This window comes from Lysobacter ciconiae, assembly GCF_015209725.1.
Classification (GTDB): Bacteria; Pseudomonadota; Gammaproteobacteria; order Xanthomonadales; family Xanthomonadaceae; genus Novilysobacter; species Novilysobacter ciconiae.
Window position 1 is genome coordinate 1,001,372 of record NZ_CP063656.1, and the last position, 55,309, is coordinate 1,056,680.

Below are 55,309 nucleotides of genomic sequence, written 5' to 3' on the forward strand. Positions count from 1 at the left end.
TCCACCGGCATCGGTGAGCTGGACCGTGTCCTCGGCGGGGGCATGGTCGCCGGGTCGGTGGTCCTGGTGGGCGGGGATCCGGGCATCGGCAAATCGACGCTGCTGTTGCAGGCGGTGTCGAAGATGGCCGAGTCACTGCCCGCGCTCTACGTGACGGGCGAGGAATCCCTGGCCCAGGTCGCCGCGCGAGGTGCGCGCCTTGGCCTGTCGCTGGACGGCGTCAACGCGCTGGCGGAAACCGGCGTGGAACGGATTCTCGAGCAGGCGATCGCGACCTCCCCGCGGCTGCTGGTCGCCGACTCCATCCAGACCCTGTGGACCGAGTCACTGACCGCCGCGCCCGGCTCGGTCAGCCAGGTCCGTGAAAGCGCAGCGCGGCTGGTGCGCTACGCCAAGGAAACCGGCACCGCGGTGTTCCTGGTCGGCCACGTGACCAAGGAAGGGGGCATTGCCGGGCCGCGCGTGCTCGAGCACATGGTCGATGCGGTGCTGTACTTCGAGGGCGAGTCGGGGAGCCGGTTCCGCGTCCTGCGCGCGTTCAAGAACCGCTTCGGCGCGGTCAACGAACTGGGCGTGTTCGCGATGGGCGACAAGGGCCTGCGCGAGGTGTCGAATCCGTCGGCGATTTTCCTGTCCGGCAGTGTCGCCGCCCAGCCCGGCAGCTGCGTGATGGTGACCCGCGAGGGCACGCGGCCTTTGCTGGTCGAGGTGCAGGCGCTGGTGGACGCCTCGCCGCTGTCCAACCCGCGCCGGGTGGCTGTCGGCATGGAAGGCAACCGGCTGGCGATGCTGTTGGCGGTCCTGCACCGGCATGCCGGGGTGGGAGTGGGGGACCAGGACGTGTTCGTGAACATCGTCGGCGGCATCCGCGTGCAGGAGACCGCCGCCGACCTGCCGGTGTTGCTGGCGGTGCTGTCGAGTCTGCGTGACCGGCCGCTGTCGGAGAAGACGATTGCCTTCGGCGAGGTCGGACTCTCGGGCGAGATCCGCCCCGTGCCCAACGGCGAGGACCGCCTGAAAGAGGCCGCCACCCATGGTTTCAAGCGCGCGATCGTGCCCAAGGGCAACGCGCCACGCAGCGGGAAGATCGGCGCGATGGAAGTGATTGCGGTGGAGCGCCTGGCGGAGGCGGTTGAGGCGGCGGGCTGAGGGCGGGTAGAGCTCTGCGCTTGTTGGTTGCGGGGGGGGCGGAGGTGATTGTCCTTGGGTGCGAATGTCCCCCGGCACCGATGAAGCCGGTGCCTCCTCCTTTATTTCGCACCCAAGGACAATCACCCCCGGCGTGCCAGCTTGGCGGAGGTTGCAGGGCGCAAGGTCAGCGTCTCGCTTTCGGCCTACCGCTGCGGCCCGACAGCGAGATCTGGTGTCCTTCGGAGCGAAGTAAAGGAGGAGGCCTCCGCCGCCGGCGGAGGCCGGGGGACATTCGCTGTGAAGGACGCCAGGTCTCGCCCAAGCGAACGACAAAAAAACGGCCGGATTTCTCCGGCCGTCTCGATCCAACGCGTAGCGTGCGGCTTACGTCAGGTTCGACGCCACGAAGTCCCAGTTGACCAGCTTCCAGAACGTTTCCACGTACTTCGGCCGCGCGTTGCGGTAGTCGATGTAGTACGCGTGCTCCCACACATCGCAGGTCAGCAGCGCGGTATCGCTGCCGGTCAGCGGCGTGTTGGCGTTGGAGGTGCTGACCAGCGCCAGCGAACCGTCGGTGCGCTGCACCAGCCAGCCCCAGCCGGAGCCGAAGGTCTTGACCGCGGTATCGCTGAACTGCTCCTTGAACGTGGCGAAGTCGCCGAAGGACTTGTCGATCGCCTCGGCCAGCTTGCCGGTCGGCTCGCCGCCGCCGTTGGGGCTCAGGCAGTTCCAGTAGAAGGTGTGGTTCCAGACCTGGGCGGCGTTGTTGAACATCCCGCCCTGCGACTTGCGGATGATGTCCTCAAGCGGCATGTCGGCAAACTCGGTGCCTTCGATCATCTTGTTGAGGTTGTCGACGTAGGCCTTGTGATGCTTGCCGTAGTGGAAGTCGATGGTCTCGCCGGAGATGTGCGGCTCCAGGGCGGTGCGTTCAAACGGAAGCGGTGGCAGTTCGATGGCCATTGGCGGGCTCCTTGCAGGGACGGACGGGGTCACGGCCCGGGTAGGGCCGCGAACGTGATGAGGCATTACAATTAGCCATTCTATCCCCACCCCTGTTTCCGGGCCGTCAATGGCGGGAGACGCATTGCAGGAGCCGCGCGCATGCCGGTGATGGACCAGATCCGGACCGCAGTCGAAAGCCACCCGGTCGTACTTTTCATGAAGGGAACCCCGCAATACCCGATGTGCCAGTTTTCCAGCCGGGCCGTGCAGATCCTGCTGGCGGCGGGCGGTGCAGCCATGCACACCGTCAACGTGCTGGAAGAGCCGGAAATCCGCGCCAACCTGCCGCGCTACTCCAACTGGCCAACGTTCCCGCAGTTGTTCATCCATGGCGAGCTGATCGGCGGCAGCGACATCACCGCCGAGTTGGCCGAGTCCGGTGAGTTGGCGCGCATGCTCGGCGAGGCCTTGCCGCAGTGACCGCCGCATTGGAGACGATCGACAGCGACGCGCTCGCCGGCCGCGTGGTTTTGCTGACCGGCGCCCACGGCGGACTCGGCAGCCAGGCGGCCATCGCCTGCGCGCGGGCCGGGGCCCAGCTGATCCTCTCGGGCCGCAAGGTGCCGCGCCTGAACCGGGTCTACGACGCCGTTGCGGCGGCCGGCCCGGAGCCGATGTTGTATCCGCTGGACCTCGAAGGGGCCTCGCCCGACGATTACGCGCAGATGGCCGAGCGCATCGGCGCCAAGCTGGGCCGGCTGGACGGCGTACTGCATTGCGCGGCGGAATTTGCCGGACTGACCCCTTTGCTGCACACCGATCCGGCTGCCTTCGCGCGCGCGATCCACGTCAACCTGACCGCGCCGTGGTGGCTCAGCCAGGCGTGCCTGCCGCTGCTCTCCCAGGCGCCGGACGCTGCGCTCGTATTCGCGATGGACGACCCGGCGCGGGTGGGCAAGGCGTTCTGGGGCGGGTATGGCGTGGCCCAGCACGGGCTGGCAGGTCTCGTGGGCATGCTGCACGCCGAATTGGCCAGCACCACGGTGCGCGTGTCCGGGCTGCAACCCGGGCCGATGCGTACGGCGCTGCGCGCCAAGGCGTATGTGGAGGAAGACGTCCAGCGCGCCACCGATCCCGAGCGATACGCGCCGGCGTGCGTGACGCTGCTGTCGAGTGCCGGCGTCGCCCATCGCGGACAGGTCTGGGCACCCGACGCATGAGCAGCCGACCGTGACCATCACCGCCGCCGCCCTTCTGCTGTTCCTGATCCTGGATCCGCTGGGCAATATCCCGATCTTCCTGAGCATGCTTCGCACGCTGTCGCCGGAGCGGCAGCGCTATGTGCTGGCGCGCGAGCTGCTGATCGCGCTGGGCGTGCTGATGGTGTTCCTGTGGGGCGGCAAGTACGCCCTGGAGGCCATGCACCTGCGTCAGGATTCGGTCTCCATTGCCGGCGGCATCGTGCTGTTCCTGATCGGCATCCGGATGATCTTCCCGCCGCCGGAAGGGTTGATGGGCGAGCTGCCGGACGGCGAGCCCTTCATCGTGCCGCTGGCGATCCCGCTGGTGGCCGGCCCTTCAGGCATGGCCGCGGTGCTGCTATTGGGCAGCAACGAGCCGGGCCGGCTGATGGAGTGGAGCCTGGCGCTGCTGATCGCCTGGGGAGCCACGGCCGCGATCCTGTTCTCGGCCACCTACCTGTACAAGCTGCTGGGCATGCGTGTGCTGACCGCGGTCGAACGCCTGATGGGGATGCTGCTGGTGGCGATTTCGGTGCAGATGTTCCTGGACGGTCTGGTCGGGTATCTGGGAATCGCGGTCTGAGGCAAGCACGCACGCCGTGCGTTTTCGTCATAGGCCGGTAACACGCGCAAGCTATCGTTTCTCCGTGTTAAACTGCCGTTAACCGACGACGCAGTCGGTTTTTTACATCCATGCGATCCGGAAATCCTGCCAGCGCGTCGGCGCTGGTCGTGCCCGTTACCCACGCCCGAGGCCCTTTTGCCATGACCCACCCCAGCCGCGTCCGGTTGTCCAAGCTCACTTTGGGACTGCTCGTCGTCCTCGCTTCCGCCCCCGTTTTCGCCCAGAGCACCTCCGCCGGCCTTGGCGGCCAGGTCATCGGTGCCGACGGCCAGCCGGTCGCCGGTGCTGAAGTCACCATCGTCCATGCCGAGTCGGGCACGGTCAGCCGAGTCACCACCGATGCCAGCGGCCGCTACAACGCCCGCGGTCTGCGCGTGGGTGGGCCGTACACGGTAACGATCAACAAGGCGGGTGCCGGCAGCCGGTCGCAGGATGACATCTACCTGCCGCTGAACCAGGTCGCGACCGTCAACGCGCAGCTCAACAACGACGTGACCACCCTGGGCTCGGTCCAGGCCGTGGCGACCATGGGCGGCTCGGAGATCTTCAGCGCAGAGAAGATGGGTACCGGCACCAACGTCACCCGCGAGACCATTGACGCGCTGCCCTCGGCCAACCGCAACATCCAGGACTACATCCGCCTGGATCCGCGCATCTCCCAGATCAGCAAGGCGGACGGCGCGATTTCCGCCGGCGGCCAGAACACCCGCTACAACGCGATCCGCATCGACGGCATCAGCGCGTCCGATCCGTTCGGCCTGGAATCCAACAACCTGCCGACCGAGCGCCAGCCCGTCTCGATGGACGCGATCGAAGAGATCACCATCGACCTGGCCAACTACGACACCACCATCAGTGGCGGCACCGGCGCGGTGGTCAACGCGGTCACCAAGTCGGGTACCAACGAGTACCACGGCACGGTGTATTACACCTACCGCGACAAGGACCTGGTCCGCACGCGTCTGGAAGGCGACCGCGGCGACTTCAACGGCTTCAACGACGAGCAGACCTACGGCATGACCTTCGGCGGCCCGATCGTCAAGGACAAGCTGTTCTTCTTTGCCAACTACGAGAAGTACGAGCGCTCCGCGCCCGGCGTCGCGCTGGAAAGCACCCCGTTCGGCTCCGGTGACATCACTGCCGCTGACATCACCACCGTGCAGAACCTGATGTCCGCCCGCGGCTACGACATCGGCGGCCTGTCCGCGCCCGACAGCAAGACCGAGATCGAGGAGTACGCGGTCAAGCTGGACTGGAACATCAACGACAGTCACCGCGCCGCCCTGCGTTACAACAAGATGGAGCAGGACGTGATGCGCTTCCCGGGCATCGGCACCGGCACCGTGTCGCTGAGCAACTACTGGTATTCCCAGCCGAAGATCTACGAGACCTGGATGGGTGAGGTGTTCTCCGACTGGAGCGAGAACTTCTCCACCGAGTTCAAGGTCTCGCACAAGGACTACTCGGCCAACCGCGTGCCCAACGTCAACCTGCCGCAGATCCGCATCAACGGATTTGGTGACAACAACGCGGCGTTGCTGTTCGGCACCGAGCAGAACACCCACGTCAACATCATCGAGAGCAAGGAGCTGAGCGCGTTCGGCGCGGCCACCTGGTACGCCGGCGACCACACCGTCAAGTTCGGCTTTGACTACTCCGACAACGACCTGATGAACTTCTACGGTCGCAACCTCAACGGCGTCTACGAGTTCAAGGATCTGGACGCATTCGTTGCCGGCACGCCGACGCGCTACCAGTTGCGCGCTCCGCGTCCGGGCGGCAGCCGCGCCGACATCCCGGCCAGCTTCACCCTCAAGAACACCGGCGTGTTCCTGCAGGACACCTGGGCGATCAACTACAACCTGAACCTGATGGCCGGCGTTCGCGTCGACATGCCGTCCTTCAGCGACCAGCGTCTGTACAACGCGCGCATCGAGCAGCTCTACGGCTACAACAACACCAACCTGGTCGACAGCAACCTGGTGCAGCCGCGCGTCGGCTTCAACTACACCTTCGACAGCGACCGTCCGACCCAGCTGCGCGGCGGCGTGGGCCTGTTTGGCGGCGCAGCGCCGAACGTCTGGCTCGCCGGCGCGTACCAGAACACCGGCCTGAACTACGTCGAGTACGATCTGCGCGGCGGCCAGGCCCCGGTATTTGATCCGACCCAGCCGCCGTCCACCGCCGGCCTCACGCCGGGCGCAGCGCGCCAGAACGTCGACCTGATCGAGCCGGGCACCAAGCTGCCGTCGGTCTGGAAGACCAACCTGGCCTTCGATCACGAGTTGCCGTGGCACGGCATCGTGGCGTCGGCGGAGGTCCTGTTCACCAAGGTCAATGACGGCATCTACTTCGAGCGTCTGGACGTGATGAACCCGACGTTCACCGGCACCATGGACGGCCGCGACAACTACTGGAACGCGGCCGGCCGCAATCCGGCCAACGCTGGCCGGTTCGGCATGGAAGCGGGCAGGATCGGTGGCAACAACTGCAGCGCCGCCGTGGTCGCCGCGGGCAACTGCCCGGACGTCAAGGCCAACCGTCCCGGCGACATCGGCGACGTGCTCCTGCTGCGCAACACCAGCAAGGGCAGCAGCTCGCAGGCGACCTTCTCGCTGAGCAAGCCGATGACCGAGAACTGGGGCTGGTCGCTGGGTTACACGTTTACCCAGGCCAAGGAAGTCAGCCCGCTGACCAGCTCGCAGAACACCTCGAACTGGGGCAACACGCTGATCTACAACGCCAACGAGAACGTGGCCTACGACTCGCGCTACGCAATCAAGGACCGCGTCACCGGAACCCTGCAGTGGCAGCACGACTTCTTCGGTGACAACACCACCAGCGTCGGCCTGTTCTACGAAGGCCGCTCGGGTCGTCCGTACAGCTACATCTACTACAACGACGCCAACGGCGACGGTGCCAACACCAACGACCTGTTCTACGTGCCGGCCGGCCCGGGCGACGTGATGTGGACCGGTGGTGCCGCGATGGAGCAGCAGTTCTTCGACTGGATGGCCACCAACGCCCCCGAGTTGCAGGGCCATCGTGGCAGCGTGGCTCCGGCTAACGGCTTCCGCGCCGGCTGGACCAACAGCTTCGACGTCCGCGTCAGCCAGGAACTGCCCGGCTTCTTCAAGGGCCACAAGGCCGAGCTCGCGCTCGACGTGATGAACGTTGGCAACCTGCTCAACAAGGACTGGGGCCTGATCGAGGACTACGGCTTCTACGCGACCCGTCGCGTGGTCAACTACGCCGGTATTGACCCGGTCACCGGCAAGTACGTCTACAACTTCTCCGGTTCCACCGACAATGCGCAGGTCCAGGAAAACAACAACGACAAGGGGAACACCGCCGTGTCGCGCTGGTCGATGATGTTGAGCTTCAAGTACAAGTTCTGATTCCGGTCAGGACGATGCACGACGGAAGCGGCCGGGGAAACCCGGCCGTTTTCATGTGTCTGCGTTAAAGTCGCCCGGTCAAGCGAAAAACAAGAAGGAAACACCCGCAAATGAGTCATCCCAGCAACGCCGTCCTGCCGACCGTCAACGCGCGGATCCATCCGCGCGGGGGGCTGGACATTCTTTCGCGCAAGGAAGTCGCGCGCCTGGCCGATGCGTCCAGTGGCGGCATGCACGATCTGCTGCGCCGTTGCGCGCTGGCGGTCATGACCAGCGGCAGCACCTCCGACGATCCGCGCGCCGCGCAGGAGCTGTATCCGAACTTCGACATCCAGGTCCACCAGCAGGATCGCGGCGTGCGCATCGACCTGCAGCACGCCCCGGCGATGGCGTTCGTGGACGGCGAGATCATCCACGGCGTGGCCGAGCTCCTGGCCGCGGTGGTACGCGACCTGGCCTACCGCTCGATCGAGCTGGGGCAGGAGGGCGATCGCGACCTGCACAGCAGCGAGGGCATCACCGACGCGGTCTTCGGCCTCCTGCGCAACGCCCAGGCGCTGCTGCCCGCCGACCCCAACCTGGTCGTGTGCTGGGGCGGCCACTCGATCAATCGCGAGGAGTACCTCTATACCAAGGAGGTCGGCTACGAGCTGGGTCTGCGCGGGCTGGACATCTGCACCGGATGCGGTCCGGGCGCAATGAAGGGCCCGATGAAGGGCGCGACGATCGCGCACGCCAAGCAGCGCAAGCGCCACATGCGCTATATCGGCGTCACCGAGCCGGGCATCATCGCGGCCGAGTCGCCCAACCCGATCGTGAACCACCTGGTGATCATGCCGGATATCGAGAAGCGCCTGGAGGCCTTCGTGCGGCTTGGGCACGGCATCGTGGTGTTCCCCGGCGGCGTGGGTACCGCGGAGGAGATCCTCTACCTGCTGGGCATCCTGTTGCGCGAGGAGAACGCCGACGTGCCGTTCCCGCTGGTGTTCAGCGGTCCAACCAGCGCGGCGCCGTATTTTGAACAGATCGACCGGTTCATCCGCTTGACCCTGGGCGATGCCGCGACCCGCCTGTACCAGATCATCACCGGCGATCCGACCGCGGTCGCCCGGCGTATGGCGAACGGTGTCCGCAAGGTACGCGAGCACCGCCTGAACATGCGCGACTCGTTCTTCTTCAACTGGTCGCTCAATGTCCCCCTGGAGTTCCAGCAGCCGTTTATTCCGACCCACGAAGCGATGGCGGCGCTGGACCTGCACCACGGCCGCAAACCGTTCGAACTGGCAGCCGACCTGCGCCGCGCCTTCTCCGGCATCGTGGCCGGCAACGTCAAGGAAGACGGCCTGCGTCGCATCGAGGAGCACGGCCCGTTCGAGATCCACGGCGATCCGGAGATCATGGCCTCGCTGGACGCCTTGTTGCTGGCGTTTGTCGAGCAACGGCGGATGAAGATCGCCGGCGACTACAAGCCCTGTTATCGCGTGGTTGCCTGACGCTCAGACGCCTACAGGCAGCCGGACCGTGGCGATGAAGCGTCCATCCTCGACCTGCGTCTGGACGCTGCCGCGACCGTCCGTCATCGCCTCGATCCGCACCTGGGACGCATTCAGACCGACCTGGTGACCGGTTGACGCGGTGCCGTCGCGAGGCGGCAGGGGGTTGCTAATCCGGACGACGACGTGATCCGGCGTCGTGGTCACCCGCACATCCACATCGCCCTGCGGGAGGCGCTCGACCCCATGACGCACCGCGTTCTCGACCAGCGGCTGGATGGAAAGTGCCGGGACCGTCACCGCCGGCAGCTCGCGCGGCAGGTGCCAGTGCACCGTGAGCCGATCACCAAATCGCAGCGCCTCGATTTCCAGATAGCGGCGCGCAAGCGACAGCTCATCCGCCAGCAGGATCTGCCGCGGTCCGCCCAGCGCGGCGCGGAACAGGTCCGCCAGGTCGAGCAGCAGACGCTCCGCCTCCTCCGGCCGCTCGTGCACCAGCGCCGCGCCCGTGTTGAGCGTGTTGAACAGGAAGTGGGGGCGGATGCGGGCCTGCAGCGCCTGCAGCTCGGACTGCTTGGCGCGGACGGCGTGGAGGCGGCCACGCCAGTGGTTTTGGAATGCGGCTACTCCCAGGAAGCCAAAGGCGAGTGCAATCCCCGTCACGCGTGCTGTCAGGAGCATCCAACCGCCCGGCTCCATCGGCCAGCTGCCACTGGCGAGCAGCCACGCAAGCGCGAGAACCACCCACGTGTCGAGGAGCAGAAAGGCTAGAACCACCCAAGCTAAACGCTGCGGACTCACGGTCCGCAGCCGTCTTTGAAAAAGAAATATCCACGAGAGAGTGATCAGCGAGACCCACTGGATCATTAGCGAGGCGAGGCCGAAATAAACGACCCGGTCTCCGTGAAGGCCGGGTGCCAGGGAAAGGATGATCGCCAGGCATTCCCCGGCAATCATCACCCACACGATCGTGGGAGCCTGCGAGAGGGTGTCGAGAGGATGCGTCGATGCTTCGAGGGTCTGCATACGCGGCAAGTATGGACAACTATCAGCGCCCGCGGACGAGCAGATCGCGGTGACTCCCGCTCAGGCTCGGTTCCGGGCCGTCCATCGGAAAACGGTGGTGTCCGCGCATGGGCCCAGATACCGTCGTCAATCAGGAATCTCCGGGGAGGGAGAATGCACAGCAGGTACGCCCCTTATCCGCAGCGCCATCGGTCGCGGAGATCCTCCGGATTCACACTGGTGGAGCTTGTCATTACGGTTGTTGTGCTTGCGATTATCGCCGCGATCGCCTTCCCGTCATTTACGACGGTCCAGAACAGCAGCCGGATTACCTCACAGGTCAATTCGCTCGTCGCTGGCGTGCAGCAGGCGCGCATGGAAGCAGTTCGCTTGGGCCGCCCCGTTTCGGTATGCCGTTCCACGGACGGTGCAACCTGCGCAGGAGCAGGACGCTGGGAACAGTGGCTGGTGTTGGCGCCGGCCTCCGGCGGACAACCCGCTGAGGTGCTGCAATCGGCAAGGGCGCATCCGAGCGTTCAGATCACCAGTGAAGTGCAACAGATCACCTTTGGGTCGAACGGGCTTGCACGCGGCGCGGACGGTGGCCTCCTCGCGACGACGCTGACTGTCTGCATGCCCACGACCAAGCCAGCGGAGAATCAGCGGAGGCTCGCGATCGCGTCCGGTAGCCGGGTCTCCACAACCTCTATTGATGGCGCGGGTGCATGCCCATGAGACTTGCTCGTTCTTCCTTTAATCCATCCGTACTCCGATTTCACGTCCGTGGATCCAGTCTTATCGAGGTGCTTATCGCGGTGCTGATCATGGGCGTGGGGATGCTCGGTATCGCGGCGATGCAGGCGACTGCCTTGCGGAACAGTCAAAGCTCACTTGAGCGAGGCCAGGCGGTTGCCCACTCCTATGCCATTCTCGATGCCATGCGCGCGGACCGGGTCGCCGCGATGGGCAATGCATACAATTCCGCAACGTTGCTCTGTGCGCCTCCGGCTTCCGACGGATCCCTTGCCAACGCAAGTCTTGCTGACTGGATCGGCGGACTTGAAGCCACCTTCGGGAACTCCGACAGCACCTGCGGACAGGTCGAGTGCGACGGGGCCGAGTGCACCGTGACCGTCCAGTGGGACGACAGTCGCGCGGCCGACGGCGCCGCGGCGGGTAACAGCGAGCACCAACTCATTACGCAGGCAGTCCTATGAAACGATCCCGGATCTCTGCTGGACCGTCGCGCCGCCATGCGCGCGGCGTGACGCTTGTCGAGCTGATGGTTGGGCTGCTGCTAGGGCTAATGGTCACCGGCGCCGCCATCGCGATGTTTGTTTCAAATCGCATGACCTATCAAGCCACGGAGACATTGGGCCGTGTCCAGGAAAACGCGCGCATCGCTTTCGAACTGATGGCACGGGATCTCCGCGAGGCTGCGGGCAACCCCTGTGTCAACAATCTCCCGTTGGTGAATGTGCTCAATTCACCTGGCAGCAACTGGTTTACGGACATCAACGGATGGAACACCGCACTACTTGGGGCTGAGGGAGATTTTCCAGCGGCCGGAGCTCAGCCGGCAAACCGGGTGGCGGGAACCGATGCAGTACAGATCATGTCGGCTGCGGACAAGGTATTTACCGTCAGCGCGCATGACATCACTTCGCATACTTTCACTTTGAACGCGAATCACGGCTTCAGCAGCGGCGACCTTATCCTCGTATGCAATGCGCGCCAGGCCTCGATCTTTCAGTCTTCCGCTGCCTCCGGCAATACCATCCGCCACGTTTCCGGCGGTACCGCGCCAGGCAACTGCACGGGCGAACTGGGCTTGCCGCAGAATTGCACCGCAGGCACTCCGTTTGCATACGCCGCGCCCAATACGGTGCTTGCCCGATTGCACGCAACCCGCTGGTACGTCGGTACGAATGGGCGCGGTGGAAGTTCCCTGTATCAGTCGAGGCTGCAGGGCGGCGCTGTCGTCAACGAAGAAATCGCAGAGAATGTCCTTGGCCTCCAGATGACCTACCTCCAGGCTGGGCAGAACAGCTATTTGCCGGCAAGCGGCATCACGGACTGGGGTCGGGTGCTCTCGGCGCGCATCCACCTGCAAATGCAGGGGGTTGAGCAGGTGGGTGGCAGCCCGGTCGTGCGCGACATGATCTACATCGCAGCATTACGGAATCGCAATACATGAACCGCATGCAAAGCATCCATACGGCAGCGCGTCAGGGTGGCGCCTCGTTGTTTGTTGTACTGATGCTTCTCCTGATAATGACCCTGCTTGGCCTCGCCGCCTTGCGCGGTACGCTTCTGGAGGAGCGTATGAGCGCGAATCTTTACGATCGCAGTGTCAGTTTCCAGGCAGCGGAGGCTGCATTGCGCTTCGCTGAAACGCTCGCCGCAGCGCAGCCCGCGGGGGATGCGGTTTGCAGTAATGGTATCTGCTCCACACCTGTCGCGTCTGACCCGGACCGTTGGTTGAGCCCAGGCTTCGCAGGCTGGCGTGATGTGACGGCGGATCTCGAGTTGGGCACCATTGCTCCGCAAACAGACGTAATCGTCGAAAACATGGGGCTGGCACCCACCTGGCCTGGTTGCGATCGAAAGATCCCGATCGATGCCCTGTGCATGGCTCCGCGCTATCGCATCACCGCCCGTAGCTCGGAAGCCGGCCGCGCCGCCGTGTTCCTGCAAACCAATTTCATCGTGCGCTAAATGGAGTCCGTCATGTCTGGAAAGCGCCAATTTACGAATAGCCACGCCACTGGCTTCTTGGAGAAGCTTGGAGCCTGTGCGATCGCTTTCGCCGTCACATTCATGGCGCTTCCTGCAAGCGCGGGGATCAGCTTGCCCAGCGATCCGCTGACGACCGGAACCCGTGTTCCCGCGAACGTTCTGTTTATTCTGGATGATTCGGGATCGATGGCGTTCGAGACCATGGCTAATCCGGTAGTTAGCACGATATGTCTCAGAGCCGCCAAAGGCGCTTGCGTTAAAAATACGACGATTACCAACGAATCTTACGTGGGCAACACCGTATACTACGATCCGGCGATTACGTACCAGCCATGGTTGAACGCTGCTGGGGAAATGTTATCTGGCGGAACGAGCTACAACAGCGCCTACGCGGATTTCGACAACGCCACAAACCCGATCGATCTTGCTGACACTGGCTCTTGTCAGACAGTAAAGCGGAATGGAGCAAATCGCACCGAGTGCGGTGGGGTGCAGACTTTCTATGTTCCCCAGGACCCGCTCCAAACTTCCGCAAGCTATCTGGGAGACGCGGCCAATTACTATCGCTACCAGATTCAGCGAAATGGAGACGTCATTCGCAGTGAGCCCGGTTCCGGCACCGTGGGAGTGGTTACTGCCCTGGATCAGCCTGTCGATCTTAAGAAGAAAGACGAGTGGAGCGAAAGCTACAGTTTCGATGTCCCTGAGGGTGCAGAGGATCTATCGGTTTCGATATCTCCAAAGGACGATGATGTTGAAATCTACGTTCGGCATGGGGGGCGCCGGATAAGACCCACCATGATTGTAAGGACGACGGTGATGATGTCTGTTTTCAACCTAAGCCGAACGCAGGAACATGGTACGTGCGGCTCAAGACAGACGATGACGACAAGTACAAGGGAAGGATTCTAGTAACCTATAAGTACGGCAACAACTGCGACGGGTCGACGGGCTGGAGAAATTGTGTACCGGCCACGCCTACGGGTAGGAGTCCTGCGAGTGAGCGTGTCAACTTCGCAACGTGGTATTCCTACCACCGTACGCGTATGAAGGCGGCCAAGGCCGGCGCCAGTGCAGCGTTCAGCGGTCTAGGAACTAACGTTCGCGTCGGGTTCCGAACGATCTGGAAGCGCCAGCCTGGTGGCACCCGTCCAGCCAACGAGCCGAAGCACGCCGTCCCGATCCCTGTAGCTCACAACAATGGCTTGTTTGTCGATCCAAACGGGCCGGCGGGCAATAATAACAACCGAACGCAATGGTTCAACCGACTGCACAATGCTGTGGGGCAGAGTGGAACGCCGCTGCATGGGGCATTGCGGGACGCTGGAGAGTATTTTTCGTCCAACGCGGCAAATGGCCCATATGGTCCCGAGTCGGGATCTGATCAGCTTGCGTGCCGTCAAAACTTCTCGATCCTTACTACTGACGGCTATTGGAACGACTTTAGCAACTACGGTAGTGGAGTGAAGGTCGGCAATGCGGACGGCACTGCTGGCCAGAAGATCAGCGGGCCAAAGAACGATGACTATACGTACGCTCCTGCGGCTCCGTTCAAGGATGAACTTTCAGATACTCTCGCGGATATCGCGATGTACTACTGGAAAACCGATCTGTCCAGTCTGACAAACATCGTGCCGACGAGCGTAGGTAACCCGGCGTTCTGGCAGCACATGGTCACCTTTGGTATATCCATCGGTCTGCGTGGCACCCTCGATCCCGACAACGATCTCCCGGCATTGAAGGATGGCACGCTCCAGTGGCCTAATCCCTTGCCAACGGAGAACGCGACGCGAATCGATGATCTTTGGCACGCGTCTGTGAACGGCCATGGTACGTTCCTGTCTGCAAGCAATCCAAACGAGTTTGCCGCCGGGCTCAAGGCCGCGCTTGCAACGATCACCGAACGGGTGGGTTCCTTCTCCAACGTCACCGCAAACTCCACTACGCTTGATGCGGATACTGCGGTATTCCAGGCCAGCTACGTCTCTGGGGTGTGGACGGGCGAACTGCTTTCCTATCCAATCAACCAAACAGGCGTTTCTGTTACCCCCTCGTGGCGTGCTTCTGCCGGGATTCCCTCGTCCGGGCGAAAGATATTCACATTCGACGGTTCCAGCGGTGTCAATTTCCCCACGACGAACCAGACGCAATTGCTAGTGCGCACCGGAGCAAGTAACTATCCGGTAACCGGCAGCGACAATGCCGACTATATCGCGGGCGTGCGCACTCTGGAGATCGAAAAGGGTGGTTCGCTGAGAAGCCGCAATCACGTGCTCGGTGACATTGTCAGTTCTTCTCCGGCGTACTCCAAGGAGACCAGCACGGTGTTTGTTGGAGCCAACGACGGAATGCTCCACGCCTTCTCCGCCGCTACCGGTGCCGAGCTTTTCGCATACATCCCGGCTTCAATCAACTGGTCCGATCTGAGCACGCTGAGTCGGCCTGATTACGCTCATCGTTACTTCGTCGACGGGCCCGTGGTGGTGTCGGATCGAACCCAGACTCCCGGCAAAAACCTGCTCGTTGGAAGTCTGGGTAAAGGCGGTAAGGGCCTGTTTGCCCTGGATGTGACCAATTCGCAGTCTTTCACAGCAAGCAACGTCTTGTGGGAGAAAGCGGAAACTCCATTGGGAAATATGGGGTTGGTGCAAGGCAAGCCCATCATCGCCAAGCTCAACAATGGCGTCACCGGCCTGATCGTCAGCAATGGCGTGAACAGCTCACACGATCGGGCGGTACTGCTTGTCTACAACCTCACGACAGGCGAATTGCTCAAGGAAATTGACACCGCGGCTGGCTCGGCTTCTGCACCCAACGGCTTGTCGCCACCTGTAGGTTGGGATACTGACGGAAACGGGACGCTCGATGCCGTGTATGCGGGGGACCACCTGGGCAACGTCTGGAAGTTTGATCTGGGTGGGACAACCACATCGAGTTGGAAGGTGGCCAATTCAGGGGCTGCGCTGTTCAAAGCATCCAACGGCACCGGTGCGTCGCAAACCGCACAGCCGATTACCGGAGCGTTGACCGTGGCGATGCACCCTACGACCTATCAGACGTGGCTGTTCTTCGGAACAGGACGATTGATGACGGTAGGCGACGTGGAAAATCGGGATGTCCAGAGCATGTATGGACTTGTCGATACAGGCGCAACCGTTCTGAAGACAGCGCTGACCAAGCGAGATATCAAGCAGGTGGGGACTAGGGATGGCCGTCCGGTGCGGGGATTCGAAGCACAGACTCCGTTGCCTTTGGATAGCAAGGGCTGGTTCGTCGATCTGGTGACGCCTCCAAACACAGCGGAGGGGGAACGGATCGTGACGGATGCCCAGGTGGTTGGCAACGTGCTCGTGACCTCAAGCGTCATTCCGACTGCAAACGCGTGTGAGTCGGATGGCCGGGGTTACATCAACGCGCTTGACGCATTCACAGGTACCAGTACGGGGCCGTCGTTCTTCGATCTCAACAACGATGGGAGCTTTGATGATGAAACGATTGGTACCGGTGATAACCAAGTGCCGATCGGCTCTGTGGATCTGGGAGTAGGGATGCCAACGCTTGGATCGCTGCTTCGGGGCCGTATGGTCGTGGGAGGTTCAACTGGCGGTACGGCGAGCGTGCCCACGCGTGAAACGCGTAATGTGGGGCGCGTCTCATGGCGCGAAGTGGTCGGAGAATGATGATGCAGCGCAGCCCAGACAATCCCCGCCGATCGACGGCGGGGGCGGGAGGATTCACGCTCATCGAGGTCATGATCGTCGTCGTGATCGTGGCGATCCTGGCGACGATCGCCTACCCCAGCTACCAGGATCAGGTGATGCGCTCACGTCGTTCGGCGGGTGCCGTCTGCCTGCAGGAGAGAGCACAGTTCATGGAGCGGCACTACACGACGAACCTCAGCTACGCCGCCGCTCCGGCACCGGCGCAATGCGACGGCTCGGTAGCGCGCTTCTATCAGGTCCAGGCGAGCGGCGTCACGGCTCGCGCGTACACGCTGGAAGCAGTGCCGCAGGGCGCGCAGGCGACACGCGACACTAAATGCGGGACTCTCTCCATCAACCAGCGGGGTGAGCGCTCAGCTAGCGGAACCGCCGGTGCGGGCGAGTGCTGGTAGAGCCACTTGGCGGGAGAAAAAGAAAGGCCGTGCATTGCACGGCCTTTTTTTTTGATCTTGGCGCCCGAAGCTGGACTCGAACCAGCGACCCCCTGATTAACAGTCAAGTGCTCTAACCAGCTGAGCTATTCGGGCGGGGACGGGCATTGTAAGCGCTGGGGGCGTGGGGTCAAGTGCTTACACCCCCTACAGGGCGAACGGGCAGGCCTCGTTCTGCTTTCGCTCGGTGCGCGCACGTCCGGCGTTGTTTACGACCACGCTGCCCAGATAGGCGCTGTCTCTGTCGGAGCACAGGCGTAGGCTGATGTTGCTGCCCGCTGACATACCGCTCGGCTGGAAGCGCAGCAGTGTCCTGCCTGCCGTGCTGCGCAACACGACTCCACCTTTCAAGCTTCCGAAGCGCTGCATGACGGCGCCGTCCGCGGCTGGCTGGCTTGCGCGGTCAGCGTCCTCGAACACGATCCACCCCTTCTCCCAAGCGCTGTGGCGATCACAGCGGAGCCCATCGGCGCTGGGACAAAGGCTGACCGGCACGCCACGCGTCACCGCCGTCGCGCGTGCGGTTGCCAGCGCACTGGTGATCATATGAAACGTCGTGTCTGCACGCATCCGCCGCTGCAGGCTCTGAAACGAAGGTACCCCAATCCCCAGCAACACCCCCATCACCGCGATTGCCACCAGCAACTCCAGCAACGTCAAACCCCGGGCATCCTGCCTCATCGTCATCCGTCCTTTTGATCCGATTTCAGCAAAGGATCGCGCTGCGCTCGCTGAACAGTCATCCGGTCACCCGCCGTCCGGCGGTAGGGATTTGCCGTGTCCGCCCCCATCACCGGAGGGTCCTACACTGACCCGTTGAGCATTCCGACGCTTGGATACGATGAACGACGCAGCGCACACCCCATCCGCCCCAACGGATGCCCCTCCCGAGCGCTTCCCTGGCGCGCGGCAGCGCGAGGGGACCTTTGAGCTGGTATCGCCCTATTCGCCGGCTGGCGACCAGCCACAGGCGATTGAGAAGCTTGTGGAAGGGTTCGAGGCCGGGCTGGCGCACCAGACGCTGCTGGGCGTCACCGGCTCGGGCAAGACCTACACCATCGCCAACGTCATCCAGCAGGTGCAGAAGCCGACGCTGGTGATGGCGCCCAACAAGACGCTCGCCGCGCAGCTGTACGGGGAGTTCAAGTCGTTCTTCCCCAATAACGCGGTCGAGTACTTCGTCAGCTACTACGACTACTACCAGCCCGAGGCCTATGTGGCGTCGTCGGACACCTTTATCGAGAAGGACAGTTCGGTCAACGAGCACATCGAGCAGATGCGGCTCTCGGCGACCAAGGCGCTGCTGGAGCGGCGCGACGCGATCATCGTGTGCACCGTCTCGGCGATCTACGGCCTGGGCGATCCGAACGAGTACTTCCGCATGGTGCTGCACATGGTGCGCGGCGAGCGCATCGACCAGCGCGAGCTGATCCGCCGGCTCACCGAGATGCAGTACTCGCGCAACGACACCGAGCTGCGCCGCGGCACGTATCGCGTGCGTGGCGAGGTGATCGACGTGCATCCGGCCGAGTCGGAGATGGAAGCGGTGCGGATCGAGCTGTTCGATGGTGAGATCGAGAACGTCTCGACCTTTGATCCGCTCACCGGCGAGAGCCTGCGCAAACTGCAGCGTTACACGATCTACCCCAAGTCCCACTACGTCACCACGCGGCGCACGGTGCTGGACGCCGTGGATGCCATCAAGGACGAACTGCGCGTACGCCTGGAGCAGTTGTACGCCCAGAACAAGCTGCTGGAGGCGCAGCGGCTCGCGCAGCGCACCCAGTTCGATCTGGAGATGCTTGCCGAGGTCGGCTACTGCAACGGCGTGGAGAACTACAGCCGGCACCTGACCGGCCACATGCCCGGCGAGCCGCCGCCGTGCCTGTTCGACTACCTGCCGCCCGACGCGCTGCTGGTGGTGGACGAGTCGCACGTGACCATTCCGCAGATCGGCGCGATGTACAAGGGCGACCGGTCGCGCAAGGAGACCCTGGTGGAGTTCGGTTTCCGCCTGCCGTCCGCGCTGGATAACCGCCCGCTGCGTTTCGAGGAGTGGGAAGGGCGGTCGCCGCGATCGATCTACGTGTCCGCCACGCCGCGTGCCTACGAGCTGGAGAAATCCGAAGGCCAGGTCGTCGAACTGGTCGTGCGTCCGACCGGACTCATCGACCCTGAAGTGGAGGTGCGCCCCGTCGCCACCCAGGTCGATGACGTGCTCGGCGAGATCAACCTGCGCGTCGCGATGGGTGATCGCGTGCTGATCACGACGCTGACCAAGCGCATGGCCGAGAACCTCACCGAGTACCTCGCCGAGCACGATGTGCGCGTGCGGTACCTGCACTCGGACATCGACACGGTCGAGCGGGTGGAGATCATCCGCGACCTGCGCCTGGGCAAATTCGATGTGGTGGTGGGCATCAACCTGCTGCGCGAGGGCCTGGACATGCCCGAGGTGTCGCTGGTGGCGATCCTGGATGCCGACAAGGAGGGCTTCCTGCGCTCGACGGGCTCATTGATCCAGACCATCGGCCGGGCGGCCCGCAACGTGCGCGGCAAGGCGATCCTCTACGCCGACAAGGTAACCGACTCGATGAAGCGGGCGATCGAGGAGACCGACCGGCGCCGCGGCAAGCAGGTCGAGTACAACACCGAGCACGGCATCACGCCGACGTCGGTGAACCGTGCAGTGATGGACGTCATGGAAGGCGCGCGTGTGGATCCGGCCGCGCTGAAGGAGCGTAACCGCGCGCGTCAGGTCGCCGAGGAGCTGGCGGAGTACGCGGCGCTCAATCCTGCGCAACTGTCGGCGCGGATCAAAAAGCTCGAACAGAAGATGTACCAGCACGCGCGGGATCTGGAATTCGAGGAGGCCGGCGCCGTGCGCGACCAGCTGCACCTGCTGAAACAGCAGGGCTTCGGCGTCTGACGACGCAAAGCTGTTGCCGAAGCGCCGCTGGCGGGCTAAACTGCGCGCCCTCTCGCCGGGTTCATGAGTTTGGCGAATGGGGCGGTTAGCTCAGTGGTAGAGCACTACCTTGACATGGTAGGGGTCGGGGGTTCGAAACCCTCACCGCCCACCACATCCAATAAAAACGGCAGGCCTTCGCAGGTCTGCCGTTTTTTTTTGCGTGGATCAGCGGCGCGCCGGGACCGCGCTGGTGAAGCCGCCCGAGTTCACGCTCACGCTTTTCAGGTCCGGACCGTCGGGGAGCATGTTGCGCTGCACGCCGTCGCGGTACTGCGCCAGCAGCTTCTTGTCGCCGCGGGCCTGGAGGGTCCGGTAACCGCCCAGCGCCGCCGCGGTATGGAGCATGAACGTCTCCGCGATTTCCTGCCGATCCGCATCGTCCATCGCGGCCAGTTCCGGGTCATCGCGCATGGCCTGGCGCAACTGGTTGCGGATGGAGGTGACCTGGGCCCGGGTCAGCGCGGTTCCCCTGACGACCTCCCACAGGGCGGCGTAGTGTGCCGCGGTGACATCGATGAGGTCGTTGGCGGCCAGGCCGTTGGCATCGAGCAGCTTCTTGAAGTCCGCGCGGTAATGGCCGGCCTCAAGATCGCGCATGACCATCGCCGCCGCTTCCTCCTCGTTGGGCTGATCGCTGGCCAGGTAGCGCGCGAAACGCTGGTCGACCAGCTTGCTCACCTTCGGGTCGGACTTGAACCGCGGATTGAAGGGCGGCTGCTTCGCTTTGGCTGGGGACACGGTGGGTGTCGGTGATTCAATCGCCTTGTTGCTGCTCTTGCTCAGCGCGCGGGTGCCACCGATCGCCGACTGGCTGAGTGCCATCTGGCCGTAGTTTACGCCCATGTCGAGGGTAGGGCTGGGTGACCACTGGGCATGCGCCGGTGCCAGAAGGGACGCGCCGGCCAATCCGATCAACAGGCATTTCAGTTGGGTTCGCATAGGAGATCCTCCACAAAGCACATGGCGACCCCGGAAGCCCGGGATCGCCATGTGGTGACACTTTGGTGACGCTTGTTGAAACAGGGCAGCCGGGAGATTACTGCTTGCGGGCTACCGTGGTCATGCCTTCACCGATCGACTTGATGGCGGTGCTGCTGGCGTTGGAGATCATGCTGAAGAGCTGGCTCTGCGCCTGGAACTCCATCATCGTCTTCTGGAACTGCTTCGCGGCCTTCTGGTCTTCGGGATTCGCTGCAGCCAGCTTGTCCATCTTGCCCGTCAGCTCGACCAGCTTGGCCGCCTTGTCGCCCATGATGCCGCCCAGCGCCTGGGCGATCGCGACCAGCCAGCTCTTGCCTTTGCCGCCCTTGGCGTCACCGGCCTGGAGGTTCTGGACGACCATCTTGGCGATGGCGAAATTGTTGGAAGCCTGTGCAGTCATGTCGATTCTCCGTTGTGTTGGATTTGGCCGAGTGCGGGTTGGAACGATTGGGCCGGGGGATGGATTGGGATCTGTTGCGTGTGATTGATACTGCGAGTGGACGGCATCGCTTACTAGCTAGGGCGTGCCCTAGTCGTTGGGGCTCAACGGCGGCGTCGGAGTGCCATGGCGACGTGGGCCGGCAGACCCATCGCTTGATCCGCGGAAGCCGTGGTTTGCGCTGAACCCATCTGCTCGGTCAACCACGCCTGTGCGGCCGCTTCGCCTTGCTCCCTGCAGCGCTGCGCGAACTCGGTCGCCGTACGCAAAGCGTCGTTCTGCAGGCTGCCCAGCGCATCGTCGAACTGTCGCACCAGCTCGTTGCGGTCGGACTCGTCGAGCATCTGGTTGCCGACCAGCAGGTCGAGGGTTTCCATCCACTGCGCTCGGTCAGGTCCGACGCTTTGCGACGTGCTGGCCGAGGCTGCCTCGCTTTCCAGCGCGTCACGGAAGTGGCGGAGGATGGTTTCGCGATCCGCCGCGTCGACGTCGGGGTTCTCGGCCAGTGACGCATCCAGTTGCGCGAGCATCTGTTCGTGGTCCGCGGTGCGGGATGGCGTGTCGTAACTGGTCATCGTCGGCTTCCTGTGGTGACGGTGGAAAAAGTCAGGGGGATTGACTGGCGTCGAGGCCGTCGACGACCCGTCGACTTTCCCGGCCGTGTTCCTCGCCCAGCGCGCGGGCTTTCTCGCCGAGCCAGCGGTCAGCGCTGTCCTTGCCATCGTCGGCCAGGCGCTGCTTGTACTCGGGCATGATCCGCTCCAGCGCCTGCTCCAGCGACTCGCGTTGCTCGCTTACATGGCGGATGAGGGTGGACTCGTCGTCGGCATTGATGCCGCCATCGCCCTTGAGCTCCTCGATGCGGCCGATCCATTCGCGGTTGTCACCGTCGCCCGGACTGGGCCGGTCACCGGCAACCGCGGGGGCTGACGCCACCGCGGTTGGGATGTCGAACGGCGGCAGTTGGTCAGCTGCCATAGCCGTCGGCAAAACCTGACGAGTAGGCGGCGCTGAAGTACTGGCTGACGTCAGTCGGGATGTTGGCACGGCTGAAGGCGGCCGAGATGGCCTGGTCGAACACGTCGCCGATGATGTCACCGACGATGTTTCCGATCATGCCGCCCAGCGGGCCGCCGATCGCGGTACCGACCATCTTGCTGACGGATTGGACAATGTCACCGATCAAGGACATGGGGTTTCTCCGGTTGCTGAAAAAAGTGGTGCGGGTTGATTCATGGTCAAGTATCCGCACCGACTGCCGGTTGGGTATTGGGGCTGACCCCACCTAGGTGTTGCCCGAGGGTGCGGCGCCGCGCTCCTTACTCGGTGAGACGGGGGTCGATGGTGAGGGCGCCCAGTCCGCGTTGGGCAAAGCGTTCGCTGAGCTGGCTGCCGGCCTGCTGGATGGCGTCGAAACTGTCTCGCGAGCGCACATCGGCGCGCAGGAGCCAGCCGTCCGAGGTCCGGCTCAAAAGCAGGTCGGTGCCGGCCAGCGTCGTGTCGGCCATGCGCAGCAGGACCTGGCCATCCTCGCTGCTTGCCGAGCCCTCGCTGACCGCAAGCTGGCGAACGTGGCGCTCGAGCAGTTCGGCGAATGCGGTGGAATTGACCGGAGGTGCCGGTAGCGCGCTGGTGGTCCCTGAGGCCTGGTGGGCGAGGTTCTGGGCCTGCCATATCGCGGCGACTTCGGCCGGCGGCAGCGGTTCGGCGGACACTTTGCCCGGATCGCGGACGGAGCTCGTGTCCTGCTGGCTGGGGAAACTGCGGTTGACGCGCTCGCCGGCCAGTTCCTCGCCCTTGCGCGCGGCAGCCTGCGAGTCGCCCTGACCCTTCAGCTGTCCCTCGCGCATGAGGTGCTGGAAGCGCTGCCGGTCCGCCGGGTCAACCGCGCGCTGCGTATCGCGCGCGGAGTCGCGATTGCGGGAATTGTCGATGCTGTCGGACGAGGGCGCGGACGCACTGTCGCGGATGATGCTCATGGCATACCTCAGTGGAAGGCGTTGGGAGGGGTGCGGCGGTGCAGCAGCTCCGCCGAGGCCAGTTCTTCCTGGCGAAGTTCATTGGCGTGCTGTTCTTCGCGCCACAGGTCCTTGCGCTTCTTGAGCGCATCCTCGCGCGCCTTGATGCGGAAAAACGCCTCGCGCACCTGCTGCAGCTCCGCTTCGGCTTCGGTCAGCAACTGCTGGGCGCGGAGCAACTGCTGGTGCGCCAGTTCCGTTTGCTGCTGCAGCAGCTCGATGTGGGCCTCGCGCTGCGCGAGCGCCATCGGCCAGGCGATGCCCGCCGGCGGCGGATCGAGCAGTTGGCGGCGCTGGCGCGCGCGCTCCTCGCCCAAGGCCTCGATGTGGCGCTCGATCTCCATACAGGCGGCGCGTTTCGCCGCGACTTCGCGCTGGTGCTGGAGCACCAGTTGCTGCGCGGCCTGGGTGCGGTGCTCGCGCAGGCGGATGAGCGTCGCCAGTGGATAGCGTTTCATGGGAACAGCCTGCGCAGCGCGTCGGCGGAACGTTCGAACGGCACCAGCTCGGTCGCCGGCTGTTGGAGCAGGCGGCGGATGGGTTCAATGCGGTCGATGGCGATGTCCGCCTCCGGATCGGTGCCGCGCTGGTACTCGCCCAGCTGCAGCAATAGCTCGATGTCCTGGTACTTGGCCAGGTACTTCCGCAGTTGCCCGGCGGCGTGCTGGTGCGTGCGATCGACCACACGCGGCATCGTTCGGCTGAGGCTGCCAAGCACGTCGATGGCGGGGTAGTGGTAGGCCGCCGCGAGCTTGCGCGAGAGCACCACGTGGCCGTCGAGGATCGAGCGCACCTCCTCGGCGATCGGGTCGCTGCCGTCCTCGTCCTCCATCAAGACGGTGTAGAACGCGGTGATACTGCCCTTGTCGTTGTTGCCGGCCCGCTCGAACAGCCCCGGCAGGGCGCTGAAGACGGAGGGCGGATAACCGCGACGGGCCGGGGGCTCGCCCACCGCAAGGCCGACATCGCGCAGGGCGCGGGCGAAACGGGTCACGGAATCGAGCAGCAACAACACACGCTGACCGCGATCGCGGAAGTGCTCGGCGATCGCGGTGGCGACCCAGGCCGCGCGACTGCGCTCCAAAGCGGGCCGGTCGGAGGTGGCGACGATGACCACCGAGCGCGCCAGGCCTTCGGCGCCCAGGTTGTCGAGGATGAATTCGTTGACCTCGCGGCCGCGTTCGCCGACCAGGGCGATGATGTTGACGTCGGCATCGCCGCCGCGCGCGAGCATCCCAAGCAGCGTGCTCTTGCCGCCGCCGGCGACAGCGAAGATGCCCAGTCGCTGGCCCTCGCCAACGCTCATGACGCTGTCGATCGCCCGCACGCCGGTCGAAAATGGCCGGTCGATCAACTTGCGTGACAGCGGGTTGGGCGAACTGGCATAGATGGGTGCGGGCACGCCGCCACTGATCGGTCCGAGGCCATCGATCGGGTTGCCGTGGGCATCCAGCACGCGGCCCAGCAGGCCATCGCCGGCGAGCACGGTGGCCTGGCGCCCGGTCGCATAGACCTCGGTGGTCGCCGACACCCCGTCCAGCGCGCCCAGCGGCGTCAGCAGCGTGTGCTGGCGGGACACCCCGACCACCTCGGCGGCGAGGTGGAAGTCGGCGGGACCTTCATGCGGCGGATTGCGCAGTTCGCACAACTCGCCGATCGCGGCCTTCAGGCCCGTCGCGCGGATGAGGGTGCCATAGGCTTCGGCGACCTTGCCGACCCGCTCGACGGTGCGTGCACGGTTCAGGGCGCCGGCGAGGAGCGCGTCCTGTTCGTTGCCCAGCAGCGCGCTCACGTGGAATCACCAGACGAGCGTTGGACGCGTCGATCCGCCCCAACAGCTTCCGAATCGTCGTCGGGATCCACCGCCGGCGTGTGCGCCGCCAGCGCGGAGCGGATCGCCTCAATTTGCTGGGCGATACCGGCGCGCACCTGTCCCGCCTCCGACACGACCACGCAGCTCAGCGGGTCCAAGCTCTCGTCATCCACCAGCTCGATCACACCGACGGCCGGGTGCGCCTGCCGGACGGCGCCAAGACCGGCCGTCACCGATTCGCGTACCGAGGGATGCACGCGGATCAGCAGGAACTGTTCGGCCTGCGCAGCTTCGACGGCCTCCATGACCAGTGATGGCGCAACTTGCGCGGGATCGAAGCCCGGCGCCAGGCGCGCAACGATCGCGCAGGCCAGGTCGATCACGCGCTGCTGGGCCTCGCCGAGCACGCGGGCGCGCCGCTCGTTGAGAGATGCGAGCTGCTCGGTCATCTGCGTCTGGGCGCGGGCGATGCCTTCGGCGTATCCCGCCGCCGCCGCTTCCTTGCGCGCCTGCTGGATCTGCTCGCTGGCCTGTGTGTGCAAGGCGTTGACCTGCTCGACCACGGCATCGACGTCGGCCAGTCGCTCCCAGGAATCCGGCGGCACGATGTTGCCGGCCAGCACGCGCTCGAAACGCCCCGGCTCCATGACGCCAACACCGCCATGCGGCCTCCGGGTGGCCGGGGATGCCGTGGAAAAGCTGCTGGACTGATCGTCTGAACGCATGGTGTCGATATCTGCTTCTTCGGCTCGGGTGGGTCAGTTGCCTGCGTGGACTGAATAGAGCTGTTGCACCGCCGAGGGAGGCAGGTGCGTCGGCGGCAACGCCTGCTCACGCGGATGCAGAAGCGCCAGCCATTCGGTGAACGCCGGATCACGCGGATGGGCCCAAGAGCGCAATTCGGCGCAGCCGTGGCGGTCGAACAGCGAGAGCAGCCCAGGCGTGGCATCGGTTTCCTCAAGCGCGGTGCGCATCGCCTGCTGCAGCCGGAGCTGCACGTCACGCGGCACCTCGCCATCCCAGACATTGCGATCCAGCGCCAGCAGGTAGCGCTTGTCGAGCGCCAGCTTGAGGCGGCGCACCGGCTCGCGGCCGACCTCGGAACGGATCGCCGGCGCGAACGCCAGAACGCCGATGTTGCGCACCAAGGAGCGCAGTTTTTCCGGTGACCAGCGTGCTACGACGCGATCCAGCGCTGGCTTCGGAGCGGGCGCCAGCAGCGTCGAGGCCGCGCCGCGTGCGAGCGTGCGCGCCAGCAGGCGGCGTCCCAGGGGACTGCAACGCGCCTCGGCAAGCAATGCGGAATCAAATTCGTCCAGCCAGCTGGCGTCGGTGCCTTCAATCACCGTGTGCAAGCCGGTCGCCGTATCCATCAGTCACTCCAGGCCGGTGGCTTTGCCTCGGCCGCTGGACTCAGACGCGCGCGCAGCTTTCCGCGAAATGCGATGCCCAGCCCGAGCAGGGCGGCCAGCACGACCGCTACCAGCGCCATTGGGCCCATCGATGACATGGCAATCGGCGCATTCGTCTGCTGGTCGGCCGCGCCCGGAGCGGCGATGGTGAAGAACTTGATGGTGACCTTGTTGACGTCGGCCAGGCCCTCGACGCTGTCCTTGATGAAGACCTTCAGGTCGGTTTCGCGGTCACGCAGCTTCGCGCCGGGGCGCTCGAAGATGATCACCGATGCCGAGGAGTCGTTGTCCCGGCCGCCCAGCGGGTCCGGCGGCGGCAGGGCGATATGCACGCGCGCTTCCACGACGCCGTCGATCCGCGACAGGGTCCGCGCGATCTCCTGTTGCAGCCCGTCCATGTAGCGCGCGCGCTCGTCCATCGCCGAGGACACGAAACCTTCCTTTTTGAAGATTTCGCCCATTGAGCGGTAGCTGGCGTGGGGCAGGCCCTGCGAGTTGAGCACCTGCATCGCGTACGGGAAGTCGCCCCGGTTGACCCGCACTTCCCAACCCTTCTTGCTGGAGGACGGCGCTTTTTCCGATGAAACCCCGGACCCGAGCAGTGCCGCCATGACCTGGTTGGCCTGTTGCTCATCCAGCTCGTTGTAGAGCGTGACCCGGTTGCAGGCGGCCAGCAGCAGGCAGGTCAGGACGAGGCAGGTGATGCGCCAAGGGAATGCCCGGTTGCGAAGATTCATGCGTGCTCCTGCTTACGACTGCTGACGGAACAATTGCTGGATGCCGTCAGAGGAACGGTTGGCAACGTTGGAGGTCAACTGCGCGGTGAACAGGAACTGGTGGCTGCGCATGGTGAGCTGGATCATCTCGCCCGGAGTGAGATCGGCCCCGTTGGCGGTCAGGATCTGCGACATCGACTCGATCTTGTCCGCGCCGCCGTTGAGGCCGTCGAGGGCGCCCAGCACGGCCCGCGTTCCCTGCGATGGCTCCGACACCGTTGGCGGCGCCACCGGGGCCGGTGCGTTCGCATTGGGCGCCGCGCCAGTGCGCTCCATCGTCGCGGCGAAATCACGCACGTCGAACGGCGTGGCCTGCGCTTGCGACGTTTGCGGCTGCTGGGCGGGCGACAGACCTCCAGCGCCGGTTTTGGCGGCGTCGAGCGCCGATACCTGGATTGCTTCGATCATGATCGTGTCCTCGCGAGGGGGTGGAATTACTGGCGCTTGCCGAGCGTTTCCAGTGCGTGGCCGACAGCGTTCTGCGAGGTCGCCGCGTTGTTGGACATGAACTGCATGCGCAGGCTCTCCGCGGTCAGCTGGACCATGTTGGACGGCTGGTCGCCACCCGACGCGATGGCATCTGACAGCTGCGTCACGCGCGCCGCCTGGCCGTCAAGCGTCTGGCCCCAGGCGCGGGACATCGCCTCGTACCAGCTGCCGCTGTCGCCGGAGGACACGCTGCTGCGGGTGCTGCCACTGCTCGCGGTGGCGATGAAGGTGGTGACGGGCGCGTTCGGATCGTTGGCGTTGATGCTCATGAGGTTTCTCCTTGATTCCCTTGTCGGGTTACATCCGGTTGGTGCGTGGATTGGCGGCAACGAATTGCCTGGCGACTGCGGCGGAAGGACGGCTTTCTTCGGAATTGCTGGCAACTTCTGCGGTGGGTTCCTCCACCTCGACGGGTGGATCGGGCTTGACCTGGTGGACCTTTCCATCGACCAGCGCCCACGCCGATTTGCCGATGGCGACCAGCGTGCCGCGGTCGTCGGGAAGCTCGGCTCCCACTGCGTAGCGGGTACCGTCGGCGGCGAGCACGTAGGAATCGTCGCCGCCCACGATCGAGACGATGCGGGTGCGTTCGACCGGAGCCTTGGCGCGCTGGGGTGCCTTGGCGTCCTCGTCGGCGTAGTTGCGCGGGATCACCCGGTTGATGCCGGTAACGTCGATCATGGCGCGTGAGGTCGCGGCTGCCCGGAGCTTGTCCTGGTCCTCGAAACGGCCACTGACTTCCACGTCGCCATTGCCCAGATAACGGGTGCGGGCGGTGATGCCCTGGCTGCGCAGGACCTCGGCGACGTCGGCGGCGACGTCCTCGCCGGTGCGCAGGTTCAACCGCAAGGGCAGCTCGCTGGCGTCGACTTCGCGCTGGATGCGGCTGCGCGTGGCGCTGTCGGGCACGGTCCCGGTCAATACCGTCATTCCGGCATCGTTGATTGAGGTGGTGTTGTCGCCGATGTTGTAGGTGCTGACCAGCGCAGCGACCTGCTCTTCCATGCTCGGCTCAGGCGCGGTGACCGGGCGTACGGAGGCATAGATGCCGGCTGAGACCAGCGACAGCACGGCCAGGCCGGCAAGCGTTTTGGCCAGGCCGGGACGAACGGCGCGGCGGGCGTTCAACGGCGCCTGCTCGATGGCATCAAGGCCGTCCGCGGGCATCCACTTCGGGTCGCTTGCATCGCCCACCGCGAAGCTCGCATCGCCCAGTCTCACCGGGGCGCCAAGCTGCAGTTCGATCGGATCACCGGGGTACAGCGGGTCGCCGGCAAAACCCGCGGGCGCGTCGATTGCCCGCAGCGCCAGGGAGTTGCCGTTGCGCAGCAGCATGGCGTGGTGGGGAGCCACACCGTCGTCGGACAGCACGATGTCGCAGTCCTCGCCGCTGCCGACCAGCAGCATTTCCTGGTCGCCCAGCACGCGGTTGGCGCCGATGTGGAGGCCGGCGAGGATGCGAAGCACCAGCCTGGCGGTTGTGGGCTGCGCCGTTGCGGATTTTTCGTCGGCGCCGGCGGCTGCCGCTGACTGCGGAGCCGACTCCGACGTCGCGGAGGCCTGCTCTGGATCGGGGACGATGTCGTCGATCATTGGAATTTCTCCTTGCATGCGTGATGCGTCATGCGTTGATCTGTCCTGCCTGCGAGATTCGCAGGTCGGCTGCCAATTCCTGGTACGAAAGCACGGGCAACTCGAAGAAATCGTTCTCCAGCAGCTTGCGCAAGTGCCTGCGCACGTCCAGTGAACACAAAAGGACGGGGCGCACCGAGCCGCCCTGGCGGGCCAGTTGGGTGCGCACTTCGCCGGACAGGCGGGCGGCCAGCTCCGGGGCGATGGCAAGCTGGCTGGCGCCACCGGCCACGCGGACCGACTGGCGCAGCCGATCCTCAAGCTCCGGGTGGATCAGCAGCACGTGCAGCGTGCGCTCGCCATCGGCATAGCGATCGGCGATCTCGCGCTTCAAGGCCACGCGCACGTATTCGGTCAGCAGCACGACGTCCTTCTCGCGACCACCGACGTCGGTGATCGCTTCAAACACGTCGCGCAGGTTGCGTACCGGGATGCCTTCCTCGGCGAGGCGGCGCAGCACGTCGGCCACGCGCTGCGGCGCCACCACGCGCAGCATTTCCTTGACCAGGTCGGGGTAGTCGCGCTGCATCTTCGCGAACAGGTTGGACGCCTCCTGGATGCCGATGAACCCTCCCATCCGGCGCTGCAGCGCGCGGCGGACGTGCTCGGTCAGCATCGCCAGGGGAGCGAGCGTGTCGTCCCCTGCTTCGTCCTGCCAGTGGCCGGACAGGGGCGGGTGGAAGCCCGCCAGCGCAGGGGTGTTGTCGCCGCTGCTGCGGGCGGGCCGGAAGTGGGCGCCCGTGCGCAAGGTGCCGTTCGCCATGCGCGCGCCGAACGCGGTGAGCTGATACTCGCCATCGGCCAGCGTGGCGTCGACGCGGGCCGTCGGCGCCGGCACCGGTACGCCGAACTCCTCGCGCAGGCGCTGGCAGACCTGGGTCAGGCCATCGAGCAGCGGCTGCTTGCCGAACTCCGCGGCCAGGCTGGGGGAGACCGCCAGTTGCAGCGGTGCGGGCGGCGCCAGGTCATCGATCTCGACCGGCTGCTGGTGGGTTGCCATGGCCTCGTCGGTGACGCGGAAGGCGCGGCGCAGCAGGTCGTTCTGGTGGCGGTAGCGCCACGCGGCGATGGTCAGCAGGGTCGCGCCCAACAGGCCGAAGACCACCGTTGGGAAGCCGGGCACCAGCATCATCAACAGCGAGAGCACGCCGGTGATGGTCAGCACCCGCGGCTGCGCGGAGATCTGCTTGGAGATGGCATCGCCCAGATGCCGATCGTCCTCGATGCCCGCGGTGCGCGTCACCACCAGTCCGGCCGAAATGGCCGCAAGGATGGCGGGGATCTGCGCCACCAGGCCATCACCGATGGTCAGGATGCTGTAGGTCTGGGTCGCATCGCCCAGCGACATGTCGCGTTGCAGCACGCCGATGGCCAGGCCGCCCAGCAGGTTGATGATGATGATCACGATGCCGGCGATCGCGTCACCCTTCACGAACTTCATCGCGCCATCGAGGCTGCCGTAAAGCTGGCTCTCGGTTTCCAGGTAGCGGCGCTTGGTGCGCGCCTCGTCCTTGTCCAGCAGCCCGGAGCGCAGGTCCGAATCGATCGACATCTGTTTGCCCGGCATCGCGTCCAGGGTGAAACGTGCCGCCACCTCGGCGACGCGCTCGGCACCCTTGGCGACGACGATGAACTGGACCACGGTGATGATCAGGAACACCACCAGGCCAACCACGAGGTTGCCGCCGGCGACCATGTTGCCGAATGTGTCGATGATGTGGCCCGCCTCGGCCTCCAGCAGGATCGACTTGGTGATCGCGATCGACAAAGCCAGGCGGAACAGGGTGGTGAGCAGGAGAACGCTGGGGAAACTGGAAAACGCCACCGGCGACGGTATGTAGATCGCCAGCAGCAGCAGTCCGAAGCCGATCGCGATGTTGAAGGCGACCAGCGTGTCGATCACCGCCATCGGCAGCGGCAGGATCATCAGGCTGATGATCAACACGGCGGCAAAGGCCAGCACGATATCGCTGTAGCCGCCGCGCTTGCGGGGCGCCGCGCCAGCGGGCGCCGCCATCAAGGATCCGATCAGCGTGCGCAAGGCAGGCTCCGTCGGCCGGTTGGTCGGCTCGGCGCGCGAGCTGTTGCAAAGGGGCAGATCAGTGTCGCTGCGTATCGCATCCGTTGCCTCTCTCGATTGACGTACGGTCCCGAGGCGCGAGGCGCAGCGGGCTTTTCGTACGTAGCTTCCAGCCCTGAGCGTCAGTATGTGACAATCAAGGTCAATCGAACGTAGCCGAATGTGATCCGCAATACCAGCAGGCGACGCGGATTTTTTTGCTATCTGAGACTTCGCGCCGGCAGTGTTCAGACAGTCGTGTCGGCCCTGTCCCAGCCTTCACCGGAAGCTAACGCGACACTGCAGACGGTAATGCGCAGCACGCTTTTGAAAGGGGATCAGGGTCCGGGCTTCACGGCGTCCACCGCGACGTCGGCCGCATCCAGCTCCGCAATGAGCGTCAGGGATTGGGCGCCGACGCCGATCGCGAACACCCGGTCGGCGCGGGTTCGAAGCACGACCACCCGCTCGCGGGGACCGACCGGCAACACCTGCACGATCGACAGCGCAGCGTCGCGGCCGGTCAACCTGTAGCGGCGGCGGGCGAAAAAAAGGACGGCGACAAGGCCAGCGATGACCAGAAGCAAGGGCACCACGACCGCAACCAGGTCCCAGACCAACGAACCGGACGCGACGACGGGTGCGCCCGCAGCGGCGGCCAGGTCCGCTTCGGCCACTGTGGGGTCCTGCATACCGGCCCGGGCGGTAAAACAGCTCAGCGCCAACCATGCCGCGATGACGGTGGACGCGATCGGGTTGCGTGTTGCATGGGTCGTATCAGCCATCGGAGCGGGACTCGGGCGGGAAGGGCGCGGCTACGGTAGCAGCAACACTCGCCTGATCCGGCCGCCCAATGCGGGGACGGGACCGAGGGCACACAGGCGGGGGACAGGGGCGCGATGAACAGTGAAGCGAAGACTAAGGGCGTACGGAAGACTGCGTCGCCCGATTCCTGCCCCGATCTGCTGGCGGTGCTGGACGGCTTGCCGTTCGCATGTGCCGCGTTTGATCCGGCCAGCCAGGGATTGGTCGGCGCCAACCAGCGCTACATGGACGAGTTTGGTCCGCTGCCGGGGCACGTCGCGCGCGACCAGCTGCTCGCCCACTTTCCCGGCGCCAGCGACGAGGTGCGGCTGGAGCACAACGGGCGCTGGTACGGGCTGCACTGGAGCAGTATCACCGCCGCGGCCGCGCCTCTGGCGCTGCTGACCGCGGTCGACATCAGCGAGCGCCTGGAAGTACTCGACTCGCACAAGAGCCAGCAGGAAAAGTTGCTGTTCACCTCGCGCATGATGTCGGTCGGTGAAATGGCCGCGACCCTGGCCCACGAGCTCAACCAGCCGTTGGCGGCGATCGTGAACTACCTCAACGGCAGCCTGCGCCTGGTCGCGCAGGCTGGCGGCCCGGTGCAGGTGGAGCGTGCGCTGCAGGCCGCGCGCACCCAGGCCGAACATGCCAGCGCGGTGATTGCCCGGGTGCGCGAGTTTGTCCGCGCCCGCGAACCGCGCCGCTCCCCGCAGGCGCTGGCATCGATGGTCGAGACGGTGCTTGAGCTGCTTCGGCTGGAAGCCGAGCGCCAGCAACTGCGCATCGACGTGATCCTGCCTCCGGTGCTGCCGTCCGCGTGGGCCGACCACGTGATGGTCGAGCAGGTGCTGCTGAACCTGGTCAAGAACGCGATCGAAGCCATGCGCGAGGTTCCCGCCGAGCGTCGTGCCCTGCGCGTGGAAGGCCGGGTCAATCTGGACGGCGATCTGGAGGTGCGCGTGATCGACCGTGGTGTCGGCCTGGCCGAGGACGAGCAGGACCAGTTGTTCTCGCCATTCTTCACCACCAAGGCCGATGGTCTGGGAATCGGCCTGGCGATCTGCCGGTCGATCATCGAGTACCACGAGGGACGCCTGTTCTTTGAACCCCATCCCGACGGCGGCAGCGTGTTCGGCTTTACCCTGCCTACGGCTCAGGGACGGCAATGACGGGCCGCGGGATTTTCCACGCCGGAGGCTGGCATGACTGACGTCGCTGCAATCGGAACGCTTGTCCATCTGGTCGATGACAACGACGCGTTCCGTGAATCGACCGCATGGCTGTTGCAGACCGCGGGTTTCGAGGTGCGGGAATATGCCTCGGGGCCGCAGTTCCTCGCCGAGGTGGTGGATGCGGCTGCGACGGCGTCATCGACCTCGGCCGCGCCGGCCGAATGCCTGGTGTCGGACATCCGCATGCCCGAGATGAGTGGCCTGCAGTTGCAGGCCGAACTGCGCCGTCGCGACAACGCATTGCCGCTGGTGTTCGTGACCGCGCACGGCGATGTTCCGCTGGCGGTGGAGGCGATGCGCAATGGCGCCGCACACTTCCTGGAGAAACCCTTCTCCGATGACGCGCTGATCGAGGCGATCCGCACCGCCTTGGCCAAGCCGGTAGGCGCAGCCGTGGCGCTGGCCAAGCTGACCCCGCGCGAGAAGCAGGTGCTGGACCTGGTCGTGGCGAGCAAGCCCAACAAGATCATTGCCGACATCCTCGGCATCAGCATCAAGACCGTTGAACTGCACAGGGCGAACATGATGGCAAAGCTTGGGGTACGGTCGGTGCCCGATTTGATGAAGGTGGCGCTCGGACATGGCTGATGCGGGAAGTGGAACGATCGAGGCGAACCGGGACGACGCCGCAGCCGCGACCAAGGTCACCTCGCTGCGTGGGCGCGTGCCGTCAATCGCGGCGTCGCAGCTGCTTCCGCTGCAGGCCTTGTTCGAATACCCGCGCCGATGGCATCTGGCTGATGGAGGCCGCCTGGTGTTCTCGCCGGGTACACCCGATGCCGGCGACGCAACCTTCGCCATCGATGCGGACGGCACGGGCATGGCGCTGCGCCTGGACGAGGATCGTTCGTCGGCGGAGCGGGCCGGCCTGCACTGGAGCGATTACGAGGGCCGCTCACGCGTGCTCGCCTGGAGCCTGGCCCAGGAATCCCGGTTGGCGCGCCTGAGCGAAGCGCTGGGAATGGCACTGGTTCCGGTGTTGCCGGCGGCCGATGCGGCCTCTGCAGCGGTCGCGACCGATGCGGACTCCGGCGATGTCTGGCTCGACTTCGTGGTTGAAGAGCCCGACCTTCCCGACGAGCCCAAGCCGCCGGGCCTGAGCGGGCTGCTGCGCCTGCCGGTCGACAGCCTGGCGCCCCTGCTTGCGCGCGCCGGAGACCCCTACGGCGAGGATCCGCCGGTGCCGCTGGGCGCCTGGCCTGGCTTGCCGGCCAACGTGGCGATTGCTTTTGCCGGACCCGAGATCCCCCTTGCCGAATGGCGGACCCTCACGCCGGGCAGTGTCATTGTTGCCGGTCGCCTGCGCGCGCCTCCGCCGGTGCACGCGTTCGCGTGCGGACGACGCTGGCCGCTGGCGTTCGACGGCCAGGGCTGGCGCGTGGACGGCCCATCAGAATCTTTGTCACCCCCTCAGGAGAGTTCCATGACCAGCAACGATGAAGCCGGCGCGCAGCCGGAAGCGGAGGCCCCGGTTGGCGGCGACGGTATTGAGCAACTGCCGGTCCAGCTGCGGTTTGAACTGGGCGAGCTCGAGCTGAGCATCGCCGAGTTGTCGGCCCTGCAGCCCGGATACGTCTTCCCGCTGGCCAGCCGCCTGGAAGGCGCCAACGTCGCCATCCGCGCCAACGGCCGCAACGTCGGTCGCGGCGAGGTGGTCGCGGTCGGCGATACGCTTGGTATCCGTCTGCTGGCGTGGAGCTGACGCGTGGACTTCAGTTCCTTCTCCCCGGCGCTGATCCTCGTCACCGTCGTCAGCCTTGCGCTGGCGCCGTTCGTGGCGGTGATGGTGACCTCGTTCACCAAGATCGTGGTCGTGCTCAGCCTGCTGCGCAACGCGCTCGGGCTGCAGCAGGTCCCGCCCAACGTGGTCATCAACGGCCTGGCCATCGTGCTGTCGATCTACGTGATGTATCCGGTGCTGCTGGACACGCACGCGGCGATCACCGGTCAGGTCCAGTCCACCAGTGCGACCGCGCCGGCCACGCAGCCCGGCGCGCCTGAATCGTCCGCTCCGGCCGCGCTGGCGCTGGTTCCCGGCGTCGAGGTTGCGGTGGACAGCACGGCGCAGATGCTGGGCCCGGCCGGGTCGCAGGTCGCCGCGCAATCCCAGGGCGACAATCTTGCCGAAGCCGGCGACGCGGAAGCGGAAGCAGAAGCGGAAGCGGAAGCAGAAGCGGAAGCGGAGCAGGAAGGGGTCGCCGCACTGCCGCCGCTGGCACCGGGCGAGCGCATGGATACCGCGCGCCTGCTGAAGCTGGTCGAGGTGGGCAAGGAGCCGCTGCGCGGGTTCCTGATCAAGCATTCCAGCGACACCGAACGCGCGTTCTTCCTGCGCAGCGCGCAGCGGCTGTTGCCACCGGCGCGGCAGGCGGACATCTCTGCCAACGACTTCATCGTGATCGTGCCGGCCTTCACCGTCAGCGAACTCACCGCCGCCTTCCAGATCGGCTTCCTCATCTTCCTGCCGTTCCTGATCATCGACCTGGTGGTCGCCAATATCCTGCTCGCGCTGGGCATGATGATGATGTCGCCCACGATCGTCTCGCTGCCGTTCAAGCTGCTGCTGTTCGTGCTGATCGATGGCTGGGCGAAGCTCGTGCACGGACTGGTGCTCACGTATGCGATCTAGGCCAGGTGCCGTCAGTCGTGGCCCCGCCTGGCTCATTTCCGGAGTCCGGCCATGAACGAGGTCCTGGAACTGACCAAGCAGGCGCTGTGGCTGGTGCTGATCCTGTCGGGACCGCCGATCGCCGCGGCGGCGATCTTCGGGCTGGTGATCGCCTTCCTGCAGGCGGCGACCCAGTTGCAGGAGCAGACCTTCGCCTACGCGGTGAAGTTGCTGGTGATCGTGCTCACGCTGTTCATCACCGCCTCGCTGCTGGGCGGGACGCTGTTTACCTTCGCCGAGCGCCTGTTCATCGAGTTCCCCGGGCTGGTCAGGCGATGACCCGGCGGACGGGCGTGCGCGCACTCGTCGGCAAGCGCGACGGTTTCGGGCCGGCGCATCCACTGAAGTCCGGCTGATGCCGTTTGACGGTGTCGGCAATGCGCTGCTGGCCCTGGCACTCACGCTGCCGCGTGTGATCGGTGCGTTCGTGATGCTGCCTTTGCTCACCTCGCAGAACATCCCGGCGATGGTGCGCAACAGCTTCCTGGTCAGCCTTGCCGTGGTCGCGCTGCCCATCGCGATGGCCGGGGCGCCGATCGATGCGATGGGCGCACCCATGTGGCCGGTGATCGTGCTCAAGGAGATCTTCCTGGGCATGGCGATCGGGTTCTGTTTCGGCATGGTGTTCTGGGCGATCGGTGCCGCCGGCAACCTGATGGACAGCCAGGTCGGCATGGCCATGGCGTCGATCTTCGATCCCATCCAGGGGCACCAGGCAGCGCCTCATGGGCAGTTCCTGTCGCAATTGGCGGCCTGGCTGTTCATGGCCAGCGGCGCGTTCCTGATCTTCCTCGACCTGCTCCTGTCCAGCTACGCGCTGTGGCCGGTGATGTCCTACTTTCCGCAGATCCAGGCCGAGGGCAGGGAGCTGTTCATCGGCCAGTTCAGCTACCTGATGACCGCGCTGCTGGTGATGGCCTCGCCGGCGCTGATCCTGTTGCTGCTGGTGGATCTATCCTTCGGACTGGTCAACCGCTACGCGCCGCAGCTGAACGTGTTCGCGCTGACGCTGCCGATCAAGGCCTGGGTGGCAACCGGCATGATCCTGCTGCTGATGGGTGTGTACGTGGAGATGGTGCTGAAGAAACTGGGTGAGAACCGCGCCCTGCTGGAAGTCCTCAACCGGGTGTTTTCCTGACCGACCCGCAGTGACGGTGCGCTGCCCAGACCGGGCTCAGTCGCGCGAGTCGCGCACGCCCTCGGCCCAGTGCAGGACCTCGGCGACGGCCTCGAAGAACTCGTTGCTGATGTGGTCGTCCAGCGCCACCTTCTCGTGCAGCCCGCGCGCCAGTGGAATGTTCTGCAGGATCGGAACCCCGGCTTCCTCGGCTGCCTGGCGGATCATCTCCGCGGTGTGCCCCTCGCCCTTGGCAACGACAATCGGCAGGTCGGTCTCGCCGTCCTGGTAGCGCAGAGCGATGGCGATGTGGGTGGGGTTGGTCACGACGACGTTGGCTCCGCGCACGGCATGCATCATGTTCTGCTGCGACCACTCCTGATGCAACTGGCGACGCCGCTGTTTGACGTGCGGGTCGCCCTCGCTGTCCTTGAGTTCCTGGCGGATGTCGCGCCGGCTCATGCGCAGGTTCTTCAGGTACGAGTACTTCTGGTACGAGGTGTCCAGCGCCGAGATGAAGAAGAACACGCAGATCGTCCAGATCACGATCCGCGACAGGCCCTGCCACAGCGCTGCGCCGATCGCCTCGGGCGGGGAGGTCGTCAGCTGCAGCAGATCGGGCAGCATGCCGCGCACGACGATCCAGCCGATCCCGATCAGCGCCGCGGACTTGACGATGGACTTGATGAGGTCCACCAGGTTGTCCATCGAGAACATCTTCTTGATGCCCTCGACCGGGTTGAGCTTGTCCATCTTGGGCTTGACCTTCTCCCAGCTCAGCAGCGGGCCGACCTGGAGGAACTCGATCAGCAGGCCCAGCATCAGCGACATCGCCAGCAGCGGCAGCATCAGCCACAGGAAGGTCTCGATCGCGGTCTGCGCCAGCAGCGGCAGGCTGGTCTCGAAGGGCTGTCCCAGCGTCGCCAGACTCTGCTCGAACAGGTTGTTGATCCGCGAGTGCATCGAGCCCACCAGCATCCAGGCCGTCACCAGCCAGCCCATCACCAGCACGGTGCCGGTGAGGTCGCGGCTTTTGGAGACATTGCCCTCCTTTCGCGCATCAAGGATACGTTTTCGGGTAGGGGGCTCGGTCTTGTCGGCGCCTTTGTCTTTCTCCGACACGGGCGGCCCTCGATTCTGGGAGGATCAGAGGCTAGCATGGCCCCACGCCGGTTCCGGCGGCGTCCAGCTGCACCTGAATGCGGAGCCAGCACCCTGGTAGTTACCCCAGATGCCAGCGTCAGGTGCACGCGCTACATTTCAGCCATCCCTCCGTCCCCGGGTGTCATCGAGGCCAACGCAGACGCATGAACAGCATCGGCAACAGTCCACAACTTGATCGCGCCGGCCTGCAATCGCTCGCCGACCGTCTTGCGCTGGATGATCCTGCACGCCATGGCGCGCAACTGCCGACTGCCACGCCTGCGACCGACGAGGCCACCGGATTACGCAGCCATGCCGCTTCCGCCGTCATCGATGCGGGGGAGCAGGCGTTGGGCGTGGCGGCATGGGACGGTTTCGCCGGCGGACAGCGGGTGTTGTCCAGCGACATGGCGCTGCAGGGCATGCTGGGTCGCCTCGACCTGCCGTCGGCAGTCGATGTCGGCGTCGACGCGGTAGTCGCCGCACTCGGCTGAGGGCTAGCATCGGCGCGTCGCAGCGTTCTGATCCTGCGCGGAGACCGGTTGCCCCATGAATGACATTCCTTCGTCCGACGGACTGCGCTCGGCTTCAGCCAGCCTGGTGGCGGCGCTCGCGTCGCACTCGGATCCCGAGTACCGGCTGAGCGTGCTCAAGCGGCTCGCACGCCGGCTGGGCGAAGCGCGCTATCCGGTCTTCCTGCGCATACTGGGCGTGATCGCCGAGAGCGACGATCTGCGCGCGCAGCGGCTTCTCGCCGATACCTTCGGGCTGGCGCTGCGCCGCATGGACCTGCCCGGCGGGGCCTTGAGTTCCTGGGGCGCGACCGGCCTGCCCGACAGCAAGACGCCGGTCGCGGCCAGCACGTTTTCCGGCAACTTCTTCGGCGCCACGCCGCAACGTCTGCTGGGCCCATTGGAGTACCTGGCGGTGTGGCACCTGCAACGCACCCAGCGCCAGTTGCTGGGTCGCGACGCTTTTGTACAGGCGACCTCACGCCTGGTCGCGCTGCTCAACCACAGCGAGGACGCGAGGCGGCTGTATCCGCAGAAACTCGCCGTTGACGCGCAGAACGAGCTGGAGGGCGCGTACACCCGGACCACCCGTGAGCGCCTCGCCGCGATGGCGGTCGCGTGGCAGTCGGGGCAGTCACCCGAGGACGTGGCCCGCGCGGCCCTGGGGGCCGCTCCCGACGCGCGGGAAGGGCAGTGGGTAGTGCACGATCTGTAGCGCAGCAGGCGCGCTGAGGAGCGATCGATATCCGACGCCGTTGACTTGCACTTCCCGGTCCCCAATATTAGAAGGTCCCGCGGTGAAGCTTCGCCGCCCCATCCCTGCAAAGGTGGCCCGCACCCACGTGCCGGTCGAGTGTGTGACATGAGCACTACGCGCATCCAACGCTAGAACCGCCCCGGGCTTCCATTTCGATGCAGGCGCCCAGGGGGCGCTTTTCTCTTTTCGGGTCGGACGTTTTTCCGACCTCCAGCCAGCCACTTTGTAGACACCGCCATGATCGCAATTACCCTTCCCGACGGCAGCCGCCGTGAATTCGACGCACCCCTGAGCATTGCCGACGTGGCCGCATCCATCGGCCCGGGACTGGCCAAGGCCGCGCTGGCCGGCAAGGTGGATGGCGATCTGGTCGATACCAGCTACTGTCTGACCGGCGACGCCGCGCTGGAAATCGTCACCGACAAGCATCCCGACGCGCTGGAGGTGATCCGCCATTCCACCGCGCACCTTCTCGCCCAGGCAGTGCAGCGTCTGTTCCCGGGCACCCAGGTCACGATTGGCCCGGTGATCGAGAACGGTTTCTACTACGACTTCGCCTACGAGCGGCCCTTCACGCCCGAAGACCTGCCGGCGATCGAAGCGGAGATGCACAGGATCGCCAAGGAGGCGCTGCCTGTGAGCCGGGAAGTGAAATCGCGCCATGACGCGATCCATTTCTTCAACGGCATCGGTGAGCACTTCAAGGCCGAGATCATCGCCTCGATCCCGGACGGCGAGGACCTCTCGCTTTACAGCCAGGGCGAGTTCACCGACCTTTGCCGCGGTCCGCACGTACCCAGCACCGACAAGCTGCGCAGCTTCAAGTTGATGAAGGTCGCCGGCGCGTACTGGCGCGGCGACCACAACAACCAGATGCTGAGCCGCATCTACGGCACGGCCTGGCTCAACGACAAGGACCTGAAGGCGCACCTGCTGCAGCTGGAGGAGGCCGAGAAGCGCGACCACCGCAAGATCGGGCGCGCGCAGGACCTGTTCCACATGCAGGAGGAAGCGCCAGGCCTGGTGTTCTGGCATCCCAAGGGCTGGGCGATCTGGCAGGTGGTGGAGCAGTACATGCGCGGCGTGTACCGCAACAGCGGCTACGACGAGGTGCGCTGCCCGCAGATCCTGGATGTCTCGCTGTGGAAGCAGTCCGGCCACTGGGACAACTACCAGGAGAACATGTTCTTCACCGAGTCGGAGAAGCGCACCTACGCGCTCAAGCCGATGAACTGCCCGGGCCACGTCCAGGTCTTCAACCACGGCCTGCACAGCTACCGTGACCTGCCGATCCGCTACGGCGAGTTCGGCGCCTGCCATCGCAACGAGCCGTCCGGTGCGCTGCACGGCATCCTGCGCGTGCGCGGGTTCACCCAGGACGATGGCCACGTGTTCTGCACCGAGGCGCAGATCGAGTCCGAGGTCACCGCGTTCCACCAGCAGGCGATGAAGGTCTACGAGGACTTCGGCTTCACCGACGTGCAGGTCAAGCTGGCGCTGCGCCCGGAGCCCCGCATGGGCGACGACGAGACGTGGGACAAGGCCGAGGAGGCCTTGCGCCTGGCGCTGCGTGCCACCGGGGTGGAGTGGGAGGAGCTGCCCGGCGAGGGCGCCTTCTACGGCCCGAAGGTCGAGTACCACCTGAGTGACGCGATCGGCCGTACCTGGCAGCTGGGGACCATGCAGGTCGATTTCATGATGCCCGGCCGTCTTGGCGCGGAATACATCGATGAGTCCAGCCAGCGCAAGCACCCAGTCATGCTGCACCGGGCGATCGTCGGCTCGATGGAGCGCTTCATCGGCATCCTGATCGAGCATCACGCCGGCCACTTTCCAGCCTGGCTGGCACCCGTGCAGGCGGTGGTGGGCAACATCACCGACGCCCAGGCCAGTTACGCGGCAGAAGTCGCCCAATCCCTTGCAGATCAAGGGTTCCGGGTGGAAAAGGATTTGCGCAACGAGAAAATCGGCCGTAAGATTCGCGAGCACACGCTCCAGCGCGTGCCGTACCTGCTCGTGGTCGGAGACCGCGAAAAGGAAAACGGCCTGGTCGCGGTGCGCACGCGTGGGGGGGAAGATCTTGGCTCGATGTCCGTTGCCGAGTTCGCCGCGCGTTTACGTAACGAAGACGCTCGCTAAGGCAGCGTCGTCCATACTGTGTCGGCTGCACGTGCGGCCGAACGACCCATACCGGAGATTGCAACATCAGTACCCCCGACAAGCGGAACCGCAAGAATCAGGAGATCCGCGCGCTGAAAGTGCGCGTGATCGGCAGCGATGGCGAACAGGTCGGCGTGCTTTCACGCGACGAGGCGCTTGAGCTCGCCCAGGAAGCAGGCCTCGACCTGGTGGAAATCCAGCCCCACGGCGATCCGCCGGTGTGCCGCATCATGGATTTCGGCAAGTTCATCTTCGATCTGCAAAAGAAGGCCAATCTGGCCAAGAAGAAGCAGAAGCAGGTCGAGATCAAGGAAATCAAGTTCCGCCCGGTCACCGATGAAGGCGACTACCAGATCAAGCTGCGCAACATGCGCCGTTTCCTGGAAGACGGGGACAAGATCAAGGTCAACATCCGGTTCCGTGGCCGCGAGATGCGCCACCAGGATCTGGGCCGCCAGATGGCGGACCGGATCGAGCTGGATCTGGGTGAGGACATCGTCGTGGAATCGCGTCCCCGTCTGGAAGGCCGTCAGATGGTGATGATGATCGCGCCGAAGAAGAAGTAGCCCAGGCGCTGTCGTCTCTGGCAGCCGCACACCCGCAGACGGCCATTGGCCCATTGTGTTGCGCGCGCCTGACGCTGCCGGCATAATGGGCGGCCCGGTTTGCCGGGGTTGTTGTTTGTAGTTCAGGACCTGTTGCTGATCCTTTTCGGATCAATGACTTATCGACCGATACGGGCAGGACGGAAAGTGTGGCCACGCCACCGCCCATGTCAGTGACATATACCCGAAAGGACCTTCGCAATGCCCAAGATCAAAACCCACCGTGGGGCGGCCAAGCGTTTTCGCAAGACCGCGTCCGGCAAGTTCAAGTGCGGCCACGCCAACCGTAGCCACATCCTCACCAAGAAGGCGACCAAGCGGAAGCGCAACCTGCGGCAGACGAATTACGCCCGCCCGGAAGACGCTGGACGTATCAATCGCATGCTGCCCTACGCCTGAGGAGGACTGAAAAATGGCACGAGTCAAACGTGGTGTACAGGCGCGCCGTCGCCACAAGAAGGTGCTCGACCTGGCCAAGGGCTATTACCATGCCCGTCGCAAGGTCTATCGCGTCGCCCATCAGGCCGTCATCAAGGCACAGCAGTACGCCTACATCGGCCGCAAGCAGAAGAAGCGCAATTTCCGTTCGCTGTGGATCACCCGCATCAACGCGGCTGCCCGCATGAACGGCATGAGCTACAGCCGCTTCATCAACGGTCTGATGAAGGCCGGCATCACCCTTGATCGCAAGGTGCTGGCGGACATCGCCGTGCACGACGCGGCGGGTTTTGCCGCGCTGACCGAGAAGGCCAAGGGCGCGCTCACAGCGTAAACGTGCGGCACCGGTACGCGGCATTGTCCGCGGCGGCCGGTCAGCAACGAGAGTCACGCATGGGGAAGGGCGCAAGTCCTTCCCCATGTTTTTTTCTGGAACAGGCATGAGCGCAATCGAAACCCTCACCGCCCAGGCGCTGGAGCGCATCGCCGCCGCTGACGCCCCCGCCGCAGTGGAGTCGCTGCGAGTGGAGTTGCTGGGCAAGTCCGGCAGCATCACCGCCCAGCTCAAGCAGTTGGGAACACTACCCGCCGACCAGCGCAAGGCAGCCGGCGAGGCAATCAACCAGGCCCGCAACGCCGTCACCGAGGCGCTGCACGCACGTCGCGACACGCTGCAGCAGGCGGCGCTGGACGCCCGGCTGGCGTCCGAGACCCTCGATGTCACTTTGCCCGGAATCAACGCCTCGCGCGGTGGACTGCACCCGGTCAGCCGCACGCTGGAACGGATCACCGATATCTTCGGGCGACTGGGTTTCGAACTCGCCGACGGGCCGGAGATCGAGGACGACTGGCACAACTTCGAGGCCCTGAATTTTCCGCCGCATCATCCGGCGCGGGCGATGCACGACACTTTCTACATGCGTCCCGACGGCAGTGGCGTCGCCCGCCTGCTGCGCACGCACACCTCCGGCGTGCAGGTCCGCTACATGAAGGACCATTCCCCGCCGCTGCGGATGATCGCGGCCGGCAAGGTCTATCGCAGCGACAGCGACCAGACCCACACGCCGATGTTCCACCAGGTCGAAGGCCTGCTGGTGGACGAACACGCCAGTTTCGCCGACCTGAAGGGGACGCTTGCCGAGTTCGTGCGGGCGTTTTTCGAGCGCGACTTCCAGATGCGTTTCCGCCCCAGCTACTTTCCGTTTACCGAGCCGTCTGCCGAGGTCGACATTGCCTGGGAGCAGCCCGATGGGAGCATGCGCTGGCTGGAGGTTCTGGGCTGCGGCATGGTCCATCCCAACGTACTGCGCAACATCGGTGTCGACCCGGAGAAGTACACCGGTTTTGCGTTCGGCCTGGGCGTGGAGCGTTTTGCGATGCTCCGCTACGGCGTCGACGACCTGCGCAGCTTCTTCGAAAACGACGTGCGTTTCCTGAAACAGTTCGCGTAAGCCAGGGATCGATTGAATGAAGTTTTCCGAAAACTGGCTGCGCCAGCACGTATCCACCACTGCCAGCCACGACGAGCTGGTCGACACCCTCACCGCGATCGGCCTGGAGGTGGAGGAGGTCACCCGCATCGGCGACGGCCTCGACAACGTCGTTGTGTCGCGGATCGTATCGGCGGCCAAGCACCCGGAGGCCGACCGCCTGCAGGTGTGTCAGGTCGATGCCGGCGGCGATGATCTGGTGCAGATCGTCTGCGGTGCGCCCAATGCCCGCGCCGGCCTGATGGCGCCGCTGGCGAAAGTCGGGGCGGTTCTGCCCGGCGGCATGAAAATCGAGGCCGCCCAACTGCGCGGCGCCGAGTCCTTCGGCATGCTGTGTTCGGCGAAGGAGCTCGGCACCGATAGCGATGCGTCGGGGCTTCTGGAACTCCCGGCCGATGCCGCTCCCGGCACGCCGGTAGGCGATCTGCTGGGCCTTCCCGATTCGGCCATCGAGATCAAGCTGACCCCCAACCGCGCCGACTGCTACGGCGTGCGCGGTATCGCCTTCGACGTGGCGGCGGCCGCCGATGCTGCGGTATCCGGTTTCATCGTGGAACCGGTGGAGGCGCGCATTGAGGACGCGCTGTCGATCCACCTTGATGCCGGCGCCGACGCACCGCGCTACTGCGGTCGCGTACTGCGTGATGTGGACGCGACTGCACGCACCCCGCTGTGGATGGCCGAGCGCCTGCGGCGCAGCGGCGTGCGCCCGGTATCGCTGCTGGTCGATGTGACCCAGTACGTGATGCTGGAGCTCGGCCAGCCGATGCATGCCTTCGATCGGGATCTGCTCAGCGGCGGCACGGTGGGCGTCCGCCGCGCCCGCGCCGGCGAGCGGCTCAAGCTTCTGGATGGCCGCGACGCCGCGCTCGACCCGCAGTTCCTGCTGGTTACCGATGCCGACGCGCCGATCGCGCTGGCTGGGATCATGGGCGGTTTTGACGCTCGCGTGACCGAGGCGACCCGCAGCGTGTTCCTGGAGGCCGCACACTTTGCGCCCGCCGCCATCATCGGCCGCAGCCGCAAGCTCGGCTTGCACACGGACGCGAGCCACCGCTTCGAGCGCGGCGTGGATCCCGAACTTCCACGCATCGCCATCGAGTACGCCACCGCGCTGATCCTCGATGCCGCCGGCGGTAGCGCGGGCCCGGTGGTCGAGGCGGCGCTGCATGAGCATCTGCCGCAACCGCAGCCGATCGTGTTGCGCCGTGCGCGGCTGGCGCGGGTACTTGGCATCGAGGTACCCGGTGCGCGGGTCGAGCGCATCCTCCGCGCGCTCGGCATGCAGGTGGAAGCGCTGGAAGAGGGCTGGCAGATCATCGCTCCCAGCCGCCGCTTCGACATCGCGATCGAGGAGGACCTGATCGAGGAGGTCGCCCGCATCCACGGCTACGACAATATTCCGACCACGCTGCCCAGCGGAGCGTCGCGGCTGGCCGCGCCCTCCGAGACCCTGGTGGATGCGGCGGACATCCGCCGCCATATGGCGGCGCGTGACTATCTGGAGGCGATCAACTACGCCTTTGTCGATGGCGACCTGCTCGACTCTTGGTCCGCTTCCGAACGCGCAGTGGTGATCGCCAATCCGCTCAGCGTCGAGCTGGGCGCGATGCGCACGATGCTGCTGCCGGGCCTGGTATCGGCACTGGGACGGAATGCCGCGCGGCAGCAATCCCGGGTCCGCCTGTTCGAGACCGGCAACGTCTTCACGGCGGCCGACGGTGTGGCGCCGCTGCACACGCAGCGCGTCGCAGCGGTGGCCTGCGGCGATGCGCTGGCCGAGCAGTGGGCCCAGCCGTCGCGCGAGGTCGGCTTCCACGACCTGCAGGGCGACCTGGAAAGCCTCGCAGCCTTGTCCGGGGCGAGCCTGGCGTACGAAACCGCGGTAGCCCCCTGGGCGCATCCCGGTCGCTGCGCCCGTGTCTTCCGCCGGAATTCGGCGGGGGAGCGGCAGCCACTGGGCTGGATTGCCCAGTTGCATCCGCGCCTGTTGCAGGCACTGGAGATCGATGTCGACGTCATCGGCTTCGAGCTGGACCTGGAACCGCTGCAGGCTCGACCGGTGCCCAAGGCGAGCGGACGGTCGCGCTATCCGTCGGTACGGCGCGATCTGGCCTTCGTTTTGCCCGAAGGCGTGCCCTGGGGCGACGTCGCGCGGACCATTCGCGCAGCCGCCGGGCCGGTCCTGCGCGACCTGGTCCTGTTTGATCGTTACCAGGGGAAAGGCGTGGAATCGGGATGCAAGAGTCTTGCTATGGGCTTGATTTTGCAGGAAGAATCGCGCACGCTCGTCGAGACTGACGTCGATCGCGTCGTGGCTTCCGTCACGTCCGCAATGCTTTCCGATCACGCAGCAAGGATTCGCGACTGAGGCCGGTTTTTTCGGCGCCCGGCGCACGGTTGTCAGTCACACAGCAGCAGGGGATGGAACGGATAATGGCGTTGACCAAGGCTGAAATGGCCGAGCGGCTGTTCGACGAGGTCGGGCTCAACAAGCGTGAAGCGAAGGAGTTCGTCGACGCCTTTTTTGACTCCCTGCGCCTGGCCCTGCAGGGCGGACGCCAGGTCAAGCTTTCCGGCTTTGGCAACTTCGATTTGCGGCGCAAGAAGGAGCGCCCGGGTCGCAACCCGAAGACCGGCGAGGAGATCCCGATCTCGGCCCGGACCGTGGTGACCTTCCGCCCGGGGCAGAAATTGAAGGAACGCGTAGAGGCCTACGCCGGAACTGAAAATGCTTGATCCAGGCAGCAACCGCGAGCTCCCGCCGATCCCGGCCAAACGCTACTTCACCATTGGCGAGGTCAGCGAGCTGTGCGACGTGAAGCCGCACGTACTGCGATATTGGGAGACCGAGTTTCCCTCCCTGAAGCCGGTCAAGCGTCGCGGCAACCGGCGCTACTACCAGCGCCACGAAGTGCTGATGATCCGGCAGATCCGCGGCCTGCTGTACGAGCAGGGCTACACCATCGGCGGCGCACGGCTACGTCTTGAAGGCGAGGAGGCCAAGGACGAGTCCGCGCTCAGCACACAGATCATCCGCCAGGTCCGCATGGAGCTGGAGGAAGTGCTGCAGATGCTGCGGCGCTGACATCGTGTTCAGCGGATGCCCTGCAGGGGTCGCGATTTACTGATTTTCAGCTATACTCTTGCGTCGCCGGAACAGCGGCGCACGGCAACATCTTCGGGGCGTAGCGCAGCCTGGTAGCGCACTTGTCTGGGGGACAAGTGGTCGTCGGTTCAAATCCGGCCGCCCCGACCAATTTCAGCAATTGCCAGAATGCCTGCGGAGATCCCGCGGGCATTTTTCTTGCGCGATCAGACGGTCTGGTTTCCCGCGATCAGACGGTCTGGTTTCCGGAGACGGTCAGTTCACCGCGCTACGCGGTGGCGCGCTGTCGAGGTCGTGCCAGCGCTGGACAATCGCGCTGCGGATGCCGGCGACATCCAGGCCTGCCTCGGCCAGCAGTTCCTCGCGGCTGCCGTGGGCCTGGAAGGCATCGGGCAGGCCGAGGTGAAGGATGGATACGTCGACGCCCTCGGCCGCCAGCAGTTCGGCCACGCCGCTGCCGGCACCGCCGGCGACGACGTTGTCCTCCATGGTGACCAGTCCGTGATGCTCGGCGGCCAGCTGGAGGATGAGCGTCCGGTCCAGCGGTTTGACGAAGCGCATGTTGACCACGGTCAGCCCCAACGCCTGGCCGACCTCCTCGGCAGCCGGCACCAACGCGCCGAAGGCGAGCAGGGCGACGCGCGATCCACGCCTGCGCAGCTGCGCCTTGCCGATCTGCAACACGTCCAGTGCCGGTTGCACCGCGACCCCGGTGCCGCTCCCGCGCGGGTAGCGCACGGCCGCAGGGCCCTCGTAGCGGTAGCCGGTGGACAGCATCTGGCGGCACTCGTTCTCGTCGGCCGGGGTCATTACCACCATGCCGGGCACGCACCGCAGGTAGCTCAGGTCCAGGTTGCCCGCATGGGTGGCCCCGTCGGGACCGACCACGCCGGCGCGGTCGATGGCGAAGAGGACGTCCAGTTCCTGCAGCGCGACGTCATGGATGAGCTGGTCGTAGCCGCGCTGGAGGAAGGTCGAGTAGATCGCGACCACCGGCTTGGCGCCCTCGCAGGCCATTCCGGCCGCCAGCGTGACGGCATGCTGCTCGGCGATGGCGACATCGAAATAGCGCTGCGGATACTCCTTGCTGAAGCGCACCAGCCCGGAGCCTTCGCGCATCGCCGGGGTAATCCCCATCAACTTCTCATCGGCGGCGGCCATGTCGCAGATCCAGTCGCCGAACACGTCGGTGTAGGTCGGTTTCCTGGCGCCTGCCTTGCTGATCATGCCGAGCTCCGGGTCGAACGGCCCGACCGCGTGGTAGCCGATCTGGTCGCCTTCGGCGCGCTCGTAGCCCTTGCCCTTGGTGGTGATGATGTGGAGCAGCTGCGGGCCCTTCATGCCCTGCAGGGTCTTGAGCGTGCCGACCAGCGCTTCCATGTCGTGCCCGTCGATCGGGCCTGTGTAGTGGAAGCCCAACTCTTCGAACATCGTTGAAGGGACGAACATGCCCTTCCATTGTTCTTCCCAGCGTTTGACGAACTTCGCTGCCGGCCGGTGTTTGTCGCCCAGCAGGCGCTTGCCCCCCTCACGCAAGGCGTTGAGCGTGCGGCTGCCGGTCAGGCGCCCCAGCATCCGGGTCACCCCGCCGACGTTTTCCGAGATCGACATCTGGTTGTCGTTGAGGATGACCAGCAGGTTGGGCTCGATGCCGTCGCGCTCATCGCCCATGCCGCCGCCGTGCGCCAGCGCTTCGAACGCCATGCCACCGGTGATCGCGCCATCACCGATCACGGCGATCACCTTGCGCTCGTCGCCTGCACGCTGCAGCGCAATCGCCATTCCCAGGGCGGCCGAGATGCTGGTCGAGCTGTGACCGACGCCAAAGGTGTCGTACTCCGACTCCCCGCGCTTGGGGAACGGCGATACGCCGGCCTTCTGCTTGACCGTGTGGATCAGGTCGCGCCGACCGGTGAGGATCTTGTGCGGGTAGGTCTGGTGGCCGACGTCCCACACCAGGCGGTCGGTGGGCGTGTCGTAGAGCCAGTGCAAGGCGACCGTCAGCTCGATCACGCCCAGCCCGGCGCCGAAGTGGCCACCGGATTGCGCAACCTGCTCGATCAGGTAGCCGCGCAGCTCGTCGGCGATGACCGGCAGGTCCTCGACCGGGAACTGGCGCAGGTCGGCGGGCACCTGGATGCGCGAGAGACGAGGGTAGCGTTGCGGATCAATCATCAATACGGCGTCGGACGGTGGTGCCCCATTGTCCCGCCCGGGTCGCGGCGGGGCAAGGCGGGCCCGGATCGTGCGACCGCCGGAGTTCAGCGGCTGCGGAAGCGCCCGAACAGCCCAGTCGGCTTGCGCAGCTCGGGCTCCGGCTCGGGCAGTCGCTCGACCTCGGCAAAGCCTGTGGCCAGGTTGGCGTTGACGAAGTCGGTGACGTCGGCCAGCGGTACGCCGCTGGCCTCGGCGATCTCACCCAGCGTCGCCGCGCCCTTCATCATTACCGTGGCGATGCGGAAGTGGCGCGGGTACTCGCGCTCGGTCTGCGGCCACTTGAGCATCACGAAACGTGCCTGCGGATCGATCCCCGGGAGCAGTTGCCCGCTGCCGGCCAGGAGCCCGTCAAACCAGAGCAGGCGCGACAGAGGCTGTGGCGCGCCCGATGCCGCGGCCTGGCGCGACCAATCGGCGACCTCGGTGAAATCCGCGGCGACGGCTTCGCTGGTGACGTGCGGGACAAGCGGTCTGAGGGTCGCCGGTCCGAAGTATTCGCGCCGGTCCAGATCCAGCAGCAGGGTGACTCCCTCGCGCTGGAAACCCACCCGCCCGTTGATGCGGCCCGACGCGAGCCACTCGGTCAGGGTGCGCGGCTCCGCGGGTGCCGGCGGCGGAACGCTCGGGGGAACGTGCGGTGTCAGGGTCGGAGCCGCCGGCACGATGACTCCGGATGCCGCGCTGGCGGGCTCAACCGGGTCGAGCGGCTCCTCGGTCGGGACCGGAACCGCGTCCAGGCCAGTGGGCGGGCTCGCCTCCTCGTCGGCGTGGACCGGATGTTCCTCGGGCAGTTGGTCCTGCGGCTGCGGGGCGGCGGAGAAACCACTGGGCACAGACTCGGAAATGACGGGCGGTTCGCTGACCGGCGCAATTCCGGGCGCGAGCTCCGTCAGCAGGCGCTGGACCGAGCCGGTATCGAAGGGCTGCGCCAGGCGGAAGTCGGCCTGCGTGCGCGGGGCCGAGGTCAGTCCGATCACCGTCTTGCCCGCCGCATGCAGGCGCAACCAGCTCATCGGCCCGTACATGCTGTCCATGTCCACGATCACGTGCTCGGCGGCGTCACCGGGCAACAGCGACCAGGCATTGAGGAGCTGGGAGTTGGCAGCCGCGAAGGCGACCTTGAGGGACGCTTCAGTGGCCGGATCCATACCGGTCAGGCCGAGGGTGAGGGCCATTGTCGAGTCCATGTCTTAACAATCACCCAGTGTCGCGGAGCGTGCCGCGGGCGTCAATCAAGCCCATCACGGCTGACGTCAGCGGACGGCGGCCAGTGCGGACGTCCGCAGCACGAGGCCGTCGCGCGCGTGCTTTTTCGGCAGTTGGCTCTTCAGGAACGCCATCTGGTCGGCGAGGATGTTGCGGTTCGACAGGATCAGGTGCTCCACCCAGCTCGGCCGGTAGGGAACGGCGAGCAGCGGCATGTTGGCCTGCTGCGGGCTGCGGTTGCCCTTGCGCGAGTTGCAGTGGAAGCAGGCGGCGACGACGTTTTCCCAGACGTCGCGGCCGCCGCGGGACACCGGCTTCACGTGGTCGCGGGTCAGCTGGGGACGGTTGAATTGGCCGCCGCAGTACAGACAAAGATGCGCATCGCGGGCAAACAGCGCGGCATTGGTCAGCGTGGGCGTCGGGTTGACCGCACGTGCGCTGGCGTGACCGCGCGCCGCAACGATGGGATGCAGTCGCAGCACGCTGGGTTCGCCGCTGCGGCGGTTGTGCCCGCCGTGGACGGTCAGGCAGGGGTCGCCCAGCGTCCAGGCAACCGCGTCACGCGCATACAGGCACGCGGCGTGCTGCCAGTTCATCCAGTCCAGTACCCGCCCATGCGCGTCAAGAGACAGCAGGCGGACGGAGTCGAGGTGCTCGAGGGCGTGCCCGGTGGACACAGGCGTGTCCGGTTCCCACCCGCCGCCGGACGTGGCGGGGGGCAGGGTCCGGGCCACGAAGCGCGTCGCAGTGTCGGTTTCCATGAGAAATCGAGCATATACCCGATCCGGCCCGGTTTGTCCGCAAGGTTTTTCGCCGTCACCGTGCGGGATTTCGTTGATTCAGGCGTCGAACTGCTCCGCGTCTAGCGTCATCAGGGAGGCGCTGCCGCTGCGGATTGCCGCTGCGTGGGTGAGGGTACGCGGCAGGATGCGGGCGAAATAGAACTTCGCCGTTTCGCGCTTGCCGGCCTTGAATCCGTCCGAACTGCTGCCCGCCTCACTGACGGCAACGCTGCGCGCCCACCAGTAGGCCAACGCCACATAACCCGAATACATGAGGTAGTCGTAGGCGGCCGCGCCGATCTCTTCCGGATCGCGGCTGGCTTTGTCGACCACCTCCATGGTGAGCTGCTGCCACTGGGCGGCGTGCTTCTGCAGCGGGGCGATGAACTCGGCGACTTCGGGGTTGTCGGCGTGCTCGGTGCACAGCTGCTGGACCATGCCCAGCATCACCTTGAAACCCGCACCCTGCAGTTGCAGGATCTTGCGGCCGAGCAGGTCGATTGCCTGGATGCCGCTCGTGCCTTCATAAAGCGTCGTGATGCGGGCATCGCGGGCGAGCTGTTCGACGCCGTTCTCGGCGATGTAGCCATGGCCGCCGTAACACTGCACCGCATGATAGGTGCACTCCACGCCCCATTCGGTGAGGCAGGCCTTGACGATCGGCGTGATGAAGCCGACCAGATCGTCGGCCTGCTTGCGCTGTGCCTCGTCGGGAGAGTTGTGGGCGACGTCGATCTGCAGTCCGGCGTGGTAGCTCATCGCGCGGCCGCCTTCAACGAGGGCCTTGCAGGTCAGCAGCATGCGGCGCACGTCGGGGTGGACGATGATCGGATCGGCCGGCTTGTCGGGGAACTTGGGGCCCGACAGCGAGCGCATCTGCAGGCGTTCGCGGGCGTAGGCAAGGGCGTTCTGGTAGGCGCGATCGGACAGTCCGAGGCCCTGCAGCCCCACGGCGAGGCGGGCAGCGTTCATCATGGTGAACATGCCGCTCATGCCCTTGTTCGGCTGACCCACCAGATAGCCCTGGGCACCGTCGAAGTTGATCACGCAGGTCGCCGAGCCGTGGATGCCCATCTTGTGCTCGATGCTGCCGCAGCGCACCTGGTTGGGCTCGCCCATGCTGCCGTCGCGTCCCACGCGCAGCTTGGGCACGACAAACAGGGAAATTCCCTTGCTGCCGGCCGGGGAGTCGGGCAGGCGCGCCAGCACCAGGTGGACGATGTTTTCGGTCAGATCGTGCTCGCCGGCGGTGATGAAGATCTTGGTCCCGGTGATGGCGTAGCTGCCGTCATCGTTGGGTTCGGCACGGGTCTTCAACAGTCCCAGGTCGGTGCCGCAGTGCGGTTCGGTCAGGCACATGGTGCCGGTCCAGCGACCCTCGACCAGTGGCTTGAGGAACACCTCGCGCTGCCAGTCCTCGCCGTGATGCACCAGCGCTTCGGTCGCGCCGTGGGAAAGCAGCGGGAAGTTGCCCCAGGCAAGGTTGGCGGCGTCGATCATTTCCTTCTGCGCGAAGCCCACTGCCTGCGGCAGGCCCTGGCCGCCGAACTCGGTGGACGCGACCAGGCCGGTCCAGCCACCGTCGACATACTGCGAATAGGCTTCCTTGAAGCCCGTCGGGGTCGTCACATCGCCAGTCGCCTGGTCAAAAGTGCAGCCTTCGCGGTCGCCCACTTCATTAAGCGGCGCGAGCACTTCCTCGGAAAAACGGGCGCTCTCGTCCAGCACCGCGTCGACGAGCTCGCGGCTGGCGTCCGCAAAACCCAGGCGCTGGAATTCTGATTCCGCGCCCAACAGGTCGAACAGGACGAAACGCATATCCCGCAGGGGGGCTTTGTACTGGCTCATGCCGGCCTCGCTTTATTTGAGGAAAGTGGGGTGGCGTCGTGCGGGTGCCGGACGCGCCGGCGCAGCGCGACGCCGCGATCGGGAAACAAAATTCAGCGAAGCACGCCGGACAGACCCGGGGCAGGGCTGAGTGCGCTGGAGCGCTTGATCTTGAACTCGCGCTGACGCTGCTCGTCGGGCGTCGCGGTCACCATACCGTCCAGCGAGTACTGCACGCCCTGGCGGCTCGCCAACCCGTCGGCGACCGCGAGTTTGGCGGCAACCGTAGGCGAGACCGTGACGCTGATGACGTCGGCGGACTCCGGTCCAATGGTCAGCGCGGGATGGGCGCTCAGCGTGCCCGCGTCCTGGTCGCCGATTTTCATCGCCAACTGAAGGCTGTCAAAGCGCATCGGGATACTGCTGAAGTTCTCGATCCGCAGATCAGCCGTCCAGCTGCCATCGGCGAGCACGGTGAGCTGCTGGATCCTGGCCGAGGGCTCTGACACCCGGCGTACCGGTCCACTGGCGCACGCGACCAGGGTCGCAACGCAAACCAGCCAAACCGCCCACCGCATCCCGCGTGTTGCCCGCATGTCGACCGCTCCGTCTTGATTGCCACGAGCATACTACGGCGCATGGTGCGGGCGCCGCAAAGTCCGGACCCCGGAAACGCGAAACCCCGCAGCGGCTGTGGCCGTTGCAGGGCTTGGTCTTGCGGTGCCACCAAATGGTGGCCGGGGAGGGAATCGAACCCCCGACACGGGGATTTTCAAGGAGTCCACGGGCACTCCCTAACCCCTTGCTTTGCCTGGCAATTCCTCTGTAGAGTGGCGCTAAGTCACTGTCAAAGAGACCTACCACGCGCTCGAGGACGCGCCCCGCGTGGTCAACGAGAATGTCACCACTCTGGAAATCGAGAACGGCGTGGGGATCATCGCGCTCCCCGGCAGTGAAGCGACCATCCGCGGCTTCTCTGGCGCAAAGGTCGTGATTGTCGATGAAGCCTCCCGCGTCGAAGACGGCCTCATGGCGGGCATCCGCCCAATGCTCGCGACGACGCAAGGCCGGTTGATCGCGCTGACCACGCCCTACGGCAAGCGCGGCTGGTTCTATGAGGCGTGGGAGTACGGCGGGGATCGTTGGGGACGGATCAAGGTCACGGCGCACGACTGCCCGCGCATCGACCCCGAATGGCTGGAAGAGGAACGCCAAGGCATGGGCGACTGGCAATTCCGGCAGGAGTACCTGTGCGAGCTCGTGGACACGGACGAGCAGTTCTTCGCATCCGACCTCATCGAAGCCGCTCGATGACGACCTCGAACCCCATTGCAGCTAGGCCGATGGAATCCCTGCCGCTGCAACAGCCAGAAATTGATTACCGCAGTTCCTGGGCGGTCGGCGTCGATATCGGGCAGGCCCGCGATCCGACCGCTGTGGTCATCGTGGAGCGCATCACTGGCGTCCATGCACGCGCCAACGCCCCGCACTACATCGGCCCGATTCCGCGCTATCGTCCCGTCTATCGCATCCGCCACATGGAGCGTCTGCCGCGCGGCACGCCGTATCCCTCGCAGGTGCGCGCAGTCATGGATCGGCTGGAACGTGCGCCGCTGGACAAGCTCAAGCCGCGCATCCTGCTCGACTCCACCGGTGTCGGCCGTCCGGTCTTCGATATGTTCCGGCAGGCGGGATTGCTGCGCGGCGAGGCCATCACGATCGCTGGCGGGCGCGAGACGACCGAAACGGAGTTTTCGGCTTCGCGGTGCCGAAGGTTACGCTGGTCAGCCGCCTACAGGCGCTGCTGCACTCCGGCGACCTTCGCATCCCGCGCGCGCTGCCCGATGCGGCGGTCCTGACCCGCGAGTTGCAGGAGTTCCGGGTGAAGTACACAGACGCAGGCAGCGCGACGTTCAATG

The 55,309-nt window shown here is 65.3% G+C and carries 58 protein-coding genes and 3 tRNA genes (2 of these 61 cut by a window edge); 35 read left to right on the plus strand and 26 right to left on the minus strand.

The annotated features are described in order from the left end of the window. Positions 1-1,149 carry the 3' portion of a DNA repair protein RadA gene (gene radA, locus INQ41_RS04595; protein ID WP_193986622.1) on the plus strand. The gene continues 267 nt to the left of window position 1, outside the view, so only the last 1,149 of its 1,416 coding nucleotides appear in the window; its start codon lies beyond the left edge, outside the window; the stop codon is at positions 1,147-1,149. Between the two features lie 366 nt (positions 1,150-1,515). Here radA and INQ41_RS04600 read toward each other — a convergent pair whose 3' ends face one another. Next, entirely contained in the window at positions 1,516-2,094 is a 579-nt protein-coding gene (locus INQ41_RS04600) for a superoxide dismutase (RefSeq protein WP_193986624.1), read from the minus strand. Between the two features lie 141 nt (positions 2,095-2,235). Between INQ41_RS04600 and grxD the strand changes: the two genes are divergently transcribed. The 5 genes from grxD to ppnN all read left to right on the plus strand — a co-directional run bounded on the left by grxD (position 2,236) and on the right by ppnN (position 8,833). Continuing rightward, entirely contained in the window at positions 2,236-2,556 is a 321-nt protein-coding gene (grxD, locus tag INQ41_RS04605; RefSeq protein WP_193986626.1) for a Grx4 family monothiol glutaredoxin, read from the plus strand. Next, positions 2,553-3,296 carry an SDR family NAD(P)-dependent oxidoreductase gene (locus INQ41_RS04610; protein WP_228076705.1) on the plus strand — a complete coding sequence of 248 codons (744 nt, stop codon included), beginning with the start codon at positions 2,553-2,555 and terminating at the stop codon, positions 3,294-3,296. Before grxD ends, INQ41_RS04610 begins: the two co-directional genes overlap by 4 nt. Positions 3,297-3,306: 10 nt before the next feature. Continuing rightward, positions 3,307-3,900: a MarC family protein gene (locus tag INQ41_RS04615; protein WP_193986627.1), complete on the plus strand. Its 594-nt coding sequence runs from the start codon at positions 3,307-3,309 to the stop codon at positions 3,898-3,900. A 182-nt stretch (positions 3,901-4,082) separates the two neighbouring features. Then, the gene (locus tag INQ41_RS04620) at positions 4,083-7,340 is read left to right on the plus strand and encodes a TonB-dependent receptor (protein WP_193986629.1); all 3,258 of its coding nucleotides are present in this window, start codon (positions 4,083-4,085) and stop codon (positions 7,338-7,340) included. Between the two features lie 110 nt (positions 7,341-7,450). Continuing rightward, on the plus strand, positions 7,451-8,833 hold the full coding sequence (ppnN, locus tag INQ41_RS04625) for a nucleotide 5'-monophosphate nucleosidase PpnN (RefSeq protein WP_193986631.1): 1,383 nt from the start codon (positions 7,451-7,453) through the stop codon (positions 8,831-8,833). A 3-nt stretch (positions 8,834-8,836) separates the two neighbouring features. Here the strand turns inward: ppnN and INQ41_RS04630 are convergent, their stop codons facing one another. Further along, entirely contained in the window at positions 8,837-9,859 is a 1,023-nt protein-coding gene (locus INQ41_RS04630; protein ID WP_193986632.1) for a sensor histidine kinase, read from the minus strand. Positions 9,860-10,078: 219 nt separating this feature from the next. Here INQ41_RS04630 and INQ41_RS04635 point away from each other — a divergent pair, with 219 nt between their 5' ends. From INQ41_RS04635 to INQ41_RS04665, 7 genes are all read left to right on the plus strand, one after another. Next, complete coding sequence (locus tag INQ41_RS04635; RefSeq protein WP_248285356.1) at positions 10,079-10,573, plus strand: GspH/FimT family pseudopilin; 495 nt, start codon at positions 10,079-10,081, stop codon at positions 10,571-10,573. Next, on the plus strand, positions 10,570-11,055 hold the full coding sequence (pilV, locus tag INQ41_RS04640) for a type IV pilus modification protein PilV (RefSeq protein ID WP_193986636.1): 486 nt from the start codon (positions 10,570-10,572) through the stop codon (positions 11,053-11,055). The genes INQ41_RS04635 and pilV overlap by 4 nt, the downstream gene beginning before the upstream one ends. Continuing rightward, on the plus strand, positions 11,052-12,035 hold the full coding sequence (locus INQ41_RS04645; RefSeq protein ID WP_193986638.1) for a prepilin-type N-terminal cleavage/methylation domain-containing protein: 984 nt from the start codon (positions 11,052-11,054) through the stop codon (positions 12,033-12,035). The genes pilV and INQ41_RS04645 overlap by 4 nt, the downstream gene beginning before the upstream one ends. Continuing rightward, positions 12,032-12,556 (plus strand): pilus assembly PilX family protein, encoded by a 525-nt coding sequence (locus tag INQ41_RS04650; protein WP_407074249.1) that lies wholly within the window; start codon positions 12,032-12,034, stop codon positions 12,554-12,556. The genes INQ41_RS04645 and INQ41_RS04650 overlap by 4 nt, the downstream gene beginning before the upstream one ends. A gap of 12 nt (positions 12,557-12,568) precedes the next feature. Next, the gene (locus INQ41_RS04655) at positions 12,569-13,489 is read left to right on the plus strand and encodes a hypothetical protein (protein ID WP_193986640.1); all 921 of its coding nucleotides are present in this window, start codon (positions 12,569-12,571) and stop codon (positions 13,487-13,489) included. 134 nt (positions 13,490-13,623) lie between these two features. Next, positions 13,624-16,257 (plus strand): pilus assembly protein, encoded by a 2,634-nt coding sequence (locus INQ41_RS04660; RefSeq protein ID WP_193986641.1) that lies wholly within the window; start codon positions 13,624-13,626, stop codon positions 16,255-16,257. Continuing rightward, positions 16,254-16,691 carry a type IV pilin protein gene (locus tag INQ41_RS04665; RefSeq protein ID WP_343224933.1) on the plus strand — a complete coding sequence of 146 codons (438 nt, stop codon included), beginning with the start codon at positions 16,254-16,256 and terminating at the stop codon, positions 16,689-16,691. Before INQ41_RS04660 ends, INQ41_RS04665 begins: the two co-directional genes overlap by 4 nt. A gap of 58 nt (positions 16,692-16,749) precedes the next feature. Here the strand turns inward: INQ41_RS04665 and INQ41_RS04670 are convergent. Together INQ41_RS04670 and INQ41_RS04675 are read right to left on the minus strand one after the other, a co-directional pair. Next, positions 16,750-16,826, minus strand: a tRNA-Asn gene (locus tag INQ41_RS04670). A gap of 51 nt (positions 16,827-16,877) precedes the next feature. Further along, positions 16,878-17,390, minus strand: a complete 513-nt coding sequence (locus tag INQ41_RS04675) for a GspH/FimT family pseudopilin (protein WP_248285357.1) — start codon at positions 17,388-17,390, stop codon at positions 16,878-16,880. Between the two features lie 181 nt (positions 17,391-17,571). Between INQ41_RS04675 and uvrB the strand changes: the two genes are divergently transcribed. Then, positions 17,572-19,659: an excinuclease ABC subunit UvrB gene (gene uvrB / locus INQ41_RS04680; protein ID WP_193986645.1), complete on the plus strand. Its 2,088-nt coding sequence runs from the start codon at positions 17,572-17,574 to the stop codon at positions 19,657-19,659. A 79-nt stretch (positions 19,660-19,738) separates the two neighbouring features. Next, positions 19,739-19,813 (plus strand) — tRNA-Val (locus INQ41_RS04685). A 53-nt stretch (positions 19,814-19,866) separates the two neighbouring features. Here INQ41_RS04685 and INQ41_RS04690 read toward each other — a convergent pair. The 16 genes from INQ41_RS04690 to INQ41_RS04765 all read right to left on the minus strand — a co-directional run bounded on the left by INQ41_RS04690 (position 19,867) and on the right by INQ41_RS04765 (position 32,105). After that, the gene (locus INQ41_RS04690) at positions 19,867-20,640 is read right to left on the minus strand and encodes a DUF6683 family protein (protein WP_193986647.1); all 774 of its coding nucleotides are present in this window, start codon (positions 20,638-20,640) and stop codon (positions 19,867-19,869) included. Positions 20,641-20,737: 97 nt separating this feature from the next. Next, positions 20,738-21,082 carry a hypothetical protein gene (locus INQ41_RS04695; RefSeq protein WP_043958465.1) on the minus strand — a complete coding sequence of 115 codons (345 nt, stop codon included), beginning with the start codon at positions 21,080-21,082 and terminating at the stop codon, positions 20,738-20,740. Positions 21,083-21,225: 143 nt separating this feature from the next. Beyond that, entirely contained in the window at positions 21,226-21,696 is a 471-nt protein-coding gene (locus INQ41_RS04700) for a hypothetical protein (RefSeq protein ID WP_193986649.1), read from the minus strand. A gap of 31 nt (positions 21,697-21,727) precedes the next feature. Continuing rightward, positions 21,728-22,099 carry a hypothetical protein gene (locus INQ41_RS04705; protein WP_193986651.1) on the minus strand — a complete coding sequence of 124 codons (372 nt, stop codon included), beginning with the start codon at positions 22,097-22,099 and terminating at the stop codon, positions 21,728-21,730. Then, on the minus strand, positions 22,089-22,313 hold the full coding sequence (locus tag INQ41_RS04710) for a hypothetical protein (RefSeq protein ID WP_043958468.1): 225 nt from the start codon (positions 22,311-22,313) through the stop codon (positions 22,089-22,091). The genes INQ41_RS04705 and INQ41_RS04710 overlap by 11 nt, the downstream gene beginning before the upstream one ends. Before the next feature lie 127 nt (positions 22,314-22,440). Continuing rightward, a complete protein-coding gene (locus tag INQ41_RS04715; RefSeq protein ID WP_193986653.1) occupies positions 22,441-23,100 on the minus strand; it encodes a hypothetical protein in 660 nt (219 codons plus the stop codon). Between the two features lie 8 nt (positions 23,101-23,108). Then, entirely contained in the window at positions 23,109-23,597 is a 489-nt protein-coding gene (locus tag INQ41_RS04720; protein ID WP_193986654.1) for a hypothetical protein, read from the minus strand. Continuing rightward, positions 23,594-24,919, minus strand: a complete 1,326-nt coding sequence (locus INQ41_RS04725) for a FliI/YscN family ATPase (RefSeq protein ID WP_228076778.1) — start codon at positions 24,917-24,919, stop codon at positions 23,594-23,596. Before INQ41_RS04725 ends, INQ41_RS04720 begins: the two co-directional genes overlap by 4 nt. An 8-nt stretch (positions 24,920-24,927) precedes the next feature. Then, the gene (locus INQ41_RS04730; RefSeq protein WP_193986656.1) at positions 24,928-25,599 is read right to left on the minus strand and encodes a FliH/SctL family protein; all 672 of its coding nucleotides are present in this window, start codon (positions 25,597-25,599) and stop codon (positions 24,928-24,930) included. A gap of 111 nt (positions 25,600-25,710) precedes the next feature. Beyond that, a complete protein-coding gene (locus INQ41_RS04735) occupies positions 25,711-26,325 on the minus strand; it encodes a hypothetical protein (RefSeq protein WP_193986658.1) in 615 nt (204 codons plus the stop codon). Next, a complete protein-coding gene (sctJ, locus tag INQ41_RS04740; RefSeq protein WP_193986660.1) occupies positions 26,325-27,101 on the minus strand; it encodes a type III secretion system inner membrane ring lipoprotein SctJ in 777 nt (258 codons plus the stop codon). Before sctJ ends, INQ41_RS04735 begins: the two co-directional genes overlap by 1 nt. Positions 27,102-27,113: 12 nt before the next feature. After that, a complete protein-coding gene (locus INQ41_RS04745) occupies positions 27,114-27,548 on the minus strand; it encodes a hypothetical protein (RefSeq protein WP_193986662.1) in 435 nt (144 codons plus the stop codon). Between the two features lie 26 nt (positions 27,549-27,574). After that, a complete protein-coding gene (locus INQ41_RS04750; RefSeq protein WP_193986664.1) occupies positions 27,575-27,898 on the minus strand; it encodes a hypothetical protein in 324 nt (107 codons plus the stop codon). A gap of 28 nt (positions 27,899-27,926) precedes the next feature. Next, a complete protein-coding gene (locus tag INQ41_RS04755; RefSeq protein WP_193986666.1) occupies positions 27,927-29,222 on the minus strand; it encodes an FHA domain-containing protein in 1,296 nt (431 codons plus the stop codon). A 28-nt stretch (positions 29,223-29,250) separates the two neighbouring features. Continuing rightward, positions 29,251-31,278, minus strand: coding sequence for a type III secretion system export apparatus subunit SctV (sctV, locus tag INQ41_RS04760; protein ID WP_193986668.1), 2,028 nt, complete (start codon positions 31,276-31,278; stop codon positions 29,251-29,253). Between the two features lie 380 nt (positions 31,279-31,658). Continuing rightward, positions 31,659-32,105, minus strand: coding sequence for a flagellar biosynthetic protein FliO (locus tag INQ41_RS04765; protein ID WP_193986671.1), 447 nt, complete (start codon positions 32,103-32,105; stop codon positions 31,659-31,661). Between the two features lie 114 nt (positions 32,106-32,219). On the opposite strand from INQ41_RS04765, the gene INQ41_RS04770 reads away from it, so the two are divergent. From INQ41_RS04770 to sctT, 6 genes are all read left to right on the plus strand, one after another. Beyond that, positions 32,220-33,296: a sensor histidine kinase gene (locus INQ41_RS04770; RefSeq protein WP_193986673.1), complete on the plus strand. Its 1,077-nt coding sequence runs from the start codon at positions 32,220-32,222 to the stop codon at positions 33,294-33,296. Positions 33,297-33,329: 33 nt separating this feature from the next. Further along, positions 33,330-33,947 (plus strand): response regulator transcription factor, encoded by a 618-nt coding sequence (locus INQ41_RS04775; RefSeq protein ID WP_193986675.1) that lies wholly within the window; start codon positions 33,330-33,332, stop codon positions 33,945-33,947. After that, complete coding sequence (sctQ, locus tag INQ41_RS04780) at positions 33,940-35,061, plus strand: type III secretion system cytoplasmic ring protein SctQ (RefSeq protein WP_193986677.1); 1,122 nt, start codon at positions 33,940-33,942, stop codon at positions 35,059-35,061. The genes INQ41_RS04775 and sctQ overlap by 8 nt, the downstream gene beginning before the upstream one ends. Positions 35,062-35,064: 3 nt before the next feature. Beyond that, positions 35,065-35,988, plus strand: coding sequence for an EscR/YscR/HrcR family type III secretion system export apparatus protein (locus INQ41_RS13340; RefSeq protein WP_282436987.1), 924 nt, complete (start codon positions 35,065-35,067; stop codon positions 35,986-35,988). A gap of 51 nt (positions 35,989-36,039) precedes the next feature. Next, positions 36,040-36,306 (plus strand): type III secretion system export apparatus subunit SctS, encoded by a 267-nt coding sequence (gene sctS / locus INQ41_RS04795; protein ID WP_043958481.1) that lies wholly within the window; start codon positions 36,040-36,042, stop codon positions 36,304-36,306. 76 nt (positions 36,307-36,382) lie between these two features. After that, the gene (sctT, locus tag INQ41_RS04800) at positions 36,383-37,165 is read left to right on the plus strand and encodes a type III secretion system export apparatus subunit SctT (RefSeq protein ID WP_193986679.1); all 783 of its coding nucleotides are present in this window, start codon (positions 36,383-36,385) and stop codon (positions 37,163-37,165) included. 36 nt (positions 37,166-37,201) lie between these two features. Here the strand turns inward: sctT and sctU are convergent, their stop codons facing one another. Beyond that, positions 37,202-38,266: a type III secretion system export apparatus subunit SctU gene (sctU, locus tag INQ41_RS04805; protein WP_193986681.1), complete on the minus strand. Its 1,065-nt coding sequence runs from the start codon at positions 38,264-38,266 to the stop codon at positions 37,202-37,204. 185 nt (positions 38,267-38,451) lie between these two features. On the opposite strand from sctU, the gene INQ41_RS04810 reads away from it, so the two are divergent. The 11 genes from INQ41_RS04810 (at position 38,452) to INQ41_RS04860 (ending at position 47,508) form a co-directional block, all read left to right on the plus strand. Next, the gene (locus INQ41_RS04810) at positions 38,452-38,781 is read left to right on the plus strand and encodes a hypothetical protein (protein WP_193986683.1); all 330 of its coding nucleotides are present in this window, start codon (positions 38,452-38,454) and stop codon (positions 38,779-38,781) included. 55 nt (positions 38,782-38,836) lie between these two features. Continuing rightward, positions 38,837-39,514: a hypothetical protein gene (locus INQ41_RS04815; protein ID WP_193986685.1), complete on the plus strand. Its 678-nt coding sequence runs from the start codon at positions 38,837-38,839 to the stop codon at positions 39,512-39,514. Between the two features lie 279 nt (positions 39,515-39,793). Then, positions 39,794-41,695 carry a threonine--tRNA ligase gene (gene thrS / locus INQ41_RS04820; protein WP_193986686.1) on the plus strand — a complete coding sequence of 634 codons (1,902 nt, stop codon included), beginning with the start codon at positions 39,794-39,796 and terminating at the stop codon, positions 41,693-41,695. 65 nt (positions 41,696-41,760) lie between these two features. Continuing rightward, the gene (gene infC / locus INQ41_RS04825; RefSeq protein WP_084227701.1) at positions 41,761-42,282 is read left to right on the plus strand and encodes a translation initiation factor IF-3; all 522 of its coding nucleotides are present in this window, start codon (positions 41,761-41,763) and stop codon (positions 42,280-42,282) included. Between the two features lie 240 nt (positions 42,283-42,522). Continuing rightward, positions 42,523-42,720 carry a 50S ribosomal protein L35 gene (rpmI, locus tag INQ41_RS04830; protein WP_043958488.1) on the plus strand — a complete coding sequence of 66 codons (198 nt, stop codon included), beginning with the start codon at positions 42,523-42,525 and terminating at the stop codon, positions 42,718-42,720. Positions 42,721-42,733: 13 nt separating this feature from the next. Next, positions 42,734-43,093, plus strand: coding sequence for a 50S ribosomal protein L20 (gene rplT, locus INQ41_RS04835; protein WP_193986688.1), 360 nt, complete (start codon positions 42,734-42,736; stop codon positions 43,091-43,093). Positions 43,094-43,199: 106 nt separating this feature from the next. Beyond that, positions 43,200-44,210, plus strand: coding sequence for a phenylalanine--tRNA ligase subunit alpha (gene pheS, locus INQ41_RS04840; RefSeq protein WP_193986690.1), 1,011 nt, complete (start codon positions 43,200-43,202; stop codon positions 44,208-44,210). Positions 44,211-44,226: 16 nt separating this feature from the next. Beyond that, complete coding sequence (gene pheT / locus INQ41_RS04845) at positions 44,227-46,620, plus strand: phenylalanine--tRNA ligase subunit beta (RefSeq protein ID WP_193986692.1); 2,394 nt, start codon at positions 44,227-44,229, stop codon at positions 46,618-46,620. Between the two features lie 65 nt (positions 46,621-46,685). After that, complete coding sequence (locus INQ41_RS04850) at positions 46,686-46,988, plus strand: integration host factor subunit alpha (protein WP_193986694.1); 303 nt, start codon at positions 46,686-46,688, stop codon at positions 46,986-46,988. Further along, a complete protein-coding gene (locus INQ41_RS04855) occupies positions 46,981-47,337 on the plus strand; it encodes a MerR family transcriptional regulator (RefSeq protein WP_043958492.1) in 357 nt (118 codons plus the stop codon). Before INQ41_RS04850 ends, INQ41_RS04855 begins: the two co-directional genes overlap by 8 nt. A gap of 94 nt (positions 47,338-47,431) precedes the next feature. Continuing rightward, positions 47,432-47,508, plus strand: a tRNA-Pro gene (locus tag INQ41_RS04860). 105 nt (positions 47,509-47,613) lie between these two features. Here the strand turns inward: INQ41_RS04860 and dxs are convergent. The 5 genes from dxs to INQ41_RS04885 form a co-directional block, all read right to left on the minus strand. Then, positions 47,614-49,533, minus strand: a complete 1,920-nt coding sequence (dxs, locus tag INQ41_RS04865; protein ID WP_193986695.1) for a 1-deoxy-D-xylulose-5-phosphate synthase — start codon at positions 49,531-49,533, stop codon at positions 47,614-47,616. Between the two features lie 86 nt (positions 49,534-49,619). Continuing rightward, positions 49,620-50,750: a hypothetical protein gene (locus INQ41_RS04870; protein WP_193986697.1), complete on the minus strand. Its 1,131-nt coding sequence runs from the start codon at positions 50,748-50,750 to the stop codon at positions 49,620-49,622. Positions 50,751-50,828: 78 nt separating this feature from the next. After that, entirely contained in the window at positions 50,829-51,542 is a 714-nt protein-coding gene (locus tag INQ41_RS04875; protein ID WP_193986699.1) for an HNH endonuclease, read from the minus strand. Between the two features lie 78 nt (positions 51,543-51,620). Further along, positions 51,621-53,411, minus strand: coding sequence for an acyl-CoA dehydrogenase C-terminal domain-containing protein (locus tag INQ41_RS04880; protein ID WP_193986701.1), 1,791 nt, complete (start codon positions 53,409-53,411; stop codon positions 51,621-51,623). A gap of 92 nt (positions 53,412-53,503) precedes the next feature. Continuing rightward, the gene (locus INQ41_RS04885) at positions 53,504-53,968 is read right to left on the minus strand and encodes an NDR1/HIN1-like protein (protein ID WP_193987220.1); all 465 of its coding nucleotides are present in this window, start codon (positions 53,966-53,968) and stop codon (positions 53,504-53,506) included. A gap of 307 nt (positions 53,969-54,275) precedes the next feature. On the opposite strand from INQ41_RS04885, the gene INQ41_RS04890 reads away from it, so the two are divergent. The 3 genes in view from INQ41_RS04890 to INQ41_RS04900 are tightly spaced (at most 29 nt apart) and all read left to right on the plus strand, a layout consistent with a single transcriptional unit that may run on beyond the window. Next, on the plus strand, positions 54,276-54,704 hold the full coding sequence (locus INQ41_RS04890) for a terminase large subunit domain-containing protein (RefSeq protein WP_193986702.1): 429 nt from the start codon (positions 54,276-54,278) through the stop codon (positions 54,702-54,704). Between the two features lie 29 nt (positions 54,705-54,733). Then, positions 54,734-55,249 carry a hypothetical protein gene (locus INQ41_RS04895; protein WP_193986704.1) on the plus strand — a complete coding sequence of 172 codons (516 nt, stop codon included), beginning with the start codon at positions 54,734-54,736 and terminating at the stop codon, positions 55,247-55,249. 23 nt (positions 55,250-55,272) lie between these two features. After that, a protein-coding gene (locus INQ41_RS04900) for a hypothetical protein (protein ID WP_193986705.1) crosses the window boundary here: on the plus strand, positions 55,273-55,309 show its start. It continues 128 nt past the right edge of the window; the window shows 37 of its 165 coding nt (coding positions 1-37); its start codon is at positions 55,273-55,275; its stop codon lies off the right edge, out of view.

What these genes read in the sequence shown, in the direction of transcription:
- INQ41_RS04600 (WP_193986624.1), bottom strand. Translation starts at nt 2,094, where the DNA reads ATGGCCATCGAACTGCCACCGCTTCCGTTTGAACGCACCGCCCTGGAG.
- grxD (WP_193986626.1), top strand. Translation starts at nt 2,236, where the DNA reads ATGCCGGTGATGGACCAGATCCGGACCGCAGTCGAAAGCCACCCGGTC.
- INQ41_RS04620 (WP_193986629.1), top strand. Translation starts at nt 4,083, where the DNA reads ATGACCCACCCCAGCCGCGTCCGGTTGTCCAAGCTCACTTTGGGACTG.
- ppnN (WP_193986631.1), top strand. Translation starts at nt 7,451, where the DNA reads ATGAGTCATCCCAGCAACGCCGTCCTGCCGACCGTCAACGCGCGGATC.
- INQ41_RS04630 (WP_193986632.1), bottom strand. Translation starts at nt 9,859, where the DNA reads ATGCAGACCCTCGAAGCATCGACGCATCCTCTCGACACCCTCTCGCAG.
- pilV (WP_193986636.1), top strand. Translation starts at nt 10,570, where the DNA reads ATGAGACTTGCTCGTTCTTCCTTTAATCCATCCGTACTCCGATTTCAC.
- INQ41_RS04645 (WP_193986638.1), top strand. Translation starts at nt 11,052, where the DNA reads ATGAAACGATCCCGGATCTCTGCTGGACCGTCGCGCCGCCATGCGCGC.
- INQ41_RS04650 (WP_407074249.1), top strand. Translation starts at nt 12,032, where the DNA reads ATGAACCGCATGCAAAGCATCCATACGGCAGCGCGTCAGGGTGGCGCC.
- INQ41_RS04655 (WP_193986640.1), top strand. Translation starts at nt 12,569, where the DNA reads ATGTCTGGAAAGCGCCAATTTACGAATAGCCACGCCACTGGCTTCTTG.
- INQ41_RS04660 (WP_193986641.1), top strand. Translation starts at nt 13,624, where the DNA reads ATGAAGGCGGCCAAGGCCGGCGCCAGTGCAGCGTTCAGCGGTCTAGGA.
- INQ41_RS04665 (WP_343224933.1), top strand. Translation starts at nt 16,254, where the DNA reads ATGATGATGCAGCGCAGCCCAGACAATCCCCGCCGATCGACGGCGGGG.
- uvrB (WP_193986645.1), top strand. Translation starts at nt 17,572, where the DNA reads ATGAACGACGCAGCGCACACCCCATCCGCCCCAACGGATGCCCCTCCC.
- INQ41_RS04690 (WP_193986647.1), bottom strand. Translation starts at nt 20,640, where the DNA reads ATGCGAACCCAACTGAAATGCCTGTTGATCGGATTGGCCGGCGCGTCC.
- INQ41_RS04695 (WP_043958465.1), bottom strand. Translation starts at nt 21,082, where the DNA reads ATGACTGCACAGGCTTCCAACAATTTCGCCATCGCCAAGATGGTCGTC.
- INQ41_RS04700 (WP_193986649.1), bottom strand. Translation starts at nt 21,696, where the DNA reads ATGACCAGTTACGACACGCCATCCCGCACCGCGGACCACGAACAGATG.
- INQ41_RS04705 (WP_193986651.1), bottom strand. Translation starts at nt 22,099, where the DNA reads ATGGCAGCTGACCAACTGCCGCCGTTCGACATCCCAACCGCGGTGGCG.
- INQ41_RS04710 (WP_043958468.1), bottom strand. Translation starts at nt 22,313, where the DNA reads ATGTCCTTGATCGGTGACATTGTCCAATCCGTCAGCAAGATGGTCGGT.
- INQ41_RS04715 (WP_193986653.1), bottom strand. Translation starts at nt 23,100, where the DNA reads ATGAGCATCATCCGCGACAGTGCGTCCGCGCCCTCGTCCGACAGCATC.
- INQ41_RS04720 (WP_193986654.1), bottom strand. Translation starts at nt 23,597, where the DNA reads ATGAAACGCTATCCACTGGCGACGCTCATCCGCCTGCGCGAGCACCGC.
- INQ41_RS04730 (WP_193986656.1), bottom strand. Translation starts at nt 25,599, where the DNA reads ATGGAGCCGGGGCGTTTCGAGCGCGTGCTGGCCGGCAACATCGTGCCG.
- INQ41_RS04735 (WP_193986658.1), bottom strand. Translation starts at nt 26,325, where the DNA reads ATGGATACGGCGACCGGCTTGCACACGGTGATTGAAGGCACCGACGCC.
- sctJ (WP_193986660.1), bottom strand. Translation starts at nt 27,101, where the DNA reads ATGAATCTTCGCAACCGGGCATTCCCTTGGCGCATCACCTGCCTCGTC.
- INQ41_RS04745 (WP_193986662.1), bottom strand. Translation starts at nt 27,548, where the DNA reads ATGATCGAAGCAATCCAGGTATCGGCGCTCGACGCCGCCAAAACCGGC.
- INQ41_RS04750 (WP_193986664.1), bottom strand. Translation starts at nt 27,898, where the DNA reads ATGAGCATCAACGCCAACGATCCGAACGCGCCCGTCACCACCTTCATC.
- INQ41_RS04755 (WP_193986666.1), bottom strand. Translation starts at nt 29,222, where the DNA reads ATGATCGACGACATCGTCCCCGATCCAGAGCAGGCCTCCGCGACGTCG.
- sctV (WP_193986668.1), bottom strand. Translation starts at nt 31,278, where the DNA reads ATGGCGGCGCCCGCTGGCGCGGCGCCCCGCAAGCGCGGCGGCTACAGC.
- INQ41_RS04765 (WP_193986671.1), bottom strand. Translation starts at nt 32,105, where the DNA reads ATGGCTGATACGACCCATGCAACACGCAACCCGATCGCGTCCACCGTC.
- INQ41_RS04770 (WP_193986673.1), top strand. Translation starts at nt 32,220, where the DNA reads ATGAACAGTGAAGCGAAGACTAAGGGCGTACGGAAGACTGCGTCGCCC.
- INQ41_RS04775 (WP_193986675.1), top strand. Translation starts at nt 33,330, where the DNA reads ATGACTGACGTCGCTGCAATCGGAACGCTTGTCCATCTGGTCGATGAC.
- sctQ (WP_193986677.1), top strand. Translation starts at nt 33,940, where the DNA reads ATGGCTGATGCGGGAAGTGGAACGATCGAGGCGAACCGGGACGACGCC.
- sctS (WP_043958481.1), top strand. Translation starts at nt 36,040, where the DNA reads ATGAACGAGGTCCTGGAACTGACCAAGCAGGCGCTGTGGCTGGTGCTG.
- sctT (WP_193986679.1), top strand. Translation starts at nt 36,383, where the DNA reads ATGCCGTTTGACGGTGTCGGCAATGCGCTGCTGGCCCTGGCACTCACG.
- INQ41_RS04810 (WP_193986683.1), top strand. Translation starts at nt 38,452, where the DNA reads ATGAACAGCATCGGCAACAGTCCACAACTTGATCGCGCCGGCCTGCAA.
- INQ41_RS04815 (WP_193986685.1), top strand. Translation starts at nt 38,837, where the DNA reads ATGAATGACATTCCTTCGTCCGACGGACTGCGCTCGGCTTCAGCCAGC.
- thrS (WP_193986686.1), top strand. Translation starts at nt 39,794, where the DNA reads ATGATCGCAATTACCCTTCCCGACGGCAGCCGCCGTGAATTCGACGCA.
- rpmI (WP_043958488.1), top strand. Translation starts at nt 42,523, where the DNA reads ATGCCCAAGATCAAAACCCACCGTGGGGCGGCCAAGCGTTTTCGCAAG.
- rplT (WP_193986688.1), top strand. Translation starts at nt 42,734, where the DNA reads ATGGCACGAGTCAAACGTGGTGTACAGGCGCGCCGTCGCCACAAGAAG.
- pheS (WP_193986690.1), top strand. Translation starts at nt 43,200, where the DNA reads ATGAGCGCAATCGAAACCCTCACCGCCCAGGCGCTGGAGCGCATCGCC.
- pheT (WP_193986692.1), top strand. Translation starts at nt 44,227, where the DNA reads ATGAAGTTTTCCGAAAACTGGCTGCGCCAGCACGTATCCACCACTGCC.
- INQ41_RS04850 (WP_193986694.1), top strand. Translation starts at nt 46,686, where the DNA reads ATGGCGTTGACCAAGGCTGAAATGGCCGAGCGGCTGTTCGACGAGGTC.
- INQ41_RS04855 (WP_043958492.1), top strand. Translation starts at nt 46,981, where the DNA reads ATGCTTGATCCAGGCAGCAACCGCGAGCTCCCGCCGATCCCGGCCAAA.
- dxs (WP_193986695.1), bottom strand. Translation starts at nt 49,533, where the DNA reads ATGATTGATCCGCAACGCTACCCTCGTCTCTCGCGCATCCAGGTGCCC.
- INQ41_RS04870 (WP_193986697.1), bottom strand. Translation starts at nt 50,750, where the DNA reads ATGGCCCTCACCCTCGGCCTGACCGGTATGGATCCGGCCACTGAAGCG.
- INQ41_RS04875 (WP_193986699.1), bottom strand. Translation starts at nt 51,542, where the DNA reads ATGGAAACCGACACTGCGACGCGCTTCGTGGCCCGGACCCTGCCCCCC.
- INQ41_RS04880 (WP_193986701.1), bottom strand. Translation starts at nt 53,411, where the DNA reads ATGAGCCAGTACAAAGCCCCCCTGCGGGATATGCGTTTCGTCCTGTTC.
- INQ41_RS04885 (WP_193987220.1), bottom strand. Translation starts at nt 53,968, where the DNA reads ATGCGGTGGGCGGTTTGGCTGGTTTGCGTTGCGACCCTGGTCGCGTGC.
- INQ41_RS04895 (WP_193986704.1), top strand. Translation starts at nt 54,734, where the DNA reads ATGGAATCCCTGCCGCTGCAACAGCCAGAAATTGATTACCGCAGTTCC.